Origin of the sequence: Pseudomonas sp. MIL19, assembly GCF_028680365.1 — a bacterium.
In the GTDB taxonomy this organism is placed as follows: Bacteria; Pseudomonadota; Gammaproteobacteria; order Pseudomonadales; family Pseudomonadaceae; genus Aquipseudomonas; species Aquipseudomonas spirodelae.
This window is the reverse complement of record NZ_JAPPVG010000010.1, coordinates 114,422-172,092: the sequence shown is the minus strand read 5'-3', so window position 1 is coordinate 172,092 and position 57,671 is coordinate 114,422. Positions and strand designations below refer to the sequence as shown.

The window sequence follows — 57,671 nt, the reverse complement described above, 5'->3', positions numbered from 1 at the left end:
ATTTACGCAAGGGCCGAACCTAAGTCAATACCCTGCTTCAAGTTTTTCTAAAAAAGTGAAAAAAACACTGCTCTTCCCTGACACGCCAAACAGCGCCCTGCGCCAATAGGCCACCGAACGATCTGCTACGGCGTAATGCGCAGACTTAACCGAGCCGCCACTTTGTTATCGTCCGCCCGGTCCAGCCCGGCTTCGGCAATTTGTACGCCCTGCTCCTGCAGCACGCCAAACCACCCCAGCAATTGAGCAAAAGGAGCCGGTTGCAGGTTGAGCTGCAAGGCACCGTCGCCGGCATTGTCGAGCCGCTCAATCGTCAGCCCACGCGCTGCCGCCGTAGCCGTAACCAGGCCTTGCAGGCGGGCCGGGTCAATGGCCTGCTGCGGACGGCTGACCATTTGGCGCGCCGCTGGCGCCTGCCCTTGCAGATAAGCGTATAACGCACGCTGCGTTTCAAACGCGCTCCGCGCGCTGACCAAGCGTTGCTGGGCAGGTTGCCATAGCGTCAGGTACAAGAGCACCAGCAGCAGAAATACGCCCAAGCTGCCGAGCGAAAAACGCTCACGCGGCGCCAGAGCACGCCAGCGCTGCAGCAACTGAGCCTGCGCGGTAAAGCCTTTGTTGTCTTGCTGAACCATGCTCATCCTCCGATCACCACGCGCGCACTCACACCACTGCCCTCACGGCTAGCAGAACCCAGCTGCACCGCCAAACCACCGCCTTCTAAACGCTCGCGCAAACGCTCCAGCTCGGCGAAACCCGGCGCTTGAACCTGCAGGGCCAGATCACCGCGCGCCTCGCTGAAATCCACCTGACTGATCTGCACCTGCCGGCCCTCGGCTGCCAGCGCCCCACTGACCTGGGCCAGCAGGCCGAGTAGGCGCGCTTGCCCGCCGCCCGCACCGGCCTGCAGGTGCTGATCAAACTGCGCACGCAGGTTGATCAGCTTGCTGTCCTGCGGGAACAGCTCCTTGTACAAAGCGGCGCTGGAACTGGCGTAATGGTCGGCCTGACGCTGCAGATGCCAGCCCTGCGCCAGATTAAAGCCCCACTGCAGCACCAGCCACAGCCCTACCACCCCCAATAAAGGCCGCCAGCGCTGCCACTGGCCACCGGCCGATTGCGCGGCGAACTCGCCCTGCGCCAGGTTATTACGCAGCGGCTGCTGAGCCAGCCAAACGAAGGGCTCCACCACTGCCTTAACCTCATCAATCGGCTGCAGCGGCGACTGCTCAGGGCCACACCACGCCACCTGTGGGTGCGCGCACAACGGGCTCAGTTGCGGCCAGCTCTGCGCCTGCACGGCCATCCGCGCCACATTTTCGCCACCCAACAGCCAGCGCCCGTGCAACGGCAAGAGTGCAGAACCAGGCCCTGGTAACAAATCAGCATCCACCGCAATCGCCTGGGGCGGCGTGGCACATAGCGCCAACCAGCCGGCCAGCCAGCTACGGCGCACGGCAAATACCCGATGACGGCCATCGTCCAGCTGCTCACCCAGGACCAAGTGCATCAGTTCAACGTCTTCGGCGAGCAGCTCTTCCACGGCAAACGGCAAGGCTTGGCGCAACCAGCGCGCTTTGCGGGTTGGTAGGTTGACCGCACAGGCAGTCACCGCCTCAACCGGCAAGACCAATACCCAATTACCACCACACTGCGCCTGCGCATCGCTGAACAGCAGGCTGTCGCTCACCCCACCAGTAACTCGCTGCACCGGCAGATCGACCTGCGCACCCACGCAGGCAGCAGGCGGTAGAAACACATAGGTTTGACTCATGGTTGGACTTCCTCAACGGGCACCAGCGGCATACCGCCCTGCCCCAAATCACGTGCTAAAACATACACCCGCGCATCGCTGGCCCGCTGCAACGTGCTGCGTAAAACCTGGCGGCGCTCACCGACACTGACTTCGCTGAGCACCTGAAAATACTCACTGCCCACGGCAAGCGCCTGGCTTTGCACCTGTAGGCCATTGAGCTGCGCTAAAAAGCTCGGCACATCGCGATAGCCTTCACCCCCTCGCGCCGCAACCAAGCCTTGCGCGCGGCTCAGCGATAGGCCCTCGGCCAAACTGGCCAGCACCCGCGCGCTGGCGGTATTCACATTAAGGGTGGCATTCGCTGGCAAGGTGCTGACATAGGGCTGCAAGCGCTGATAATCCGCTTCGGTCATTTCCAGCAACAGGCGCAGCTCCGACACATCAGTCAATTCACGGTTACCGGCGCGATAGGCAGGCTGTGCCAGCAGGTACTGGTTATCTTCCGCACCATAACCGCCCGAAGGCTGATCGTCGGCATCTAGCCAATCAAGCAGACTCTCCGCGTAGGGCACTTCGATCTGCAGCCCCAGCAGCAGACGACGAAATTGCGCCACCGCCGCTGCGTTGGGCTGCCCTTGGCGCAGCATGCTGTTGAGGTTGAAACGTCCGCTTAGATCGTTGATCTGTACCCGCAACGCGCCGCCCTCTTCCAGGGCAAAAGGCGCGCGGGGTTTGGCCCATGCCTCTCCCGGGTGATCCACCGGCGCCCGCGGGTCACCCTCGCGCAAGTCGCGCTGCAGGATGGCTTTGGCCAGGGTTTCGCCCCCCAGGGCGTAATGCCAGGCCTGGCGCACGTGCAACTGATTGGCGCTGCTGCGGATCGATAACTGCTGGCGCGCAATGATTCCAGCGCTGACCACCGTAACCACGGCCACCACCAGCAACACGGTTATTAACGCCATACCGCGCTGCTGGCTCATGGCTGTGACTCTGCGGGAGGTTCATCGGCTAATTCAGCTGAGTTCTCAGGACTCTGCTGCGCTGCTTGTTGCAGACGCTCAGGCAAGCCTTCAGGCAGGCGAAGTAGCCGGCGCAACTCGCCATAACGGCGATGCTGCAGCACCAGTTCAATGGCTTGCGGCAGAACGATAAGCGCCTCATCGGGCTTTTTGTCCAGCGGCGGCCAATTGCTCTGCCAGATACCCGCTTGGTCCAGGTAACGCAGCTGCAGCTGGGTGACACCGTCCAGCGCCTGCTGAATCTGCGGCTGACTGTCCTGAGCCTGATCCAGCACGCTCCAATAACGCCGCTGCCATTGCTCACCACTGAGCTGCCAGCGCACCCGCTGCAAGCTTGAACGGGGTTGCCCCAACGGGTTGCGCCAACCATTGCGCGTCAACTCCAAGACCGGGTTTTCAGGGCCGTCGCCCAGCAATGCGGCGCGTGACTCGCCAAAGGCGTCACGCACAGGCCTCGCCTGCACCTGCAGCACATCGCGCTCGAAAGCCGCCATGGCGCGCACCAGTTCGCGCAACTGCAGTTCATGACTGCGGGTGACCTTGTCGGTTTGCAGCACGCTGTCGAGCATGCGGTAAGTGCCCAGCCCCAGCAGTGCGAAGATGGCGATGGCGATCAGTAATTCAAGCAAGGTGAAACCGCGTACCGCCCTCATCGCATCACCCCGACAAAGCCATTTAGGCTAACTACGGACCGCTCGCGCACACCGCCGGCGGAACGATCCTGCGCCATCGGTGCCACCCACAACGTGACACGGCGCATATCCGCCTCGCTGGTCGCCTCGACTTCGCTTTGCCATTGCCAACGCCGCCCGGCGAACGCGACTTCACCCTGCTCACGACCATCGGCCACAGGCTCGCGCGCCAACTGCATTTCACTCAAGCGGTTATCGGCAATCCACATCGCCAAGGTTTTATCTTCCAGGCGGGCGGCGATTTGCAGGCTGCGGGCGGTGGCGGTCAGCACGCTGGCGGCGACCAGAGCGAAAATCGCCAAGGCCACCAGCACCTCCAATAACGTAAAACCGCCCAGGCGCTTCATTGATTGCGCCCTCCTGGCTGCAGGACTTCGACCACCGGCAAACGAAAGCCATCGCTGACCAGTTGCAGGCGCAAACCATCGCTACGACGCTCAGCCAAGCGCAAACGAAATGGACTGATCTCGCCACTCGATAACAGCAGTAACTGTGGCAGCAGCCCCACCTTAGTGGGTGCATCGCCTGCAGATGACGGCAACGCCAACGCAGCGCCCTCCAGCTCAACGCTCAATTCGGCCCAAACTGGTAATGCATGCGCTTTGCTGCCCAGCGTTTGCCAGGCCTGCTTGAGCGGGTCATAGCGCAGCACTTGATAAGACTCTCGAGCCAGCAACAGCCCGTATTCCTGATTGTCCAGCACGGCCTCTTCAGCCAGCACGCCGATCAATCCAGCCAGCCGTTCGGCTTCGTTGTGCAGCTCCCGCCCTGGGCCGGCAATGCCCACACTGAGCACCGCCAGACCGATCAGGCTGCCGAGAATCACCAGCACCACCAGCAGCTCGATCAGGGTAAAGCCGCCAAGCCGATTCGGTTGCTGGCACATACGGGTCAGAGGTCCCAGTTACCGATATCGGCATCCTGATCGATACCGCCATCCTTGCCATCCGCCCCCAGGGAATAGAGGTCAAAAGCCCCTTTAGTACCGGGAGCCAGATACTGATAAACATTGCCCCAGGGATCGACCGGCATGCGTTTGAGGTAACCGTCGCGGTTCCAGTTTTTCGGCTGCGGGCTGCCGGATGGCTTTTTCACCAACGCCTCAAGCCCCTGCTGGGTGCTTGGGTAGGCGTGGTTGTCCAGCTTGTACATGTCCAGTGCAGCCGACACCGCCTTGATGTCGCCCTTAGCGACAGTAACCTTGGCCTGATCAGGCCGGCTCATCACTTGCGGCACAACCAGAGCCGCCAGAATGCCCAGGATCACCACCACCACCATGATTTCGATCAGCGTAAAACCTTTCTGTGTCTTGCTCACTGCTTACCCCACCAACTGATTGAGAGACAGAATCGGCAGCAGAATGGCCAGCACGATCACCAGCACCACCGCCCCCATAAACACCAGCATAAACGGCTCAAACAGACCGACCAGCAGCGCCACTTGGGCACTCAGATCGTTTTCCTGATTACGCGCCGTGCGGGCCAGCATCTGGTCCAATTCGCCGGAGCGTTCACCACTGGCAATCATGTGCAGCATCATCGGCGGGAACTGCCCGCTGGCTTCCAGCGCACGGGTGAGGCTGCCGCCCTCGCGCACTTTTTGCGCGGCGATGACCACATCCGCACGGATCACTCGGTTAGCGATAACCTGTGCGCCAATCCCCAGGGCGTCAACTAAGGGCACGCCGCTGCGGGTCAGTATCGCCAGGGTCGAAGCAAACCGCGCGCAATCAGTCGCACGAATCAAACGCCCCAGCAGCGGGATGCGCAGCAAAAAACCATGCCAGCGGGTCTTGATCACCTCATCGCGCAACGCCCAGCGCAAGGCCAATACACTCAGCACCAGGATAATCACCGCCAGCCAGCCCCAACCTTTGACCCAGTCACTTAAGGCAATCAGGCCGCGGGTCAATGCCGGCAGGGTTTGCCCGGAATCAATAAACACCCGCACCACATCGGGCACCACATAGCCGAGCAGGAAGCCGACGATCAGCAAAGAGGTGCACATCAGGATCAGCGGATAGAGCAGCGCCAGCTGGATTTTCTGCCGCGACTGCTGGCGCTGCTCGGTGTAGTCGGCCAACTGCTCCAGTACCGGCCCCAAATGGCCGGCATGCTCACCGGCCGCCACGGTGGCGCGGTAAAGCTCGGGGAACGCCGACGGGAATTCTTTCAGGCTGCTGGCCAGGTCATGCCCCTCCAGCACCCGCGCCCGCACCGCCAGCAACATGCCCTGAATGCGCGGTGAAATGGCCTGCGCCGCCGCCGCGCGCAGAGCCTCCTCAATGGGTAACGCGGCCTGCACCAAAGTCGCCAATTGGCGGGTAATCAACGCCAGATCACGAGCGGAAATACCGCGAGAAAAACTGAAATAGCTAGCTGCGCCGGCATTTTCCCGGGTGCGCGTGGCTTTAACAGCCAAAGGCGCCAGCTGCCGCTCACGCAGCATCTGCCGCACCTGACGGGCACTATCGGCTTCCAGCACACCTTTCTGCTGGCGGCCTTTGCCATCGAGCGCGAGGTATTCGAAGGCAGCCATTATTCGTCCCCACTCATTCTTCGCGAGTCACGCGCAGCACTTCCGCGACCGTGGTCACCCCTTCCAATACCTTGCGCCGACCATCCTCACGAATGCTAGGGCCGAGGCTACGGGCGTGACGGGTCATCTCCTGCTCGGAAGCGGCGCTGTGAATCAAGGTACGCAGGTGCTCATCAAACACCACCAACTCATAGATCCCGGTACGGCCACGGTAGCCCTGCTGATGGCACTCAGCACAACCGCCGGCGTGATACAGCGTCGGCGCAACGTCGGCAGCCACGCCGAGCAGCGCGCACTCGGCTTCATCAGCCTGGTAGGCCTGTTTGCAATGTGGGCAGAGCACTCGTACCAGACGCTGGGCCAAGACACCGAGCAAGGATGACGCCAACAGAAACGGCTCAATGCCCATGTCCACCAAGCGGGTAATCGCACCAATCGCACTGTTGGTGTGCAAGGTCGACAGCACCAGGTGGCCGGTTAAGGAGGCCTGTACGGCAATTTCAGCGGTTTCCTTGTCACGAACTTCGCCGACCATCACCACGTCGGGGTCCTGACGCAAGATGGCGCGCAGACCGCGGGCAAAGGTCATCTCGACCTTGGTGTTGACCTGGGTCTGGCCGATGCCCTCGAGGTGGTATTCGATCGGGTCTTCAACGGTGAGGATATTGCGCGTGCGGTCATTCAGGCTAACCAGGCTGGCATACAGCGTGGTGGTCTTGCCCGAGCCGGTGGGCCCAGTCACCAGCAGGATGCCGTGAGGCTTACGCACCGTGGCTTCCATCAGCTCACGGTCGCGCGCACTCATGCCCAGGTGTTGCAAATTCAAACGTCCGGCTTGCTTGTCGAGCAAACGCAGCACCACCCGCTCGCCATTGGCCGAAGGCAGCGTGGAGACGCGCACATCCACCTCACGGCCACCGACTTTCAGGGAAATCCGCCCGTCCTGCGGCACGCGCTTCTCGGCGATATCCAGGCGCGCCATCACCTTGATTCTGGAGACCAGCAGCGCCGCCAGCTCCCGCTTGGGCTCCAGCACTTCACGCAGAATGCCATCCACGCGAAAGCGCACAACCAAGCGTTTCTCGAAGGTTTCCAAGTGAATATCCGAGGCATTTTCCTTGATCGCTTCGCCGAGAATGGCGTTGATCAAACGGATGATCGGCGCGTTGTCCTCTTGCTCAAGCAGGTCCTCGGTTTCTGGCACCTGTTCGGCTAAGGAGGCCAAATCTAGGCTCCCGCCCAAATCTTCGGCCAACTGCATGGATGCTGAGTCGTGCTGGTAAGCCTTGGCCAGGGCCTGTTCAAATGCAGCGGCAGGCAACCATTGCAGCGTCAGCACCGAAGCCGCAACCCGCTGGGCTTCTTGCACCACGCAAAGGTCACTGCCTTCACGTACGCACAGCTGCCACTGCTGCTCGTGCTTAAAGAAAAACACGCCCTGGCGACGGGCAAAAGCAAAGGATAATCGCGGCGGCTGAACAGTTAAAACGGTGGACCGCATGCGTAGTCACCAAGGCTATCTATACGTAATAGGGCGGCTATCTTGCCGGCATTCTCGCTCTTTGCGCAGAATAAACCACAAAATGCGATTCACCTCGCAGATCGTGTAAACCGATCTTAGAAATACAGCCATTGCTCAGTAGTATCCGCGCAACTGAACACGTGCTCCACCGGTAGCAGCGCATCCCCCCGCACACAACGCGTTACTTACCTGTATCTCACCCAACGTTTATAGCACCCCATCTTGGCTGAGCGCAGACACCGCGCACGCTCGGACAATAGAGACAACACCCCCATGAGCAAACTTTCCAGCAGACTCGCTCTGCGCCTGGCCCTGCCGCTTATTGCCATTTTGGCCAGCACCACACTTTCTATGGCCAATGCCACCGAGCCAGAAACCACAGACAGCTGGACGATCAATATGAAGGATGCGGACATCCGCGACTTCATCGAGCAGATTTCCACCATCAGCAATCAAACGTTCGTGATTGATCCGCGGGTCAAAGGCCACGTCACGGTGATCGCCCAAGAGCCCATGGCCCTGGCGGAGGTGTACAAGTTATTCCTTTCGGTCATGACCACCCACGGCTATGCGGTGATGCCCGACGGCAATCAACTCAGTGTCATACCCAGCAACGAGGCCCGCGCGGCGGCGGGCACTCAGGGCAATATGGAAACCCGGGTTATCCAGGTGCAGCATGGCGCGGCCAACGATCTAATCCCGCTCATCCGCCCGTTGGTGGCGAACTACGGCCACCTGGCAGCCGTGAGCTCGTCCAATTCGCTGATCATCAGCGACACGCCGGCCAATATCAGCCGCATCGGCGACATCATCCGCCAGCTCGACAGCAGCAATCAGGACGACTTCAGCGTTTACGAGCTGCGCCATGCTTGGGTGCACGACATGAGCGAGGTGATCAATCGCTCGCTGAAAAACAACCAAGGTGGCGGCGCTCAGGTGATTGCCGATACACGCGCCAATCGCCTGCTACTGCTGGGTCCGCACGAAGCCCGTGCGCGCTTGCTAAAACTGGCCCAGAGCCTTGATACACCAAGCTCGCGCTCAGCCAATACCCGGGTAATTCGCCTGCGCTATGGCGATGCCAAAGAAATGGCCAGCACCCTGGGTGATTTCGGCGAAAACATGCAGCAAAGTGAGGGGGCCAGTGGCTCACCGCTCAAACTGATGATTCGGGCCGATGAAAGTTTGAACGCCATTGTGATCATGGCTGAAGCCGATACCGTGAGCATGTTCGAGGACTTAGTGCGCCAATTGGACGTGCCCCGCGCACAGGTCTTGGTTGAAGCCGCGATTGTCGAAATGTCTGGCGACATCAGCGAAGCCCTCGGCGTGCAATGGGCGATTGATGGCCGCAGCGGCACGGCGGGCCTGGGCGGGGTCAATTTCAGCGATACGGGCCTGTCAGTCGGCACCCTGCTCGGCGCCATTGCCAGTGGTGAGGACGCCGCATTGGCCGCTGGCTTACCCAACGGCGCCATCCTGGGCATCGGCAATGACAAGTTCGGCGCACTGGTGACGGCGCTGTCGGCCAACAGCAAGAGCAACTTGCTGTCCACACCGACGCTGCTGACCTTGGACAATCAGACCGCCGAGATCCTGGTTGGGCAGAACGTGCCCTTTCAGACCGGCTCCTACACCACCGATGCGGCCGGCTCGAGCAACCCATTCACCACGATCGAGCGTAAAGATATCGGCGTAACCCTTAAGGTCACACCGCACATCAACGAAGGTGCGACCCTGCGCCTGGTCATTGAGCAGGAAATTTCCTCCATCGCCCCAAGCTCCGGGCTGAATGCTCAGGCCGTGGACCTGGTCACCAATAAGCGCTCAATTAAAAGCACCGTATTGGCCGATGACGGCCAGGTCATCGTGCTCGGCGGTTTGATTCAGGACGATGTCACCAGCACCGAAAGCAAGGTGCCGCTGCTGGGCGATATTCCGGGGCTTGGTCGGCTATTTCGCTCAACGCGCGAAGTGCGCCAAAAGCGCAACTTGATGGTGTTCTTGCGCCCCAGCGTGGCGCGTGACGGCGTGGGCCTGGCCAACCTGAGCCTGGGCAAATACCGCGACCTCAGGCTGCTCGGCAAGGCTGGTGGCCACGACAACCTGCCGGAAGATGCCAGTCAGCTGTTTAACCGCAACGCCCCCGAGCCTTCAGTAGACTTGCGCCAAGAGCCGCCACAAAGCTTCGTCGTACCGAGCGCAACGCTGATCGAAAAACCCAAACCGGTAGACCCCAACACCTTGGGTGATGGACTCGGCGGTGAATCGTTCAGCCCCCCAGCAAGCACCTCAGAGCACTTCACCATCGAGCTTATACAGGGCAGTAATCCTGACTTTATGCAGGCGCTGCTTGAGCGTAATACCGGCTTGCCATTGCGCTTGCATAAACGCCAACAAGATGGCAACGATCACTACGCCGTGCGTTACGGCCGTTACCCCAACCGCGAACTGGCCGAGCAAGCTCTGGCTGCACTCCCGCAACAGCTGCCCAAGCACCGCGCGCTGGTCATTGCCGAATAAACCGCAGCGATTGGCGCCCAATTTAACCCAGGCGCTATCGCTGCAAGCGCCTGCTTAGAGGAGTTCAGGCGCCATAATCACGCTTCCTACGGCGTAGCTGACAAAAATCGGCACTTACTAACAACCAACGCTATTGACGAAAGCCAAACGATCAAAATTAACTATCTAAGCCCTTCTGAACGTGAACCAGTAGAGGTCTGTTTACTGGCGACACAGGCAGTATGCCGGCCATATTTTTAGCCTCGGATCTGTTATGCAACCTTATGTGAAGCGACTGTCGGTTTTGTGTTTAGCCTGCCTGCTTGGGGGCTGCTTAGAGAAAGGCGGCGGCGGAGGCAGTAGCAAACCGACAGGCGTCACTGAAACGCCAACAGATCAGACTCAACCTGACGTGGACAAGCCACTCACACCGCCAGCCTTACCGGTTCCTCCGCCCTTGGCAAAACCGGGATTCCCCGAGCCTAGCTCTGCGGTGATCGACGAAGTCAACGCCCTGGGCTTCTATGACCAGGATCAGAACGGCCAGCCACGTCCGGCCCGCAATGACCTAACCGGCAACCTGCCGGCCATGCTGCAGTTTGTACAAAGCCATTCGGTAGACCCCAGCGGCAACGAAGCGCGCAATATGCCGCGCCTGACCAGCGAGCGTGAGGCCTTGCTGCTGGTCACGCCCGACCCAAGCCTGGGCACGCTGCAGCAACTCGAACTGGAGGTCTCCCTCGACGGCAAGCCGCTCGGCAAGCTGGCCATGCGTCATCCCGACCAGCTGTACAAAGCGGATCGCAGCAGCGCGGATGCTCGCCCCGACGTGGTGTATTCGCGCCGCGCCTGGTCGGCCGTATTGCCATGGAACTGGGTGCAACCCGGTGTAACCCTGCGTCTACAGGATGAGCAGGGGCGCAGCGGCCAGATCGCTGACAGTGCTATCGATTTTGCCCCGCCCGGCGAATTGGTGGTGCAGTCCATCCGCTTAGGCTTACTCACGCCGCCCCCCACCGGCAGTGGCCATTGGTTTCTCACTCAGCCCGCCCGCGCCGCCACTGAATATTTCCAGACGGTACCCATTGCGCGCATGGTCGCCAGCCAGTACGAGGACATGTACCTACCGCGAGTGATGATCGGCAGCGGGAAAATTTACGACGTTGCTATCGATGGCAGCAGCGCATCCAACGGCGGCGTTTACGAAGGCGATATGCGTGAAAACACTGCTAAGTCGACGTTCAGCACCGGCATCAACCTGGCCAATATTGGCGTCACCAGCGCCGGCATGGTCAGCCAGGAAAACCCGCACCTGACCCAATCGGCGGTTATCCACCATGCTCGCGGGCTTTATATAAACGGCGCAAGTAACCACGGCCTGAGCGGCGGCAATGGCCAGCTGACCTTGCTCAGTTCGGTCGGCAACGAATTCAGCCACGAGATTGGTCATCACTATGGTCTTGGCCATTACCCGGGCCAACAAGGCGATAATTATTTTTGGGCGGGGCATCACCATGACAGCGGCTGGGGCTATATCGCCTACCGCAAACGCATGCGCGCCAACCTGCACTGGAACCGTGGCAAAAACAACGGTATGAACGGCATGCCGGTGTATGCCGATGCCTACAGCTTTGGCACCGATGCGATGTCGGGCGGGCACTACGCCAGCAGCCTGGCAAGCTATACCCACTACACCGGCTACAGCACTAAAATCAAAATCCAGCCAGCGATGGACAAAGCCATGGTCAGCGCCAGCTCGCCCACCGGCTATCGTAAATGGGACGCCAACACACGTCGCATGGAGGTGTTTACCGCCCGCGTGCCGAACTCTAGCAAGGTTTGGTACAACAGCGCCGACGGCAACTACCTAGTACCACGGCGCTTTGGCGTTCAAGTGTTCACCTTGTTAGGCGGCTATGACCCGGTCACCGGCAGCGCCATTCTGTATCCGCCAGCACGCGGCAACTGGGGCCATGTCTTCAATTTGCCTGCCCCGGTTAACCAAGACACCCAAAAGACCTGCTGGGTCAGCGTGAACTTTGCCAATGGCAAAACCCAGGATATTGCCGTAGCGCCGAATCGTATGGGCAGCAATGCCAACAAATTGCATATCAACCTGGCGCAAGATGAACAGCCCTTAACCGCCGCGCTGTCTTGCCAAGAGGCCGCCAACGCTGCTCAGGAACTGGCCCGAGTCGACTTCCCTCAAGGCCTGCCAGCCATGGCGCCGGTGATTATCGTGGGCAAGGAAAACGGCTTTAACGCGTTGCGTGCGGCCGAGCTTCCGACCCTTGAGGAGGGCCTGCAAGCGGTTGTCGATCAGCGCTATATCAGCCTCACCGACGCCACCCAGTTGCTACTCGACAGCTACGCCGACGACCTGCGTGGACTTTCGACTGCAGCGGCCGGCGTGGTGCAGCGCTACCAGAAACAACAAACCCTTGGCCTGCGACTAAACCGCTGGATGGACGCCTACAAAGCCCAACTCGACGCCCGCGACCCGGACGCTGAACAAGCCTTGCGCGACCTGCTCGAACACCTGCAACTGAACCCGCAGCCGCTATTGCCTGCAGCCCAGTTGTTCAGCATGGCTAACGGTAACTGCATAAAAGCCCAGCCGGGGGATGAAACCGCGTCGGTGTATGTATTGGCCAAAGCGCAATGCACGACAGGTGCGGATGAGCAGTGGCTGACTGACGCTAACGGGCGTATTCGCAGCGCCGTGGATCTCAGCCAATGCCTGACCGATCAGGGCTCGGTCAGCCTCACCCGCTGCGATGACAGCCAGCAAAACCAGCGTTGGGATATCAGTGCACTGCCGCGAATCAAGCGAGCCGACCGCTGCCTCGATCTGTCTGGTGGGTATCTCACCAATGGCCGTGGCAAGTTAATCACTTATGGCTGCAGCGGTGGCGGTAACCAGCAGTGGGCCAACCTGACCAGCAACAACAACTTGCTGCTGCCTTTGGTACACGCCAGAAACATCGCTGCCATTGCGCAATTGGCCAAGAGCGAATGAAGCTGATCTGTACTGCGTTGTGGCTCAAACATAGCCTGCCCGCACTGACGGGCCTGGTTTTACTCAGTTGCAGTTTCACCAACATGGCCGACACGGCTGACTGGCGGTTGCTGGGGACGATGGTGCACGCCAATCAAGCGCGCTCCTCGGCGCTGTTGCAGCTTGGTAACGCCGCCCCACAGCGCCTCACAGTAGGCCAGCCGCTACCGGCAGGCGGCGAACTGCTGCACATTGGGCGTGACCACATTGTGGTTCGCCTCAATGCCAACGATACGGCCAAGCTCCGATTGCAAGGCCGGTTGCAGCCGCTGGATACCCCCTTAGCACAGTTCACCCGCCCACCGCCTAGCCAGCCCGAGCCGCAGCCAGCCTTGTGCACAGCGCAACAACAAGCCCCCATGAGCCCTGAGCAACGCGAGGAGCTGCAAGCCCTAGGGCTGTGCCGCGCCACTTATTGAACGCTGTACCAGAAACTCAACCATCGGAATAACAGGTTCCTGCCTGCTCACGCCGATGGTGTTAGATGTTTACTAGGAATATTGAATTGTCTATTGCCGCATCCCTCTCACAATCGACTGCCAAGCGCGCGACAACCCTTATGGGCGCGCTGTTGCTCTGTGCATGTGGCGCCTCCCTGACCCTCCAGACCCATCAGTTTTGGCAGCTACTGCAACCAGTCGCCATAACGCCAACTAAAACCGAACGACAGACGCCCGTGAGATTAAAACACGCCGAAATAGCTGAGCTATTCGGCAAAAACAGCGCAGCCAATGCGCCTCCAACCACACCTTTGCACCTGACACTTCTGGCCAGTTTCACCCACCCCGACATAGCCCGCTCTAGCGCAATCATCGGCCAACCCGACGAACCGGCTCGGCGAATTAGGGTGGGCGAAAGTATTCGCAACGGCATCGTGCTCAGTGGCGTCTTCCCAAAACACGTCACATTGACCCGCAACAACCGCAGCGAGGTCCTTTACTTCGCCGAGACTCAGCGCTAAATGCTGGCCAGCGATAGCCAAACACCACTAAAGCGGCGCACCGATTAAGCACGAAAACCGTTTACTCACCCCCTGTCACACTGAAAAGCGACATCGGCAATCCCCTCCTCGACCTCTCGTGCCGCGTCATCGAAGCGGTGACTCAGCAAACGCTGATCCCTCCGCGACCTCGCTATGGGTATTCCCCATCACTCAGCCCACGCGAACAATCCCAGCCTGCTCAGCCATAGTGGGCGGCCAGGCCAAGAAGGCCGGCAAAAACAACAGAGTCATTTGCATAGGCTTTAATTTAATCATCGGTATACGCGCCAGCTTAAAGCCGGGTTATGCGCTGTAATTCGTTGTAGGTTGTTCACACTGTTAAACGGCGTTGGCACATTGAATGGAACGGCACACTCCCCCCTGTGGGGGGGCTGTCAAACATTCAGCAAATGTCTATGATCAGCGCGCAAGCCACGCCACATAATAATAAGTTCGGAGTGACGCCCTTGCCCCTTCTAGGCTCCCATACCTGGTTACAGCGCCATGCCATCACCGTGGTGAGCTTCGTGCTGGTGGCCGCTATGAGCATCAGCCTTGCCTGGCAGACTGCCGAATGGGCGCGCTTGTTACGTGCGCCCGTGGCGGCCAGCAACAGCACAGCCACACTAGTGGCGACTGCATTGCCCGCCGAAATCGGCCAATTATTCGGCAGTGACGTCGCCAACGATCAACTGGCCCCTGACACCAACTTGCGCCTGACCCTGCTGGGCAGCTTTGTGCATGCGGATCCGCAACGCTCCAGCGCGATCATCCGCAGCGAAGGCAGCGTCGCTCAACGTTATAGCGTCGACAGTGAGATCAGCAGCGGCGTGCGCCTGCATGCGGTGGCAGCCGATCATGTCGAACTCATGCGCAATGGCCGGCGTGAAAGCCTGCGCTTTCCCCTGCACCACTCGGCCGCCGACAACCAGCAAAACTACACTCCCGAAGTGATGGCCGACCCGGTTGAACAGCTCAACGATCTGCAAGACGACAACCTGAGCCAACTGCGCGAGCGCATGGAAGCGCTGCGCCAGCAGATGCAGGACTCCGGCAGCCTGCCCGCGCCTGCTGATCCCACCGAACAGCCTACGGAAAACAACTGATCCGATGACTCCGATCCTCTCGCGCCTTACCTTCGCCTTCTTGATTGCCGGCCTGGCCTGCAGCCCGCTGCCCCTGAGCGCTGCCGTTACGGCGGTGGCGCCGAGCGCCAGTCAGCAAGAAGAACGCTGGACCATTAACCTCAAGGGCGCGGATATCCGCGAGTTTATTGATCAAGTGGCGCTGATCAGCGGTGAGACGTTTGTAATCGACCCACGGGTCAAGGGCCAGGTCAGCGTGGTATCCAACAGCCCGCTGACACTGACTGAGGTCTATCAGCTGTTTCTCTCAGTCATGGCCACCCACGGTTTCAGCGTGATGACCCAGGGCGACCAAGCGCGCATCGTGCCCAATGCTGAGGCCAAAGCCGAGGCGGATGGCGGGCGTAATGCGCCGGACCGCCTGGAAACCCGCTTGATTCAAGTCCAGCATGGCTCGGCGACCGAGCTTATCCCACTGATCCGCCCCCTAGTGCCGCAATATGGTCACTTGGCGGCGATCAGCAGCGCCAATGCGATCATCATCAGCGACCGCACGGCCAATATCGACCGTATCGAAGACCTGCTGCGCCAGCTCGACCAGAAAGGTCAGAACGACTACAGCGTGCTCAACCTGCAACATGCCTGGGTCATGGACACCGCCGAAGTATTGCGCAACGCCGTAGATCGCGGGCAGGCCAAAGGCACCTCCGGCACTCAGGTGATTGCCGATGGCCGGACCAATCGCCTGATCCTGCTCGGCCCACCTGGCGCCCGCGCCAAGCTGGTGGCCTTGGCTAAATCACTCGACAGTCCAACCAGCCGCTCGGCCAATACCCGGGTGATTCGTTTACGCCATGGCGATGCCAAAAGCCTGGCAGAAACCCTGGGTGAAATTTCCGAAAAACTTAAACCAGAATCCGCTGGAGAAGCCACGGGTAAGCCGCAGGCTGTGCTTATCCGCGCTGACGAGAGCCTTAATGCTCTGGTACTTCTGGCCGAGCCGGATGTGGTGGCAACGCTGGAGGATATCGTGCGCCAACTTGACGTACCGCGCGCGCAGGTCATGGTCGAAGCGGCGATTGTCGAAGTGTCCGGCGACATCAGCGACGCCCTGGGTGTGCAGTGGGCTGTAGATGCGCGCGGTGGCAGCGGTGGCCTTGGCGGCACCAACTTCAGCGGCACTGGGCTGTCGGTTGGCCGAGTCTTACAGGCACTCCAAGACAATAGAAACGGCACTGACAACAACACCCTGAGCAATTTGCCAGACGGCGCCATTATCGGCTTGGGCACCGACAGCTTCGGCGTACTGGTCACCGCCCTGTCGGCCAATAGCAAGAGCAACCTGCTGTCCACGCCGAGCCTGCTAACCCTAGATCACCAGAAAGCCGAAATACTGGTTGGGCAGAACGTGCCCTTCCAAACCGGCTCGTTTACCACCAGCGCGTCGGGAGCCGACAACCCCTTCACCACCATTGAGCGCCAGGACATCGGCGTGACCCTGAAAGTCACCCCGCACATCAACGACGGGGCGAGCCTGCGCCTGGAAATCGAGCAGGAGATTTCGTCCATCGCCCCCACCAGTCAGGGGGTGAATGCGGTCGATCTGATCACCAATAAACGCTCAATTAAAAGCACCATCCTTGCCGAGAACGGCCAGGTGATTGTGCTCGGCGGCTTGATTCAGGATGACGTCACCCAAGCCGACTCCAAGGTGCCCTTGTTGGGCGATATCCCCCTGCTCGGCCGGCTGTTTCGCTCGACCAAAGAAACCCGCGTCAAACGCAATCTGATGGTATTTCTGCGCCCGACGGTGATTCGTGACGCGGCAGGGATGGCGGCGCTGTCAGGCAAGAAATACAGCGATATCCGCGTGCTCGGCGATGTGCGTGAGGACTACCGGCCGGGCGTTCTGCCACAAAATCCGCTGCAGCTATTCGACAAAAACATGCCAGACGCTATTGATCTGCGCGAATAACACCCATAAAAAAAGCCCCGGCATTCACCGAGGCTTTTTGCTACAGCCTGTGCCGCTGATTCAGAGCGCTGCCAGCCCACGAGCCAGATCGGCCTGTAGGTCAGCCAGGTCTTCAAGACCGACCGCAACGCGGATCAGGTTATCGCGAATACCGGCATTCGCACGCTCCGCCGGACTCAAGCGACCATGGGAGGTGGTCGCCGGATGAGCAATGGTGGTTTTGGTGTCGCCAAGGTTGGTGGTGATGGAAATCACCCGCGTAGCGTCGATAAACCGCCAAGCCGCCTCTTTGCCGCCTTTCACCTCAAAGCTCACCACCGCCCCAAACGCACTCTGCTGACGCTTGGCCAGTTCGTGCTGCGGATGACTCGACAGGCCGGCGTAGTGCACGTGCTCAATACCCGGCTGTTGTTGCAGCCACTGCGCCAAGTGCAACGCGCTGCTGCAGTGTGCCTGCATACGGATACGCAGGGTTTCCAGGCCTTTGAGGAAAATCCACGCATTGAACGGGCTGAGCGTAGGTCCAGCCGTGCGCAGAAAGCCGACCGCTTCAGTCATCAGTTTCGCACTACCGGCCAACACGCCGCCCATGCTACGGCCCTGACCATCGATGTACTTGGTGGCCGAGTGCATGACAATGTCAGCACCGAGCTTGAGAGGTTGCTGCAGCGCAGGTGTACAGAAGCAGTTGTCCACTGCCAGTAACGCACCTTTAGCATGAGCAATTTCCGCCAAGGCGGCGATATCCACCAGTTCAGCCAACGGGTTGGATGGCGACTCGACAAACAACAGCTTGGTGTTGGGTTTGCAGGCAGCAGCCCAACCGTCGAGATCCGCCAGCGGCACATAATCGACCTGCACACCGAAGCGCTTGAAGTATTTTTCGAACAGACTGATGGTCGAGCCGAAGACGCTGCGCGACACCAGCACATGATCACCCGCACTGCACAGGCTCATGACCATGGCCAAAATTGCCGACATCCCGGATGAGGTGGCAACCGCCTGTTCAGCACCCTCCAGCGCCGCGATGCGCTCTTCGAACGCACGCACCGTAGGGTTGGTGTAGCGCGAATAAACGTTGCCGGGCACTTCGCCGGCAAATCGTGCGGCGGCATCAGCTGCGGTACGGAAAACATAGCTGGAGGTCGGGTAGATCGCCTCGCTGTGCTCACCTTCCGGCGAGCGGTGTTGCCCAGCACGCACCGCCAGGGTGTCAAAGCCAACGCCATCAAGGTCGCTGTCTAGACGCCCGGCCTGCCATTCAATCGTCATTAGCAATCCCCTCAAGCAGCCTGCTAAGCAGGCTATACTGCGTAATTAGTCGTTATACAGACCGATAACTGCACTGACCGCCTGGGACTGGGCCTTCGACATGTCATTACGGGCTTGCTCGATCTTGTTCAGGTAAGCCTCGTCAACATCGCCGGTGACGTACTTACCATCAAACACTGCGCAGTCGAAGTTATCGATCTTGATCTTCTTGCTACCACTGACCGCTTCAATCAGATCCGGCAGATCCTGGTAGACCAGCCAGTCGGCACCGATCAGCTCGCAGACTTCCTCGGTGGTGCGGCCGTGAGCGATCAGCTCATGGGCGCTAGGCATGTCGATACCGTACACATTCGGGTAGCGCACGGCAGGGGCTGCCGAACAGAAATACACGTTCTTCGCGCCGGCTTCGCGGGCCATCTGGATGATCTGCTTGCAGGTGGTGCCGCGCACGATGGAATCGTCCACCAGCATCACGTTCTTGCCGCGGAATTCGAGCTCGATGGCGTTGAGCTTCTGCCGTACGGATTTCTTCCGTGCGGCCTGGCCCGGCATGATGAAGGTACGGCCGATATAGCGGTTCTTGACGAAGCCTTCGCGGAACTTCACGCCCAGATGGTTGGCCAGCTCCAGCGCGGCGGTACGGCTGGTATCAGGAATCGGGATGACCACATCAATGTCATGCACTGGGCGTTCACGCAGGATCTTGTCGGCCAGCTTCTCGCCCATGCGCAGGCGCGCCTTATAGACCGAGATGCCGTCCATGATTGAATCCGGACGCGCCAGATAGACGTGTTCGAAGATGCACGGTGCATATTTGGGATTGCTCGCACACTGACGGGTGAACAGTTTACCGTCTTCGGTGATGTACACCGCTTCGCCCGGCGCCAGATCGCGAATAAGGGTGAAACCAAGCACATCCAGCGAGACACTTTCCGAGGCGATCATGTATTCCACGCCCTCGTCGGTATGGCGCTGACCGAAGACGATCGGGCGGATACCGTTAGGGTCGCGGAAACCGACAATGCCGTAGCCGGTGATCATCGCCACCACGGCGTAACCACCCACGCAGCGCTCATGCACGTCAGTCACTGCAGCGAATACATCTTCCTCGGTCGGCTGCAATTTGCCGCGCTGGGCCAATTCGTGAGCAAACACGTTGAGCAGCACTTCCGAATCGGAGTTGGTGTTCACATGACGCAGGTCGGACTCGTAGATCTCCTTGGCCAGCTGCTCGACGTTGGTCAAGTTGCCGTTATGCGCCAAGGTGATGCCGTAGGGCGAGTTGACATAAAACGGCTGCGCTTCAGCCGAGCTGGAGCTGCCCGCAGTTGGGTAGCGCACATGGCCGATGCCCATGTGGCCGACCAGGCGCTGCATGTGGCGCTGCTGGAAAACGTCACGCACCAGACCGTTGTCCTTGCGCAGGAACAGGCGGCCATCATGGCTGGTGACAATACCGGCAGCATCCTGGCCGCGGTGCTGGAGGACGGTCAGCCCGTCATACAGCGCCTGATTGACGTTCGATTTACCGACGATACCGACAATGCCGCACATGTGACGCAACCCCTACTTAATGAAACACGATAATTGCGAATGCACTTACGGCAGCTTTTGCTGCAGCAGTGCCTCTTTAAACGGTAATTCCACCGGCGCAGTTACACCGCTGGCCAGCCACTGACTGGACAGGCCTAAAATCAGGTTTTTTGACCAGTCGGCCACCATCAGAAAATGTGGCAAGAGTGCCGATTGCTGCCACCAGCTGTCTTGCTGAACCGGGGCCAGACTGATCAAGCCAACCAGCACGACCACCAGCAAGCCACCCCGAGCGGCGCCGAAAACCATGCCGAGAAAACGATCAGTACCCGACAGCCCAGTGACCCGGATCAACTCACCAATCAGGTAATTGACCAGGGCACCAACCAACAAGGTAACCACAAATAGAATCGCGCAGCCTGCAATCACGCGTGCCGAGGGTGTCTCGATAAAACCCGCCAAGTGCTGCGACAGTGCGCCGCCAAACATCCAGGCGACCACGCCAGCAATGATCCAGGTGAGCAGCGACAAAGCTTCCTTAACGAAACCTCGGCTCAGACTGATCAGACTTGAAACGGCGACAACGGCGATAATCGCCCAATCGACCCAGGTGAATGCCACGATGCAGGTTACCGACGAGAAAGGCGCTGCATTTTAGCAGAGCACCTGTGCGGGGAGTAAACAAAGGATTCGCCAACCGCTGAAATGCCCGAGCTGCCTTTCGGCAAACCTGCCACCCACGTTTGACGAAGCCACTACGCCATTGAGTCAGTTCGCCTCAGGCTGAAAACGCACCACAAAGCCATTGAGCTTGTGCTGACGATTGAGCTGATCACGCAGGCGATCCGCCTCGGCACGCTCAATCAACGGCCCGACAAACACCCGATTCATACCGTCGAAATTACGGATATAGGCGTTATACCCCTGAGTGCGCAGGGTTTTCTGCAGTTTCTGCGCGCCATCGCCACTGGATAAGCTCGCCAGCTGCACAGACCAGCTGACCGGCAGACTGTTAGCGTCCAGCTTACTTGGCGCTACTTGAGGCGCCGCTACCACAGGCTTGGCCGGTGCAGTTGGCTGCGCAGGCACTACCGGAGCAGTAGGCGGCTCATCTACAACCGTATCAACGGGCTCCAGGCTCTGCGTGGCCTCAGCACCAACCGGCTCATCAGGCAACAATTGCGGCTCTGGTACGACCACGGGCTGCAATTCAACCTCTGGAACCTCAGGGACCACCGGCATTGCCGGAGCATCGACTAAAACTCGCTGCGACTCATCTTCACGCGATAACAGCATGGGCAGAAAAATCACTGCCAGTGCCAGCAAAACCAACGCACCGACCATGCGCTGCTTTAATCCCTTATCCAGCAAAGCCATCCTGCACGCCCCTATTGGCTTGGCGGCCCAGCCAATCCAAGGCCTCGGCCACGCAGTAAAAAGATCCAAACACCAGCACTTCATCACCATCTACAGCCTGTGCACACTGAGCCTCAAGTGCAGCCTGCACATCTGCGTGGGCCGTTACTCGCACCCCGCGGCTGTGTAAGTGCGCGTGTAGCTCGGCAGCTGCACGCGTACGGCCTATTGGCAGCGGCGCAACCGCCCAACTCGCTACTTCACTTAACAAGGGCGCCACCACACCGGGCAAATCCTTGTCAGCAAGTAAACCAAACACAGCTAAGCGTTTACCGGGTACCGGCCGATTTGCCAGTCGCTGCGCGAGATACTCAGCAGCATGGGGATTATGCCCAACATCAAGCAGCAGCGTGAGTGACTTACCTTGCCAATTCAACACTCGACGATCGAGCCGTCCAGCGACTCGTGTCTGCTGCAGCGCCTGACTGATCACCTCAGGCTGCCAAGGCAGCTGCATCAAGGCATAAGCCTGCAGGGCCAAGGCGGCGTTCTCCATGGGCAGATCGAGTAACGGCAGGTTTGCCAGACTCACTACTGCGCCAAGATGGTTAAGACCGTGCCAGGACCACTCCTGCGCATTGGTGCTCAAGTCATAGTCACGACCACGCAAGAAAAATGGCGTATCGAGCAGAGCCACCTGATCAAGCAAGGGTTGCGGAGGATCAAGGTCACCACACAAGGCAGGCTTGCCGGCACGGAAGATCCCGGCTTTCTCGAAGGCAACTGATTCGCGGCTATCGCCCAACCAATCGGCATGGTCAATACCGATGCTCGTGACCACGGCAATATCAGCATCCAGCAGATTCACCGCATCCAATCGGCCGCCAAGGCCGACTTCCAGCACCAGCGCGTCCAGGCCTGCCTGCTGGAATAACCAGAACGCCGCCAGCGTGCCCATCTCAAAATAGGTCAGTGACGTGTCGCCACGCGCGGCTTCAACCACCGCGAACGCCTCGCAGAGCATGGCGTCAGTAGCTTCAACCCCCGCAATCTGGACCCGCTCGTTGTAACGCAGCAGATGCGGCGAGCTGTATACGCCGACCTTAAGCCCCTGCGCCTGCAGCAACGCAGCGATAAAAGCACAGGTTGAGCCCTTGCCATTGGTTCCGGTGACGGTGATTACTCGCGGCGCCAGCCTGCCCAGACCCAGACACTGCAACACCACCTGGGAACGCTCCAAGCCCATGTCGATGGCACTTGGATGCAATTGCTCGAGATAGCTCAGCCAATCAGCAAGGACGCGCTCAGTCATGCCGTCGCCGGCAACGAGACAGGGGAAGGCAGACCCATAAACTGCGCCAGTAAGCGTGCCAAGCGCGGACGCAGCTCTGCACGATGAATGATCATATCGATGGCGCCGTGCTCCAGCAGGAACTCGCTGCGCTGGAAGCCTTCTGGCAACTTCTCGCGCACGGTTTGCTCGATCACACGCGGGCCGGCAAAGCCGATCAACGCACGGGGCTCAGCCACAATCACATCGCCGAGCATGGCCAAACTGGCAGACACGCCGCCATATACCGGGTCGGTCAGTACCGATACAAACGGAATACCCTCTTCGCGCAGGCGCGCCAGCACGGCCGAGGTTTTAGCCATCTGCATTAACGAAATCAGCGCTTCCTGCATACGCGCACCGCCAGATGCTGAGAAGCACACCAGCGGGCAGCGCTGCTCCAGCGCCGCATTGGCGGCACGCACAAAGCGCTCACCAACAATCGCCCCCATCGAGCCACCCATAAAGGAGAACTCGAAGGCGCAGGTCACTATCGGCATACCTTCCAGGGTGCCACGAATGGCCACGAGCGCATCTTTCTCACCCGTCTGCTTTTGCGCACCCACGATGCGGTCTTTGTATTTCTTGCTGTCGCGAAACTTCAAGCGATCGACCGGCTCAAGCTCGGCACCCAGCTCCTCGCGCCCCTCTTTATCGAGGAAGATATCCAGACGCTCGCGTGCACCGATACGCATGTGATGATTGCACTTGGGGCAAACATCCAGGGTCTTGCCCAGCTCGGGCTTGTAAAGCACCGCATCACAGGATGGACACTTGTGCCAAAGGCCTTCGGGCACCGAACTCTTCTTGACCTCGGAACGCATGATCGATGGGATGAGTTTGTCTACCAACCAGTTGCTCATGCTCTTGATTCTCCAAAGCTGTTAACCGAACGGGCTGCGCTTTATGCGATCAGGCCTATCCGGGAAAATTCATGAGTACAGCCGTTTCAGGGGCCGGTGATTTGCCATTATGGCAGCGCTCATACACCCGCCACCCTTGAACGACCGCCTGCAGCGTTCATACATTCTGCAACAGGGGTATGGACGGCCAAGCAGGCTAAGCCGTCACATCAACCCAGCACACCTTAAGCAGCTTTTACCGCCTGCATGAAAGCACGAATCTTCTCAGCATCCTTGATGCCCTTGGTTAGCTCAACGCCACCACTGACATCTACAGCATAGGGACGCACACGAGTAATGGCCTGCGCAACGTTTGCAGCCGTTAGGCCACCGGCCAGAATAACCGGTTTGCTCAAACCTTCCGGCACCAGCGACCAATCAAAAGCCTCACCTGTACCCCCCGGAATACCTGGCACATAGGTATCCAGCAGCACGCCACTGGCATTCTTATAGAGAGCTACCTGAGCGGCGATATCGTCGCCCGGCTTAACCCGCAGCGCCTTGATATAAGGCCGGTGATAACCATCACAATCAGCTGGGCTCTCATCACCGTGGAACTGCAGCAAATCAATCGGCACAGCATCGAGCAGCTCACCCAACTCGCAGCGACTGGCATTAACGAACAAGCCCACTGAGGTCACAAACGGTGGCAAGGCACTAATGATCGCGCGCGCCTGCTGCACTGTGACAGCTCGCGGGCTCTTGGCATAAAACACCAGCCCAATCGCATCCGCACCCGCCTCGACAGCCGCCAATGCATCTTCTATGCGGGTAATGCCACAAATCTTGCTGCGAACGACTGACAACAGGATGACCTCAGTTAATTCAGTGTGAACGGGATGCTAGCAAATAGCCTTTCAGGCGTCAGCCGCCACATCCGGCAAACCGGAAAGAAAGTGCGGCCCCAGGTAGCGCTTAGGTAAATCGAACTCCTGCGGATAGTCGACCTGCACCAAATACAACCCATAAGGGTGCGCAGTCACCCCACCGGTACGGCGTACACGGGTTTCCAGCACTTCCTGCGCCCACTCAATCGGGCGCTCGCCGGCACCGATGGTCATCAGAACCCCAGCGAGATTACGCACCATATGATGCAGGAAGGCATTGGCACGGATATCCAGCACGATAAACCGTCCGTACTGGAGCACCTCCAGGTGATGCACCGTCTTGATTGGCGATTTAGCCTGACACTGACGCGCACGGAAAGCACTGAAATCATGGGTGCCGATAAATGCCTGGGCCGCCTCACGCATGCGCTCAATATCCAGCGGGCGATGATTCCAAGTCACCTCTTCGGCCATATGCGCCGGGCGGATCTGGTCGTTATAAATCACATAACGGTAGCGTCGCGCTTGCGCACAAAACCGAGCATCAAAGTGCGCCGGCATCGACTTGGCCCACGTCACACTGATATCACCGGGCAAGTTCATGTTCGCCCCCATCACCCAGGCATGCATAGAGCGATCAACCGGCGTATTGAAATGCACCACTTGGGCACTTGCATGCACCAGCGCATCGGTACGCCCTGCGCAGCTCAACGTAACGGCAACACCACCCGCGACTTTAGTTAGGGCTTTTTCCAGCGACTCCTGAATAGAGGGCACGCCGGCGCGCTGACGCTGAAAACCACGGTAGCGCGAACCTTTGTACTCAACACCGAGGGCTATCTTGAAAACGCCAACGGCAGCCGAGTCGGCTGCCGTTGTAGTAGGACTTTCAGGCATGTATCAGACCAAATTAGCGATCAGCTCACGGGCTTCTTGTTGCTGACCATCGTTACCTTCACTGATGACTTCATCGAGAATATCGCGAGCACCTTCGGTATCGCCCATATCGATGTAGGCGCGAGCCAGATCGAGCTTGGTGGCAGTCTCGTCGGTACCCGAGAGGAAATCGAAGTCATCGTCATTATCCAGCGCAGCACTGGCAGAAGCAGCGCTTGCCGGCACGTCCAAATCTAGAGGTTGTTCCAGATCATCAGATAGCAAGTCCAACTCCGCGCTGACCTCGTCCAGTTGAGCTGCAAAGCTATCGTTCGATGGCTGACTAGGCGCCTCGTCACTCAGTGAAAGGTCAAAGTCTGCCGACAGATCAAAATCACCACCCAACTCTTCCGTTGGCAGATCAAAGCTTGGCTCAGTTGGCGCAGCACTTGGCTCGTCATCCAGGCTAAGCAGGAAATCATCTTCAGCCGACGCTTCAGGCTTGGCAGGTGCATCCAGATCCAGGCTGAAATCAGCCAGGTCGTCAGTGCCCAAATCCAGCTCACTGTCGCTGCCATCAGCGAGGCTCAGGCTAAAGTCCAGATCATCGGCTTTGCTCTCAGTCGGTTCAACCGGTGAGCTGAAATCCAGATCGCTGTCGAACGACAAACTATCCAAATCCTCTAAGGCAGCCTTATCGCCAGCAGCCTGCAGATCACGATCCAGTTCAGCTTCAAGATCATCCAAGCTCAGATCGAACGCATCATCTTGATCGGCAACTGCAGATTTTGTGCTTGGCTCGTCGAGTGTCAGGTCGTCCAGGCTGAAACTATCCAAGCTTTCCGCGGCGGTCGCAGCCGCTGCGAAGCCTGCGCCTGCAGCAACAGCCATGGCTGGGTAGCGCGCGTTGATTTGATCAAGCTCAGCAGCACTGCCGCCAATTTCGCGCAACTCGCTGTCCTGACGCGCGAAACCATTGCGGTCACCCATTTCGGCATAGACCTCCATCAGTTTCAGACGCAGGTCACTGCGTTGCGGCTCGTCATTGATCGCGCCCTGCAACAGCTCAGCAGCCTGAGGGAAGCGACCGTAGGCGATATAGATATCCGCCTCACCCAGTACATCACCTGTTTGCGCGGTAACACGCTCGTCATTGGGCAGATCGTTTTGCTGGCTATCTAGGTCTTCAGCCAAGCCGGCAAAACCGTCATCCGGCAGATCCAAATCAGCGCCCAAATCGGACGAATCGTCACCAGCCGCTAGACTTTCCTGCAACTGCGCTTCTTTAAGTGCATTACGGCGCGACAGCATCATCAGCGCTATCAGTAATAGCAGCAGCGCACCGCCACCTGCGGCGCCCAGCAGCATCGGATTGGCCAGCAGATCATCAAGGGTGCTTTCCGCTTGCTGCTCAGCCACTACTGGCGCTTCAACGACAGGCGCTACAGGCGTGACTGGAGCAGGCTCAGGCGCGGCAGCCGGTGCAGCCTCCGGCACTTCTATCGGGGCTACGGGCTCAACTGATGCTGCAGGCTCTTCACTGTAATTGAAATCGGTTTCAGCAACTGGCGCTACGGGAGGCGTAACAGCAGGTTCTTGCGGCGCGACCTCTGGAGCAGACTCTATGGGAGCGGCCGGTGCTTCAACTGCTGGTGTTTCTGGAGCAACAGGCGCAGCCACCGGAGCAGGCGCCTGCCCCTGTGCGGCCAGGTCAGCCTGCAACTTGGCCATCTGATCATCTTTCAATTGAATCAGACGCTGTAGCTTATCGAGTTGGCTCTGCAGATCAGTCATGCGGCCTTTCAACTCGTCATTTTCACGACGGCTGGAGTCCAGGCTTTCCTGAGTCACGGCTAACTTGTCATTTAATGCTTTGGTATCAGCCGCACCTTTGTCGCTACCGGCAGTTGCTTTACCGCTATCAGCAGAAACCAGTTTCAGGCTATCACCTACTTCGACCTTGGCCGGCGCCGCGGCGGCACTGGTGCGCTTGGTAGCATCCAGCTGGCGGGCGCTAGCGACAGCACTACGCCCTTCACGCCAGGCTGTATTTTGTTCTGCTACCTGAGCGAGTGCTTCGCCTTGAGCACGCTTCTTCACCTGCTGCTCATCCGGTAGGCGCAGCACCTGACCGCTTTTCAGGCGGTTGATGTTGCCACCGATAAAGGCATCAGGATTCAGGTCTTGGATCGCCAACATGGCTTGATGCACGCTGCCACCGGCACGTGCACGCTGGGCAATTTCCCAGAGTGTATCGTTGGCCGTGGTGGTGTATTGGTTACCGTCTAACGGTTTGGCCGTAGGCGCGGCAGGTGCAACAGAAGGCGCGGTATTGGCTGCTGCCGCAGGGCGCGGTGCAGGAGCCGGTGTTTGCAAGCGAGGTGCAGGTGCCGCGGCAGCTACAGGGAGCCGAGCAGCCGCTGGGATCACGCTTTGCGGGGTATAAAGCGGCGGATCAAGCAGCAAGGTGTACTCACGAAGCAAACGGCCATTCGGCCAGAGCACTTCTACCAAGAAGTTCAGGTAGGGCTCACGCATGGGCTTGCTAGACGTCACCCGGATAACGCTTTTGCCATTGGGCTTAAGTACCGGAGTGAACTTCAGATCGGTCAGGAAGTACTGACGATCCACACCTGCTTTGGTGAATGCTTCTGGGGACGCCAGGGTTGGCAATAGCTCATTAGAAGCCAGGTCGCGCACTTCCAGTAACTCAATCTCAGCCACTAAGGGTTGATTGAGCGCTGACTGCAGAGTGACTTCACCCAGCCCCAACGCGTGGGCCATACCGGATGACAGTGCCGAAGCAGCTGCAATTGCCAGCACCAGTTTGCGAACCCGAACCATAGCGTTATCCCTTGTTTTATCTTTTTTCTCGACCAGCGAGAGGATCTTGAAAATTGCTGCCTATCACGCCCGAAGACGCAACCCCATTCAGCAATTAACTCAGCCAGTATTGCCAAGCTCGAAAGATTCTTCAAATTTCTAGGTAAGTATCTTTTACAGATAGTGTTTTATCAACAACTCGGCCAATTGCACAGCATTCAGCGCGGCGCCTTTTCTCACATTATCAGACGCAATCCACAAATTGAGTTCTGCGGGGTCAGCCAAACCGGCGCGCACGCGACCGACATAGACCACATCCTGCCCCACCGCATCGCCAACCACTGTTGGATAATCGTCCAACTCCACCAACTCCACTGACGGCGCAGCATCCAACGCGGCATAAACCTGCTTGATGTCGATGCTCGATTCAGCCTGAAGCGACACACTCAAACTGTCGCCAAAGAACACCGGAACCTGAATACAAGTCACCGCCACTGGCAGCGTCGGTATAGCCAGCAACTCTTGAAGCTCGGCGGCAATCTGCCGCTCCAGCGCGGAGTGCCCTTCACTGTCGCCCTGCTCAACCTGAGCCAGCACATTGAAAGCCATTTGCCGGTCAAACAGACGAGGTTCAAGTGAACGCCCGTTGAGCAATTCCGCCGTTTGCCGCGCTAACTCCGCGATACCTTCACGCCCTCGACTGGAGACAGCCAGGCAAGCAGTCACCGTAACGCGGCGAATGCTGAGGCTCTCAGGCAAAGCCGCCAGCACAGTTGCCAGCGCAACACCCGGCGCACTTGGGCTGGTCATTAAATATGGCGCAGCCACAGCGGCTAGCACCTGCGCATTAGCTTCAGGCACTACTCGCGGCGCCTGCGCGGCCGGCAAGCCGCTGGCCAAATCAATCACCGCACAACCTGCCGCGCCCGCCTGCAACGCGTACTTCTGCGTCACCTTGCTACCTGCCGCAAAAAACGCCAGGCGCACGCTGGAGAAGTCAAAAGTTTCCAGGTCTTTTACCCGCAGGTTCTTACCCTTATAAGACACAGAACTTCCCGCCGACTCGCCACTAGCGATCACGTGCAAATTAGCCACGGGGAATTCGCGCTCTTCCAGCAATTGCACCAGGGCTTCGCCAACGCTGCCGGTGGCGCCAATTACGGCAATATCAAAGGTACGGGTCATGGTAAAGCTCGCAGAAATAAGCCCAGCACTGTATAGCCGGGCCCGTCAAATGCAAAGGAGCGGACTGCTGAGCGCTCGATTTGACTCGAATGCCCTGCAGCCCGCTCCTTATTGACTACGCAATAAACGCCTCAGCGCCGTGCGATTAACGCTCCAGCAGAATACGCAGCATGCGACGCAACGGCTCAGCAGCACCCCACAACAACTGGTCGCCAACAGTGAACGCGCCCAGGTATTGCGAGCCCATATTGAGCTTACGCAGGCGACCGACCGGCACGCTCAGAGTCCCCGTCACAGCGGTTGGGCCCAGCTCACGGATGCTCGCTTCGCGCTGGTTCGGCACCAACTTAACCCATGGATTGTGCTGGCTGATCAGGCCTTCGATGTCCGACAGCGGCACATCCTTGTTCAGCTTGATGGTCAATGCCTGGCTGTGGCAACGCATGGCGCCGACACGCACGCACAAACCATCGACCGGAATCGGGTTCTTGAAACGACCGAGAATCTTGTTGGTTTCAGCCTGGGCCTTCCACTCTTCACGGCTCTGCCCATTCGGCAGTTCCTTGTCGATGTAAGGAATCAGACTGCCAGCCAACGGCACGCCAAAGTTGTCGACCGGGAAGGACTCACCACGCATAGCCTCAGCAACTTTACGGTCGATGTCGAGAATGGCGCTGGCCGGATCAGCCAACTCGTCCGCCACCGCACCATTGATCGCGCCCATCTGCTTGATCAGCTCACGCATATTCTGCGCGCCAGCGCCGCTCGCAGCCTGGTAGGTCATGGCACTCATCCACTCGACCAGACCAGCCTCGTACAGACCGCCCAACGCCATCAACATCAGGCTGACAGTGCAGTTACCGCCGATATAGTCCTTGGTGCCAGCATCCAGCTGCTGATCGATCACCTTGCGGTTGACCGGATCGAGCACGATCACCGAGCTGTCGCTCATGCGCAGCGACGAGGCCGCATCAATCCAATAGCCCTGCCAGCCGGCTTCGCGCAGCTTAGGGAAGACTTCATTGGTGTAGTCGCCACCCTGACAGGTCAGGATCACGTCGAGGCTTTTCAGCTCGTCAATGCTGTAGGCGTCCTTCAAGGGCGCCGTTTCCTTGCCAATCGCCGGGCCTTGGCCGCCGACATTGGAGGTAGTGAAGAATACCGGTTCGATCAAGTCGAAATCCTGCTCTTCCAGCATGCGCTGCATCAGCACGGAGCCGACCATGCCACGCCAACCGATCAGACCTACACGTTTCATAACCACTACACCTATATAAGCTGACCGCCGGAACCGTCCGACGGGCCAGGAAGATTACAGACTGCGTAACGCTTCGACTACTGCATCGCCCATTGCGGTGGTGCCGACCTTGGTCGTACCCGCGCTATGGATATCACCGGTGCGCAGACCCTGATCGAGCACATTGCTCACGGCCAGCTCAATAGCATCCGCAGCCGCGGTTTGATTGAAGCTGTAACGCAGCATCATCGACACCGACAGAATGGTCGCCAGCGGGTTAGCGATACCCTGCCCGGCGATATCCGGTGCACTGCCATGGCAAGGCTCATACATGCCTTTGTTGTTGGCATCCAGGGACGCGGACGGCAGCATGCCGATAGAGCCGGTCAGCATGGACGCTTCATCCGACAGAATGTCACCGAACATATTGTCGGTCACCATGACGTCGAACTGCTTCGGTGCGCGCACCAGCTGCATCGCCGCGTTGTCGACGTACATGTGGCTCAGCTCAACGTCTGGGTAATCCTTGGCCACTTCAATGACCACGGCGCGCCACAGTTGGCTGGAGGCCAGCACGTTGGCTTTATCCACCGAGCACAGCTTCTTGCCGCGCACACGGGCCATGTCGAAGCCAACGCGGGCGATCCGGCGGATTTCGCTTTCGCTGTACGGCAGGGTGTCATAGGCCATGCGCTCGCCGTTTTCCAGCACCTTGCTTTCACGCGGGCTGCCGAAGTAGATGCCACCGGTCAGCTCACGGACGATCAGGATGTCCAGGCCGGCGACAATTTCGCGCTTGAGGCTGGAGGCATCGGCCAGTTGCGGATAAAGAATCGCCGGGCGCAGGTTGCCGAACAGGCCAAGTTGCGAGCGAATTTTCAGCAGGCCACGCTCCGGACGGATGCTCGGGTCAATCGCATCCCACTTCGGCCCGCCGACAGCACCGAGCAGGATGGCATCAGCGGTCTTGGCACGTTCCAGAGTTTCATCAGCCAACGGCACGCCGTAACGGTCGATGGCCGCACCACCGAGGTCATCGAAGCTCAGCTCGAAGCCCAGGTTGTACTTGTCGTTGGCCAGGTTCAGCACCTTGACCGCTTCGGCCATGATTTCCGGGCCAATACCGTCACCGGGGAGAATCAGAATCTGCTTGGACATGTTCTTCTCAACTCATTACGCGGCGAATGACCAATGCATTCGCCTACTGATTATTTGATTGCGCCGAACAGCCACGGGCTGCGCTGCTGATAGGTGGTTTCAAAGGTTTTGATCGCGTCACTGTCCTGCAGGGTCAGGCCGATATCGTCCAGACCATTGAGCAGGCAATGCTTGCGGAAGGCATCGACTTCGAAGCTGTACTGCACACCATCCAGGCGAGTCACGGTTTGTGCGGCCAGGTCGACCGTCAGCTGATAGCCAACAGTGGCTTCAGCCTGCTCGAACAGTGCATCGACTTCCTCTTCTTTGAGGATGATCGGCAGCAGACCGTTCTTGAAGCTGTTGTTGAAGAAGATATCGGCAAAGCTCGGCGCGATGATGGTGCGGAAACCATACTCTTCCAGCGCCCATGGCGCGTGTTCACGGCTCGAACCACACCCGAAGTTCTCCCGCGCCAACAGCACGCTGGCACCTTGGTAGCGCGGGAAGTTCAACACGAACTCCTGATTCACCGGACGCGTAGAGTTGTCCTGATTCGGTTGACCGACATCGTGGTAGCGCCACTCATCAAACAAGTTAGGGCCGAAGCCTGAGCGCTTGATCGATTTCAAGAACTGCTTAGGGATGATCTGATCGGTGTCGACGTTGGCGCGATCCAATGGAGCGACCAGGCCGGTGTGTTGAGTAAAAGCTTTCATGGTCGAGTCCTCAGGCCTGAATCAATTCGCGCACATCGATAAAGCGGCCGGTCACCGCGGCAGCGGCAGCCATGGCTGGGCTGACCAGATGGGTACGCCCACCAGCGCCCTGGCGGCCTTCGAAGTTACGGTTAGAGGTGGAGGCGCAATGCTCGCCGCTGCCAAGTTTGTCCGGGTTCATCGCCAGACACATGGAGCAGCCCGGCTCGCGCCATTCAAAACCGGCTTCAATAAAGATCTTGTCCAGCCCTTCAGACTCAGCCTGAGCTTTGACCAAGCCCGAGCCCGGCACCACCATCGCCTGCTTGATGGTCGCGGCGACCTTACGACCTTTGGCCACTTCAGCCGCAGCGCGCAAGTCTTCAATACGCGAGTTGGTGCAGGAGCCGATAAACACGCGGTCCAGCTGGATATCGGTAATCGCCTGATTAGCCCGCAAGCCCATGTATTTCAGGGCGCGGGTGATCGAATCCTTCTTCACTGGATCATGCTCAGCGGCAGGGTCTGGAACATTCTGATCGACCGCCAGGACCATTTCCGGCGAAGTACCCCAGCTCACCTGCGGCTTGATGTCTTCGGCTTTCAGCTCGACCACGGTATCGAACACCGCATCGGCGTCGGACACCAAGTCCTGCCACTGCGCTACGGCCTTGGCCCAATCGGCACCTTTGGGGGAGAACGGGCGCCCCTCAACATAGGCGATGGTCTTCTCATCCACCGCCACCAGGCCCACGCGCGCACCGGCTTCGATCGACATGTTACAGATGGTCATGCGCCCCTCCAGCGACAGATCGCGAATGGCGCTGCCGGCGAACTCCAGCGCATGGCCATTACCGCCCGCGGTACCGATCTTGCCAATAACAGCCAACACGATGTCCTTGGCCGTGACGCCGAACGGCAGCTGGCCTTCGACCAGCACCTGCATGTTCTTCATCTTTTTGGCCACCAGACACTGGGTCGCCAACACATGCTCGACCTCGGAAGTGCCGATGCCGTGTGCCAACGCGCCAAACGCGCCGTGCGTCGAGGTGTGCGAGTCGCCGCAGACCACGGTCATACCCGGCAAAGTCGCGCCCTGCTCCGGGCCCACCACGTGGACGATGCCCTGACGAATGTCGTTCATCTTGAATTCGAGGATGCCGAAGTCATCGCAGTTTTCATCCAGGGTTCGTACCTGAATCCGCGACACTTCATCGGCGATGGCCTCCAGGCCGCCCTGACGCTCGGCCTTGGTGGTCGGCACGTTGTGGTCTGGGGTGGCGATGTTGGCGTCGATGCGCCACGGCTTGCGGCCCGCCAGACGTAAGCCCTCAAAGGCCTGCGGCGAGGTCACTTCGTGGAGGATGTGGCGGTCGATGTAGATCAGCGACGAACCATCGTCACGGCGCTTCACTTCGTGCATTTCCCAGAGCTTGTCGTAGAGCGTTTTGCCGGCCATCAGCTTTCCCTCATCAGCATGTTTCTACGCCTGGGCAAATAGCCCTTTGGCTTATGGGGTAATCCTATGGACTTAGAACAAATTACTCAAATTCATATTTTTCATCATATGGATTCCACCCAGGAATACAGCTAGATTACAACACTTACAGCACACCCACTCTGCACACCACCAAGGGCTACTTAATGGATCTCGCCACGCTCAATGCCTTTATTGCCATTGCCGAGCTGGGCAGTTTTTCCGAGGCCGCCGAGCGTTTACACCTGACCCAACCGGCCGTCAGCAAGCGCATCGCCAGCCTGGAGCAGCAGCTCAATGTGCGTCTGTTCGATCGCCTGGGCCGCGAGGTCAGCCTGACCGAAGCGGGTCGTGCGCTGCTGCCGCGCTCTTATCAGATTCTCAATGTGCTGGACGACACTCGCCGCGCATTGACCAACCTAAATGGCGAGATCAGCGGCCGCCTAACCCTGGCCACCAGCCATCACATTGGCCTGCATCGCCTGCCGCCGCTGCTGCGCGCCTTTACCCGGGCGCACCCGCAGGTGGCGCTGGACATCCAGTTTCTCGACTCGGAAGTGGCCTATGAAGAGGTGCTGCATGGTCGCGCCGAACTGGCGGTGATCACCCTCGCCCCGGAAACCCGCGAGCCGGTGCATGCAGTCGCCGTGTGGGACGATCCGCTGGATTTTGTCGCGGCCCCCGAGCATGAGCTGGCGCGCAAGGGCGCGATCAGCCTGGCCGATATTGCCCACCACCCGGCGGTATTTCCCGGCGGCAACACCTTTACCCACCATATCGTGCAGCGCCTGTTCGAGGCTCAGGGTCTGACCCCGAATATCGCCATGAGCACCAACTACCTGGAAACCATCAAAATGATGGTTTCCATCGGCCTGGCCTGGAGCGTGCTGCCGCGCACCATGCTCGATGACCAAGTCGCGCGCCTACCGTTACCCGGTGTCCAGCTGACACGCCAACTGGGCTATATCAGCCACACTGAGCGCACGCTGTCGAATGCCGCGCGGGCCTTTATGGACCTGCTGGACGCTCAGCGTGATGGCCTTGCACTGGCCGGGGACTAACGGCTAACGTAAACAGATAACGATAAGAAAGGGTTCTGCATGACTCAGCCCAGCCGCTCTGCCAGCGACCACGAAACCCATTCATATAAAGGAAGAGTTGGTCGTGGCTAAATCCAGTGATCGTCGTCCACCCCTGCCATTTATTCCGGCGCTGGACCCTGCCGAATTTGAACGCACATGGAATGACGCGCCACGCCTGCTGCGCGCCCTTAATGGCGCAAAACTGGGCACGTGGTACTGGGACATCGAAAGTGGCCGGGTCAGCTGGTCACGCCGCGCGCAGGCCTTGTTCGGCTTCGACCCCAAACAGCCCCTACAAAAACAGATCGACTACATCGAGCTAATCCCGGCCGAAGATCGCCCTGAGGTCGTGCAGTTATTCGACCAATTGCTCGCAGGCAACCCGAGCAACCGTGCTTTTCGTCACCGCGTTCGCTGGCCTGACGGCAGCCTGCATTGGCTGGAGATCAGCGGCAGCCTGCAACTTGACGCTGACGGCAAACAGCGAGTCATGGGGGTCATCCGCGACATCACCAGCCAGCAGGCCCGCGCGCAAGCACTGCGCAGCAGCGAGGATAAATTCGCCCAAGCCTTCAACTACAGCCCGGACGCCGTAGTAATCACCGACAAAGCCAGCGGCCGCTTTATCGAAGTCAACGCCGGCTTCGAACAGCAGTTTGGCTGGACCAGTGAACAAACCCTAGGCCGCACCTCCCTGGAAATAGGCATCTGGGCGTGCTTGGAGGATCGCCGACGGATGATGGATGCGATCAGCAATAACAGCCTCAACGGCCTGCAAGTATCGCTTTATCACCGTAACGGTAACATCCGCAAAAACCTGCTGTTTGGCGGTGAAATACTCCTGCAAGGCGCCCCCTGCCTGGTCCTGTCGCTGCGTGACATCACCCAGCAATGCGAACAAGAACAGGCGCTGCGCGACAGCCAAGAGCGCCTGAACCTGGCCCTGGACTCGGCCGACCTCGGCACCTGGGACTGGCACATACCCAGCAACATGCTGTTTGGTTCGTCCCGCGCGGCCAAACTCCACGGTTTAAAAGAACAGTCGTTCCACGACGATTTCCGTAAATTCTTCAGCTGTGTACCGCTGTCGGACCGTCATGCCATGCGCGTGCATTATCAGCATTTGGCGCAAGGCACCGCCGATAATTATCAGGTGACCTACCAGGTAATCTATCCCAACCAGGAGGTTCATTACCTCGAAAGTACCGCCAAGCTCTACCGAAATGCCGATGGCAAGCCAGAGCGCATGGCGGGCATCCTGATCGACATCAGCGAGCGGGTTCGCCGAGAACAGAGCCTGACCACCTCAGAAGCCAAGTTTTCCAGCCTGTTTCAGGCCAGCCCAGACCCAATCGCCCTGACGACTATGCCGGAAGGCCTTGTCCTGGAAATCAACTCAAGCTTTAGTCAGACCTTCGGCTGGCAACCCGACGAAGTAATCGGACGCAGAATGATCGACCTGAGTTTCTGGGCCGACCTCAGCACGCGGGCCGTGCTGTACAGCCAACTGGAGCGCGACCAGAGCTTGCACAATGAACTGGCCCACTACCTAGACAAACAGGGCCGCGCGATCACCTGTGTGATCTCCTCCAGGCCGGTGCTGTTGAATAAGCAAACCTGCCTGCTCACCACGTTCCGTGATATCAGCGAACGGCAGAAAGCCCAGGCAGAGCTGCAGGCCAGCCAGGAAAAATTCGCCCTAGCATTCCACTCCAGCCCAGACGCCATCACCATTACCGAACGCGACAGCGGCCGCTATATCGAGGTGAACGAGGGCTTCTACCGGCTAACCGGCTATAAATCAGAAGAAGTGATCGGTCTTAGCGCCAAAGACCTCAATGTCTGGGCCGATCTGGCAGAGCGCGAGCTAATGCTGGAAATACTTAAGCGCGACGGCCACGTACACCACATGCAAATGCGCGGCAATCATCGCGACGGTCGAATTAAGCAGGTTGAGGTCTCCGTCGAACCTATCCAGCTCAACAACACCCCCTGCCTGTTGCTGACCGCCCGTGACATCAGTGATTTGAAAGAAGCCCAGGCCCAAGTGCAGCACCTGGCCTACCATGACTCGCTGACCAACCTACCCAATCGCGCTCTACTGCTCGACCGCCTCACTCAGCAGATCGCCCTGCTCAAGCGCCACGAATTGCGCGGTGCGCTGATGTTTATCGACCTCGATCACTTCAAACACATCAATGACTCACTCGGCCATCCGGTCGGTGATGCCGTACTCAAGCTGGTCACCGCTCGCCTGGAGGCCAGCGTGCGCCAGGAAGACACCGTGGCACGGCTGGGTGGTGACGAATTTGTCGTGCTGATTTCCGGCCTGGAAGGTAAGCGCTCAGCGGTGCTCAACCAAGTCCGCAGCGTGGCGGAGAAACTGCGCCACCTGCTGGCCGAGCCAATGCAGCTCGACGGCCACCAGCTGCAGGTCACGCCGAGCATCGGCATCGCCCTGATCCCCGACCACGGCGACACCCCCTCCGACCTGCTCAAACGTGCCGACATCGCCCTCTACCGCGCCAAGGACTCGGGGCGCAATACCATCCAACTGTTCCGCAACACCATGCAGAAAGCCGCCAGCGAACGCCTGCGCTTGGAAAACGACCTGCGCCTGGCCCTGGCTCGCGGCGAGTTCGAACTGCACTTCCAGCCGCAGGTGGATGCCCGCACCAACCAGATTATCGGTGCCGAAGCCTTGCTGCGCTGGATGCACCCGACACTGGGCGCGCAATCACCGGCGTTGTTTATCCCGATTCTCGAAGAAAGTGGGTTAATCCTCGAAGTCGGCGGCTGGGTACTCGCCGAAGCCTGTCACGCCTGCGCACAACTGCTCAAGCAGGGCATGATCGACGCCGCACAGTTCAGCCTGTGCGTGAATATCAGCCCACGACAGTTCCGCCAGGCTGATTTTGTTGAGCGAGTAGACAGCTGCCTGGCCAGCAGCCACCTGCCACCTAACATGCTTAAACTGGAAATCACCGAAGGCATCGTCATCCAGAATATCGACGACACCATCGCCAAGATGAACCGCCTCAAGCGACTTGGCGTGACCTTCGCTATGGATGACTTCGGCACCGGCTACAGCTCGCTGACCTACCTCAAACGCCTGCCGGTTGATGTCCTGAAGATCGACCAATCCTTCGTGCGCGACGCCACCCTGGATGCCAACGACGCGGAAATCATCCGCGCCATCGTCGCCATGGCACATAGCCTGGGGCTGGACATTATTGCCGAGGGGGTTGAGCAGCATGATCAGCTGGAATTCCTCCAGCAACAGGGCTGCCATCACTACCAGGGTTACCTGTTCAGCAAAGCAGTGCCACTGCAGTCGTTTCACCAATTACTGCACGACAATCGATTGCCCGCGCCCTGCTAACACAGCAAGGGCACCCGCAGGTGCCCTTGCTCGCGTGCAGCCTGATGGTTAGCTGTTAAGCACTGGACGGCTGGCGCCAATCGGGATGCGCTTGGCTTTAGCCTCTTCCGGCACGATGCGTACCAGGTCGATATTTAGTAGGCCATTGACCAGGCTCGCGCCCTTCACTTCGATATGGTCAGCCAGGCGGAAGGACAACTTGAACGCCCGCTGAGCAATGCCTTGATACAGGTAGGTGACGTTCTCGGTACTGTTATCACGTTTGCCACCGGTCACAGTCAGCACGTCACGCTCGACTTGCAGCTCCAGGTCTTCTTCCTCAAAGCCCGCCGCAGCGACCACAATGCGGTACTGGTCGTCGGCATATTTCTCAACGTTGTAGGGTGGATAGCTGCTACCCGCCTCATTGCGCATGGCGGACTCGAACAAGTCATTGAACCGGTCGAAGCCAACGGACTGACGCAGCAGTGGGGTCATGGAAAATGCAGTGCTCATCGTTAAATCTCCTGAACTTCAGCGAGTCGTGAATGTGGAACCCGACTTCGGCATCCCACAACACTGAAAATGTGGCTACTCAGAATGATTTCAAGCCGCTGTAAAATTTTCTTACAGGGAGGCAACACGATGACCAAGGTCATGCTCATTACCGGTGCCAGCCGCGGCATTGGTGCCGCTACCGCCAGGCTGGCCGCCGCCCAAGGCTATGCGCTGTGCCTGAACTATCAACGGCAACAGGCAGCGGCCGAGTCGCTGGTTAGCGAGATCACCCAGGCGGGCGGCCAAGCCATTGCGGTGCAGGCCAACGTAGCTGACGAAAACCAGGTCATGCAGTTGTTCAGCCACGTTGATCGGCACTTCGGCCGCCTCGACGTACTGGTCAACAACGCCGGCATACTGGAAGGCCAAATGCAGTTGCAACAGATGGACCTGGCGCGCTGGCAACGGGTCTTCGCCACCAATGTATTTGGCAGTTTTCTCTGCTGCCGCGAAGCGATCAAACGCATGTCGACCCGCCAGGGCGGCAATGGCGGTGCCATCGTCAACCTGTCATCGGTTGCCGCCCGGATCGGCGCGCCGGGTGAATACATCGACTATGCGGCCGCCAAAGGGGCAATCGACAGCATGACCCTGGGCCTGGCCAAAGAAGTGGCGGCTGAAGGCATTCGCGTCAACGCCGTGCGGCCGGGAGTAATTGCCACTGAGATTCACGCCAGCGGCGGTGAGCCAGAGCGGGTCGCACGCGTCAGCCAGAGTGTGCCCATGGGGCGCGGCGGGCTGGCCAGTGAGGTGGCGGAGGCGATTCTCTGGCTGGCCAGCAAGCAAGCGTCCTACACCAACGGCGCGTTACTGGATGTCAGCGGCGGACGCTGAATATCAGGCGCTCGCCTGCTGACGCAGCGCTTCAGCAAACTGGATACCGAGCAAGGCATCGATACGCAGGCAATCGTTTTCTCGGCGCAGCTGGTTGAACAACTCGGTGGCTTCGGGGTAGCTGCGGGTGAGCATCGCTAGCCATTGCTTCAACCGACCAGGTGCATAACGCGGTGAAATTTTGCGCCGCGCCTGCAGCCAGAAATCGGCCAGCAGCGGCTGCAATTCGGCCCAGCTCATTTCAACCACGGCCTGCCCGGCCTTGGCAGCGGCAATCTGCCGGGCCAGGTCCGGACGCGCCACCAAGCCACGACCGAGCATGATGTCCTCGACCCCACTGACCTCACGGCAACGCCGCCAATCATCCAGGTTCCAGATATCGCCATTGGCGAACACCGGCACTTTGACCGCCTCCTGCACCCGCGCCACCCACTCCCAGTGCGCCGGTGGCTTGTAGCCTTCGACCTTGGTCCGCGCGTGCACCACGATCTGCGCGGCACCGCCGTCAGCCAGGGCTTGCGCGCACTCCATGGCATCGTCCTTGTGGTCGAAGCCCAGGCGCATTTTCGCCGTCACCGGGATGGCTGCCGGCACCGCGCGCCGTACCTCGCAAACGATGGCATGCAGCAACTCGGGCTCTTTGAGCAGCACGGCACCACCACGGGACTTGTTCACCGTCTTGGCCGGGCAGCCGAAGTTGAGGTCGATGACCGGCGCACCCAAGGTGCACGCATACGCCGCGTTATCGGCCAGGCAAGCCGGGTCGGAACCGAGAAACTGCACGCGCAGCGGTGTGCCCGCGGCTGTTTGCGCGCCACTGAACAACTCGGGCGCCAGCTTCTGGTAGGTACTGGCCGGCAATACCCGCTCCGTTACCCGGATAAATTCGGTCACGCACCAGTCGATGCCGCCAACCCGGGTCAGCACATCGCGAAGGATTTCGTCGACTAACCCCTCCATCGGGGCCAGGGCGATTTGCATACGTTCAGCTCTCAAAGAAAATCGGGCGCCATGTTTGACGCGGCACAGCAACGACCCGAAGAGGCGGCCGCCATAAAAAACGCCGCGTAGTGTACGCGGCGCAACGAATCAGTAGCCAGGCTTTAGCCCAACGGCGCGTCAAAGCTCCATGGGGAACGCTGGCTGTAACGCCGCCCCGTAGCCTTCAACAAACTCCGCGGGCATGCGCTTGGGCTTGCCACTGGACAGCTCGATGCAGACAAAGGTGGTTTTCGCCCGCAACAGCGTCACACCATCTGCCGGGCGGATCAGCTGAAAACAGCGATCCATCTTCAAGCGCTGATCGGACTCGACAATCCAGGTAGCCATTTGCAGCTGCTGACCCTCATAGGCGCTAGCCAAATAATCGATTTCATGGCGCAGCACGGCCATGGCGCGATCCAAACGGCGGTACTCGGCCAAATCCAGCCCAAGAAACTGCGAATGCCGCCAGGCGCTGCGCTCCAGCCAACTGACATACACCGCATTGTTGGCATGCCCAAGGCCGTCGATATCGTCTGCCGCGACCTCGATATCAATCACAAACGGGTTACTTAAGTCCCACATCATGCCGACTGCTCCAGGCTACCCGCCAACGCCCGAGCCTCAGCGGCCAACTGGGTAATTTGGTCCCAGGCACGGGCGCGCACCAGGTTACTGGGCGCAATCCAGGTGCCGCCGACGCACGCCACATTGGGCAAGCGCAGAAAGCCTAATAAGTTATCCGGGGTAATCCCACCGGTTGGGCAAAAGCGAATACCGGTGAACGGCCCCTTGAAGCTCTTGAGCATTTTGATGCTGGTGGCGCCGTCGGCCGGGAACAGCTTTAGCGAGCGATAACCGTATTCCAGCGCCAGCAGCACTTCGGAGGGGGTCATGACCCCAGGTAAATACGGCAACCCGGAGTCCTCGGCAGCGGCGGCCAGGCGCTCGGTGCAACCCGGGCTGACGGCAAACTGCGCACCCGCTTCGCGGGCCTCATTAAACTGCTCGGCATGAATCACCGTGCCGGCGCCAATCAATAGATCCGGCAATTCCTTGCGCATGGCGGCCAACGCATCCAACGCGCGCGGCGTGCGCAGCGTCACTTCCAGCACGCGAATGCCACCGGCATGCAGCGCACGGGCTAAGTCCACCGCCAAGCTGACGTCTTCGATCACCAACACCGGCAACACCGGGCGGGCCTGTTGCAGCACCGCATCCATCGTCAGGCTCATGCTTTGCTCCCCGCTCTCAACTCAATCTTCAAATAGGCTGCTGGCACCCTGCTCAGCTGAACCGACCAGGCGACGCTGGGCGCCAAACATTTCCAGACCAAAGCCCAATTCCATTTCGACACTGCTGGCCGCCAAGGGCCGTGCAGCGAGTTGCTGCTCACTCAGCTCTACCTGCAGCAGGCCGTGCTGCGCATCCAGCACCAGCCAGTCGCCATCTTGTAACCGCGCCAGAGCGCCGCCCGCGGCGGCTTCCGGGGTCACGTGCAAGGCCGTGGAGACCTGCCCAGAAGCCCCGGACATACGCCCGTCGGTGACCAGCGCGACTCGCTGCCCAGCCTGCTGCATATTGGCCAGCAAGGGCATCAGTTTATGCAGCTCGGGCATGCCATTGGCTTGTGGGCCTTGGAAGCGCACCACCAGCACCAGGTCACCCTGCAGTTCACCCGCACTGTAAGCTGCCTGCACCGCTGCTTCCGAATCAAAAATGCGCGCCTGGGCGCGAATTTGCCAATAGGCCGGGTCCACCGCCGAGGTTTTCAGGATGGCGCGCCCCAGGTTGCCCTTCAGCAGCACCAGCCCGCCCTCCTCGGCAAACGGCTCGGCCACGGCACGGACAATATCGCGCGCCGGGCTCTGCGGCGGCAGTTCGCGCCAGGCCAGGCGCTCGCCGTCCAGCCAGGCTTCGCGGGTATAAGCCCGCAAGCCATGCCCGGCGGCAGTGGCCACATCGTTATGCAGCAAACCTGCGCCGAGTAACTCACGTAGCAACCAGGCAGGGCCGCCAGCAGCCTGGAATTGATTCACGTCCGCCGCGCCATTGGGATACACCCGCGCCAACAGCGGCACGACCTTAGACAGCGCGGCAAAATCATCCCAGCTCAGCTCATAACCCGCCGCACGGGCAATGGCCGGTAGGTGCAAGGTGTGATTGGTCGAGCCACCGCTGGCGAGCAAGGCCACCACTGCATTGATCAGCGCCCGCGCATCGATCTGATGGCCGACCGGCAGGTAGCGTTCGCCTTGGCGGCTGTTGTGCGCCACCAAGCGCGCGGCCTCATCGGTAAGGGCATCGCGCAATGGCGTGTAAGGGTGAACAAAGGCGCTGCCTGGCACATGCAGCCCCATGGCCTCCATCAGCAACTGGTTGGTATTGGCCGTGCCATAAAAAGTACAGGTCCCCGCCTGGTGGTAGGCCGCCAGCTCAGCAGTCAAAAGCTCATCACGGCTGGCTTCACCGCGGGCGAAGCGCTGACGCACAGCGGCTTTTTCTTTATTTGGCAGGCCAGAATGCATAGGCCCAGCCGGGACGAACACAGCCGGCAGATGACCAAAATGCAGCGCACCGATCAGCAAACCTGGGACGATCTTGTCACACACCCCGAGGTACAACGCGCCGTCGAAGATGCCGTGGGTCAGGCCGATGGCAGTAGCCTGAGCAATCAGGTCGCGAGAAAACAGCGACAACTGCATGCCGCCCTCGCCCTGGGTGATGCCATCACACATGGCCGGCACTCCGGCGGCAAATTGCGAAGTCGCACCGGCTCTGGCCAGCGCCACTTTCAGGCGCTCGGGATAATCCTTGAGCGGCGCATGGGCCGAGAGCAGGTCGTTGTAACTGGAAATGATCGCCACATGCGGCGAACCGCCCTGCTTCATGATCAGCTTGGCGTCATCGGGTTGCGCAGCCAGGGCATGGGCCAAATTGGAGCAACCCAACGCCTGATGCGCAGTTCGCCCTGCCGCCTGCGCCAGGCGCTGCAAATAGCGCTGGCGGCGTTTCGCCGAGCGCTGCTCCAAGGCGGCGGTAACCTGCTCAACAACCGGATGCAACATGACGGTTCCCTTTATCTGCGAGGTACAAGCCTGCAGTGTAACGGCTCAAGGTGCCCAGTAGATGTTTACCGGCATGGGGCTGCACTGCAGCCAGGCATAGAGCGGCAGATCCTGAGACGCAGGCTCATCCGCCAACACGGCGTCAATCAATTCGCGCTTACGCGCGCCAAACGCCAGCAAACCCAACCATTGCCCACGCTGCAGCATGGCCAGGTTCAGCGATAAGCGCTCACTGGGGGCTTGTGGCGCCTGGGCGGGTAACGCCGCCGGCTCAGCAGCTGGGTCGAGTGCTGCCGCCAGCCCCGGCATGCCGGGAAACAACGAAGCAATGTGGCCGTCCTCGCCCATCCCCAACAACACTGCGCTAAACGGCAGCCACTGCTTCAACTGCTCGCCCCACGCTAACGCGGCCTGCGTCAGCGTGGCACCCTGGCGCGGGTCTAGGCAATGGGCCTCAGGCAACCCCTGCTGCAACAAATTCCAATTGCTCTCGGCTGCCTGCGCCGGCACCCAACGCTCATCACTGGGACTGAGGTCGATACGCCTGCCATCCAGCTGCTGCGCCAGCAACGGCAGCAACGCTTGCGGGCTGCTGCCGCCGGGCAGCACCAACCCAGCACGCGACTGCGTCGCCAAGGTGGCCTGAATGTGTGTCGACAGAGCGAGGCTCAGCGCTTGCAAACAAACATTGCGCTCGGCATAGCAATGCAACAAATTACAGCCCATAAGTAACCTCGTCTAAGCTATCGACCTGTCATAAGCCCACGCAATAATGCACCTTTTGCAGTAGTAGCCAACGCTCTAGCCATGAGAAATCTGTTTTGAATGTGTTGCTGCGCGTCCTTTTGTTATTGCTGCTGCCGACACTGGCTCAGGCCACAAGCCTGCCTCTGATAGCCAGCAATTCGCCGCTACTGCCCGGCCCCAGCATGCAAGTCTGGGTAGACCCTGAGGGCACGGCAGACATAAACAGCGTTCGCCAGCTCCCAGCCTCTGCCTGGCAACCTGTGGCGCGCCGCGATGCCAGCTTCGGCTACAGCCAATACGCCTACTGGCTGCGCGTCAGCCTGCAAAACCCTAGCAATGAGGCGATCAACTGGGTCCTCCTGATCGGCAATCCGCTGCTTGATCGGCTGGATGCTTACGGGCTAGACGGCGACCGCGTTTATAAAGCCGGTGATCAACGACCCTTTCACCAGCGCTGGATCGATAACCGCCAACTGGTGTTGCCATTCAGCCTAGCGGCCGGGGAAGAGCGTGAGCTCATACTGCGCATGCAGACTGAAGGCGCGGCCAATCTCAGTGCCAGCTTGATGAGCGCGGAAGCCTTCAACCACCACGAACAACGCATGCTCCTGCTGCAAGGGCTATTTTTTGGCGCCCTGCTGGTCATGCTGATCTACAACTTGTCGATCTTTAGCATCACCCGTGATCGCAACTACCTCTGGTACAGCCTGTTTGTCGCCAGCTTTAGCGTCTATCAGTTTATTCAGCTGGGATTTGCCTTTCAGTGGCTTTGGCCAAACTCGCTGGCCTGGCAGCAACTGAGTTTCCCCCTCAGTTCAGCCCTGGCGACCCTGTTCGGCATTTGTTTCACCTACGGCATTCTCGACCTCAAGAGCCAGCCACCCACCTACACCCGGATCAGTCGCACCTTACAGGGCTGCAGCCTGCTGGTAATGGCGCTGGCCCTGACTGCGCCTTACCAAGTGGCACTGTTCGGTAGCTTTGCACTGCTGATCGTCTGCGCGATTGCCGGCTGCATCATCACCGCACTGCGCTGGCGCGCAGGTTATGCGCAGGCCAAATTGTTTGCCCTCGGCTGGTCAGCACTGGTTATCGCCAGCCTGTTTAGCGTACTCAGCGGCACAGGGGTGATTGCCAACTCACTGCTGACCCTGCACGCCCAGCAGATCGGCAGCCTGCTGGAGCTGGTGATTTTCTCGATCGCCCTCGGCTCACGTATTCGCCAAGCCCAAAACGATTACCAACTGGCCCAGGTACGCCTGTTTGCCAACGAACACCAACTGCGTATGGAGCAAGCCAAAAGCCTGAACTTGCAACGACAGATCAATGAAGGCCTCGAAGCCCGCGTACAGGAGCGCACGGCCTCGCTGGAGCAGGTCCTAAACGAGCTTTCAACGGCCAACCAGCAGCTGGCCGAACTCAGCCGTCGCGACAACCTCACCGGGCTGTTCAATCGTCAGGTACTCAACGAAGAACTGGAGCGCATGCTCGCGCAGGCCAAGCGCAGCCGGCAGTCGATCGCCGTATTGATGATGGATTTAGATCACTTTAAACAGGTCAACGACCGCTACGGCCACCTGCTTGGCGACGCCTGCCTAAAGCACGCCGCACAGCGCATGCAGCAGCGCATGCGCGGCAACGACCTGCTGGTTCGCTTTGGTGGCGAAGAATTTGCGGTGGTGCTCGGTGATACTGACCTGTTCGGCGCGATGGATCTGGCTGAGCAGCTGCGTGAGGACCTGGATACTCATCCGTGCCAGCAACAAGGGCTGAGCATTGGCCTTAGCCTTAGCATTGGCGTCTACGCGCTGATTCCTGATGCTACGTGCAGTCGCGAACACCTGCTGCAGCAGGCCGATCAAGCGCTTTACCGGGCCAAAGCAGCCGGGCGCAACCAAGTCATCGGCCAGGAAAGCAATGCACTGGATGACGCCTGAAACTGACAGCGCTCGCGCTTCAGCGCCTCTAACGACAAGTCCACTGAGAAAGCGGCACGCATAATCAAGCAGCGTAAGGAGTTAAGCCCGTGCGGCACACACTCAATCTCTCGCCGCGCAGATTTATCAGGCGCTAGAAAAACAAAAGGGCCATTCAGTTAAGAATGACCCTTCAAAGTCCCGCAAAGCGGGCAAAAATGGCGTCCCCTAGGGGACTCGAACCCCTGTTACCGCCGTGAAAGGGCGGTGTCCTAGGCCACTAGACGAAGGGGACGAAACCTTCGAAAAACAAGGCCAGCTTTACGCTGGCCCGTGGCAGTGTAGTTACTGCTTTAAATTGGTGGAGATAAACGGGATCGAACCGTTGACCTCTTGCATGCCATGCAAGCGCTCTCCCAGCTGAGCTATACCCCCAGATTTATCGCCTCTCGGCTCACAGCCCAAACCAGCACTGCTTTTTGAAACTGGCGTCCCCTAGGGGACTCGAACCCCTGTTACCGCCGTGAAAGGGCGGTGTCCTAGGCCACTAGACGAAGGGGACGTAACCCTTCTACAAACAACCAGCTACTGGAGCTGATTGTGGCAAGCCTTTCGGCTTTGAAGATGGTGGAGCTAAACGGGATCGAACCGTTGACCTCTTGCATGCCATGCAAGCGCTCTCCCAGCTGAGCTATAGCCCCATCTCAAGGACGGGGCGCATGTTAAGAGCGCACCCCGCCTCTGTCAACATTATTTTCACCAACAAGCCTATTTTTTATGCTGACAGAACAACCACTTACCCAATCCCGGCCGGCTTACACAAAACCGACCGGCGGTACACAGCAATCAGCCGATGCTGGCCAGCAGCTTTTCCCACTCTTTGTTTTCTTTCTTCGACACACCACCGAGCAGCTCAATGGCCTGACGCAGACGGAAGCGGGTCAGGTCCGGACCAAGGATTTCCATGGCGTCGAGCACCGACACAGAGCTGGCCTGACCTGTAATCGCGGCAAACATCAGCGGCATGGCGTCGCGCAGCTTCAACTCCAAGTGTTCAACCACGGCCTGAATGCAGCCAGTGATCTGGTCTTTTTCCCACTGGCGCAGCGCTTCAAGCTTCCACAGGATCAACTGCATCACCTGACGCACCTGGTCGGCCGAAAGTTTTTTGTGCGCGAACAGTGCGGCATCCGGCGCTACGCCACCGGCGAAGAAGAAACTGGCCAGCGGGGCAATCTGGCTGAAGGTTTCCACCCTTCCCTGCACGTGCGGGGCAATCTGCATCAGGTAGTCGCTGTTAAAGGCCCACTTCTGCGCGCCGGCGGCAAATTCTTCAACGCTCAGCTCACGCATCCACTGACCATTGAGCCAGGACAACTTCTCCAGATCGAAGATCGGCCCACCCAAGGACACCCGGTTGATATCGAAGTGCTCGACCATCTCGTCAAGGCTGAACTTCTCGCGCTCATCGGGCATCGACCAGCCCATGCGGCCGAGGTAGTTGAGCATCGCCTGCGGCAGGTAGCCCATGCGCTCGTAGAAGGTGATCGAAGTCGGGTTCTTGCGCTTGGAGAGCTTGCTCTTGTCCGGATTACGCAGCAGCGGCATGTAGCACAGATGCGGCTTGTCCCAACCAAAGTATTCGTAAAGCAGAATCAGCTTGGGCGCCGATGGCAGCCACTCTTCGCCACGCAGTACGTGGGTGATGCCCATCAGGTGGTCATCGACCACGTTGGCCAGGAAGTAGGTCGGCAGGCCATCGGTCTTCATCAGCACCTGCATGTCCATGCGATCCCACGGGATCTCTACTTCGCCACGCAGCATGTCTGGCACCACGCACACGCCGTTAGTCGGCACCTTCATGCGCACGACGTTCGGCTCGCTGGCTGCAAGGCGCTGCTGCACCTCGGCGGCCGACAGGCTCATGCAATGGCCGTCATAACGCGGCGTCTGCTTGGCTTCCATTTGCTCAGCGCGGACCTTGTCCAAGCGCTCGGCGCTGCAGAAACAGTGGAAGGCATGACCCTTCTCTACCAGCTCGGCGCTGTACTTCTGGTAAATGTGACCGCGCTCACTCTGCCGATACGGACCGTGCGGGCCGCCAACATCCGGACCTTCACTCCACTCGATACCCAACCAGCGCAGGGCGTCGTAAATCTGCTGTTCCGACTCACGGGTCGAACGCACCTGATCGGTATCTTCGATGCGCAGGATAAATTCGCCACCATGCTGACGGGCAAAGCACAGGTTGAATAGGGCGATATAGGCGGTGCCTACGTGCGGATCACCAGTGGGCGACGGCGCGATACGGGTACGAACGGTGGTCATGGCAGCTCTCAGAGGAATGTGCAACGGGCAATCGTTTCAAGGGCGCGATATTAACAGGCTGGCCGCCGCTGGCTCCAGCAACCGGCCATCCGATAGCGGCAAACTGGCCATCAGGAAATCCAGAAAGGTTTTCACCTTCATGGCCTGGAAGCGCCGTGAAGGATAGACCGCATACAACTCACCGACAGGCAGGCAGGCTTCTGGCAACAGCTCAATCAAGCGGCCTTCTGCCACCGCCAGCGCGGTGATCATCACCGGTAGACCGGCAATCCCCGCGCCCGCCAGCGCCGCCTCACGGGCAAAGGTGATGTTGTTGCACGCCAATGCGCGTTGACAGGTAATACTTTCACCCAGCAACGGCCAATAACGCGGCGAGTCATTGGGCAGCACAATCGCCCGATGCCCCAGCAACTCCCCCGTCGCCCTTGGCGTACCGTGCAAGGCCAGGTAGTCGGGACTGGCATGTAACCGGCGGCGGGTCTCAAAGAGTTTGCGCGCGATCAGCGTGGAGTCCTGCGGCTGACCGACCAGAATGGCGATATCCACGCCCTCCTCAACCGGATCGACATGCCGCGACGTCAGCTCCACTTCAGCATTGATCTGCGGATACAGGCGCATGAAATCACCCAGCACGCGCCCAAGAAACAACTGGCCAAACTCAATCGGCGCGGTAATGCGCAGCAGGCCGGAAGGCTCCTGCTGCAGTTGCATCACCGCCTGCTCAGCTTCGGCAAAGTCGAGCATGATCTGCCGACACCGCTCGTAATAGGCCTGCCCCACCTCGGTCAGGCGTAATTTGCGCGTGGTGCGATTGATCAATCGCACCCCAAGACGCTCTTCCAGCAAGGCGATGCGCCGACTGACGGTCGACTTCTGCATACCCAGCCCCTGCGCTGCCTGGGTGAAACTGTGGCACTCGACCACCCGCGTGAAGATCAGCGCATCATCCAAGCCCATGATTGTTCCCTATAAGCAACAAAGTTTATGAAGTCTAACGACTACAGGCGCTAAAGGAACACTGGTAAATTTGCTTACACTTTTGCCCGAGCCTCGAGCGCACGCTATGCCCGCCCAACTTAAACGCCGCCTGTTCATCTTCCTGACCATTCTCGCCCTGATTGCCGCCGCTCTATTCGGCCACTGGCTGCTGATCGGGCGTTACCTCGAAAGCACCGAAAATGCCTACGTTCAAGGGGAAATCACTCGCGTATCCAGCCAACTTGGCGCCCGCATTGAGCAAGTGCTGGTGCAGGACAATCAGTACGTTGAAAAAGGCGAGTTGCTATTGGTGCTGGAAAGCGCTGATTTTGAGTTGGCCAAGCAACGCGCTATCGCCACCCTGGCGACCCACGAAGCCGAACTCAGCCAGGCGCGCAGCACGCTGGAGCAACAAGCCAGCCTGATAGCCGCCAGCCAGGCCGATGTTTCGGCTAGCGAAGCCACCCTAGGGCGCACACAGATCGACCTTTCCCGCGCCCAAGCCCTGCGCAAGCCAGGCTTCGTCTCCGAAGAGCGCGTGACCACCCTGGCCGCCGACAGCCGTATCGCCCGCTCGCACGTCAGCAAAGCCCAGGCGGACCTGCAAGCCCAGCGCCAGCAGATCAACACCCTCAATGCCGAGATCAAGCGCCTGCAAGCACAGATCGCCAGCGCCCGCAGCGACCTGGCGCAAGCCGAACTGAACCTCACACGCACGCAGATTCACGCCCCAATCAGCGGCTTTATCGGCCAGCGCGCCGCACGTAACGGCCAAGTCGTTCAGGCCGGCGCTTACCTACTGTCGCTGGTGCCGGATCAGGACATCTGGATTCAAGCCAACTTCAAGGAGACCCAGATCGGCCGCATGCGCCCCGGGCAGAGCGCCGAACTGACCTTCGACAGTTATCCCGATACACCTATCGAAGCGCGGGTAGAGAGCCTGTTCGCGGCGTCCGGCGCACAGTTCAGCCTGCTACCGCCGGACAATGCCACCGGCAACTTCACCAAGGTGGTGCAACGCATCCCGGTGAAACTGACGTTCGCCGCAGACAACCCGCTCAAAGGGCTGATACGCCCAGGCATGTCGGTCGAAGTCACCGTCGATATCAACGACAACGCTCGCCATGGCGGCTGATGCCCTGCTTCGCCCCACTGGCGAACCGAGCCGGCGTGACTGGATTGCGGTGATGAGCGCCATGCTCGGCGCATTCATGGCCGTGCTGGACATCCAGATCACCAACTCTTCGCTGAAGGACATCCAGGGCGCGCTGTCGGCCACTCTGGAGGAAGGCTCGTGGATCTCCACCTCCTATCTGGTCGCGGAAATCATCATGATCCCGCTCACCGCCTGGCTGGTGCAGTTGCTCTCGGCGCGGCGCCTGGCGGTGTGGGTATCCGTCGGCTTTCTGTTCTCCTCGCTCCTTTGCTCGCTGGCCTGGAGCCTGGAGAGCATGATCGTCTTCCGCGCCATGCAGGGCTTTACCGGCGGCGCGCTGATCCCGCTGGCGTTTACCCTGACGCTGATCAAACTGCCCGAGCATCACCGTGCCAAGGGCATGGCGCTGTTTGCCCTGACCGCCACCTTCGCGCCGTCAATCGGCCCCACACTTGGCGGCTGGCTGACCGAAAACTTCGGCTGGGAATACATCTTCTACATCAACGTGCCGCCGGGCCTGCTGATGATTGCCGGGTTGATGTATGGCCTGGAAAAGAAAGCCCCACACTGGGAAATGCTCAAGAAAACCGACTATGCCGGCATCCTCACCCTGGGCCTCGGGCTCGGCTGCCTGCAGGTGTTTCTCGAAGAGGGGCATCGCAAGGATTGGCTAGAGTCCAGCCTGATCAGCGGCCTGGGCAGTGTGGCGGCGATCAGCCTGGTGCTGTTTTTCATCCTGCAGACATCCAGACCCAACCCACTGATCAACCTCGGCGTGCTGCGCGAGCGCAACTTTGGCCTGTCGAGTATTTCCAGCGTCGGCCTCGGCATGGGCCTGTATGGCTCAATCTATGTGCTGCCGTTGTACCTGGCGCAGATTCAGGGCTACAACGCCCTACAGATTGGCGAAGTAATCATGTGGATGGGCGTACCGCAGTTGTTCCTGATCCCCTTTGTGCCACTGATGATGAAAAAGATCTCGCCGAAATGGCTCTGCGCCATTGGCTTTGGCCTGTTCGGCGGCGCCAGTTTCCTCTCCGGCGTTCTCAATCCGGACTTTGCCGGCGAGCAGTTCAACCACATCCAGATCATCCGCGCACTCGGCCAGCCCTTGGTGATGGTGACCATCTCGCTGATCGCCACCGCCTATGTGATGCCGCAGGATGCTGGCTCGGCTTCCAGCCTGTTCAACATCCTGCGCAACCTCGGCGGCGCCATCGGTATCGCCCTCCTCGCCACCCTGCTCGACAGCCGCGCCAAGGTGTATTTCGACTACCTGCGCGAGTCGCTAGTACCGAGCAATCCGCAAGTCGCCGAGCGCCTGGCCCTGTTAACCGAGAAGCTCGGCAGTGAGCAGGCCGCCCTGGCCAAGCTCAGCGAAATCACCCATCAGCAGGCGGCGATCATGGCCTACAATGACGCCTTCCATTGCATTGGCATCGCCCTCGGCATCAGCATGCTCGCCGTGCTGCTGACCCGTAAGCTGCCTGCCGGCGCCACAGGTGGTGCCGCTCACTAATCCATACCCTGCGCCGGTTCTCGGCGCAGCGTTGTTTCAGGTTACCCATGTCTGAGTCCGCTGCACGCGCCCGCACACTGTTGCTGACAGGCGCTTTTGCCATTATTTACCTGGGCTGGGGCACCACCTACCTGGCCAACCACTTCCTGCTGCTGGAACTGCCACCGTTCGTCATCGGCAGCCTGCGCTTCTCCCTGGCCGGGCTATTGGCCCTGGCGTGGGTAATTCTCAGCGGCCAGCTGCGTATTCAGCGCAGCGATTGGGGCGGCATACTGCTGGGGGGCTTAAGCCTAATTACAGTCGGCCAGGGCGCCTTGATCTACGCCAACCAGTATTTGCCGACCGGCATGCTCGCCATGCTCTACACCACCCTGCCGTTGTGGAGCGTGGCGCTGGAATGGCTGCTCGGGGAGCGCCCACCGCTGTGGGTGATGTGCGGCCTGGCGCTGGCCTGCAGTGGCATCGTGCTGCTGATGAATAACGGCCTGGGCCAGAGCGCCTCAGCTGAACAGTGGTTCGCCGGCCTGTTGGTGGTCGGTGCCACACTGCTGTGGGCCTGCGGCGCCTGGCTATTGCGCCAGCGCCCGCCATTTCGCTCCAGCTGGCTGGGGCTGAGCCTGCAAATGCTGATCGGCTCACTGCTGCTGGGCTTGTTCGGCCTTTGGCATGGCGACTGGCAAAGCCTCGACCTGCATAGCCTGAGTGCTAACGCCTGGCTCTGGCTGGCATACCTGGTACTGCCAGTGAGCCTGGGTGTGTACCCAGCCTATTTCTGGTTACTGCGCGAAGTGCGCCCCAGCCTGGTATCGACCTTTGCCTTTGTGAATCCAGTCGTCGCCCTGCTGCTGGGTTACCTGCTGCTGGACGAACATCTTAGCGTCGTAGCCATGCTCGCCTGCGGCATTACCCTGGGCGGCGTGGTGCTGATTATTTTCGGCCGCCGCTAGTTAGCGCTGATTTGTGGGAGGGGGCTTTAGCCGCGAACAAAGCAGGCGCCTTGTCGCGGCTAAAGCCCCCTCCACAGTCAAGCAATCAGACTTGTAGCAGGCGATCGCGCAGCTTCTGGATCTCATCACGCAGCTGCGCGGCGGCTTCAAATTCGAGGTCGCGCGCCAGGGCATACATTTTCTCTTCGAGCTGGCGAATGCGTTTCGTGATCTCGCTAGGTGAACGCAGCTCGTTCTCGTAACGCGCACTTTCTTCCGCCGCCTGCGCCATGCCTTTGCGCTTCTTGCTGCGCGCACCGGGCACAACAGCGCCTTCAAGAATGTCCTTAACGTCCTTGAACACACCCTTGGGGGTGATGCCATTGGCTTCGTTGAAGGCAATCTGCTTGTCGCGCCGACGTTCGGTTTCACCAATCGCCCGCTCCATCGACCCGGTCATGCGGTCGGCATACAAAATCGCCCGACCGTTGAGGTTACGCGCGGCGCGGCCAATGGTCTGGATCAACGAGCGCTCAGAGCGCAGGAAGCCCTCTTTATCGGCATCGAGAATCGCAACCAGCGAGACTTCCGGCATATCCAGGCCTTCGCGCAGCAGGTTGATCCCCACCAACACATCGAAGGCACCGATGCGCAGGTCACGGATAATCTCCACCCGCTCCACGGTATCGATATCCGAGTGCAGGTAGCGAACCTTAACGCCGTGGTCGGCCAGGTAATCGGTCAAATCCTCGGCCATGCGTTTGGTCAGGGTGGTGACCAGAACACGCTCCTCAATCGCCACGCGCTTGTGGATCTCCGAAAGCAGGTCATCGACCTGGGTCAGCGCCGGACGCACCTCGATCTGCGGGTCGACCAGCCCGGTCGGCCGCACTACTTGCTCAATCACTCGCCCGGCGTGCTCGGCCTCGTAGTTACCCGGCGTGGCCGAAACGAAGATGGTCTGCGGGCTGGCCGCTTCCCACTCTTCAAACTTCATTGGCCGGTTGTCCAGCGCTGAGGGCAGACGGAAGCCGTACTCGACCAGGGTTTCCTTGCGCGAACGGTCGCCCTTGTACATGGCGCCGACCTGCGGCACCGAGACGTGGGACTCGTCGATCACCAGCAGCGCTTCGTCCGGCAGGTAGTCGTACAAGGTCGGCGGTGGCTGACCGGAGTCGCGCCCGGAGAGGTAGCGCGAGTAGTTTTCGATGCCGTTGCAGTAACCCAGCTCGACGATCATCTCCAGATCAAAACGGGTGCGCTGCTCCAGGCGCTGCGCCTCCACCAGCTTGTTGTTACTGCGCAGGTACTCCAAACGCTCAACCAGCTCGACCTTGATCTTCTCCACCGCCTCCAGCAACACGTCACGCGGGGTGACGTAGTGGCTTTTCGGGTAGAAGGTAAAGCGCGGCAGCTTGCGGATGACTTCGCCGGTCAGCGGGTCGAACGATGAAATGCTCTCCACCTCATCGTCAAACAGCTCGATGCGCACGGCTTCCAGATCGGATTCCGCCGGGAAGATATCGATCACATCGCCGCGCACGCGGAAAGTCGAACGGGCGAAATCCATGTCGTTGCGGGTGTATTGCAGATCGGCCAAACGGCGCAGCAAGGCGCGCTGGTCCATTTTGTCGCCGCGGTCGACGTGCAGCACCATTTTCAAATACGACTCAGGGCTGCCCAGACCGTAGATACACGACACGGTAGTGACGATGATGGCGTCTGGTCGCTCCAGCAACGCCTTGGTCGCCGACAAGCGCATCTGCTCGATATGGTCGTTGATCGAGGCGTCCTTCTCGATAAAGGTATCGGAGGACGGCACATAGGCTTCCGGCTGGTAGTAGTCGTAGTAGGAAACGAAATACTCAACCGCATTGTTCGGGAAGAAGCTCTTGAACTCGCCATACAGCTGCGCGGCCAGGGTCTTGTTCGGTGCCAGGACCAGGGTCGGGCGCTGAATCTGCGCGATCACATTGGCGATGGAAAAGGTCTTGCCCGAGCCGGTTACGCCGAGCAGTGTCTGATGCGAAAGACCCGCCTCCAGGCCCTCAACCATCTGCCGAATCGCCTCCGGCTGATCGCCGGCCGGCTGAAAACGGGTGACTAATTGAAACTCGGACATGACTGACCTCGGCAAGTGACTGTGACGCGATCTGAAAGCCTACGTCATAACACTGAAATGCATGCGCGCGCTGTCGCGACACGCGTTATGGGCCGGTATACTACCGGGCCACTTACGCAACCCCTAGTGCCAGTCGTAGCGGGGTGTTGCTTAATACTTACCTTCCTCTTCGAGTTGCCGCATCCCATGAGCCTGTTCTCTGCCGTCGAAATGGCGCCGCGCGACCCAATCCTGGGCCTCAACGAAGCATTCAACGCTGACCCTCGTACCACCAAGGTCAACCTGGGCGTCGGTGTTTACACCACCGAAGAAGGGCGCATCCCGCTGCTCCGTGCAGTGGCCGAAGCGGAAACTATCCTGACCGCAGCCCATGCGCCACGTGGCTACCTGCCGATCGAAGGCATTGCCGCCTATGACCAAGCCGTGCAAACCATGCTGTTCGGCAAGGGCTCGCCACTGCTTGAACAAGGCCGCGTGATCACCACCCAGGCCATTGGCGGTACCGGTGCGCTGAAAGTCGGTGCCGACTTCCTCAAGCGCTTGCTGCCTGACGCCACCGTCGCCATCAGCGACCCAAGCTGGGAAAACCACCGCGCGCTGTTTGAGTCCGCCGGTTTCCCGGTGCGCAACTACCGCTATTACGACGCTTTCAGCAACGGCGTTAACCGCGGTGGCCTGCTCGAAGACCTGAAAAACCTGCCTGTGCGCTCCATCGTCGTGCTGCATGCCTGCTGCCACAACCCGACGGGCGTAGACCTGACCCTGGACGACTGGAAAGCCGTGCTGGAGATTCTGCGCGAGCGCGAGCATGTGCCCTTCCTCGACATCGCCTATCAAGGTTTTGGCGATGGCATTGAGCAAGACGCCGAAGCTGTGCGCCTGTTTGCTGAGTCCGACCTGACCTTCTTCGTCTCCAGCTCGTTCTCCAAGTCGTTCTCCCTGTATGGCGAACGCGTGGGCGCGCTGTCCATCGTGACCGGCTCGCAAGAAGAAACCGGGCGCGTGCTGTCGCAGGTCAAGCGCGTGATCCGCACCAACTACTCCAACCCGCCGACTCACGGCGCCAGCGTAGTGGCCACTGTGCTCAATAGCCCAGAATTGCGCGCCATGTGGGAAGCCGAGCTGGGTGAAATGCGCGAGCGTATTCGCGGCATGCGCATGGCCATGGTCGAGCAGCTGGCGGCGCTAGGCGCTAAACGCGACTTCAGCTTTGTGGCACAACAGCGCGGCATGTTCTCTTACTCCGGCCTGACGACCGAACAAGTCGAGCGCCTGCGCAACGAGTTCGGCATCTACGCTGTGGGCACCGGACGCATCTGCGTGGCGGCACTCAACCAGCGCAATCTGCCTGCCGTGACCCAAGCCATCGCCGCCGTCCTATAAATTCAAAGGGGAAGTCATCAAGGGCTTGACTTCCCCTTTTGAATCAGTAGGATACGCGCCATCGTTCCGCGATAGCTCAGTCGGTAGAGCAAATGACTGTTAATCATTGGGTCCCTGGTTCGAGTCCAGGTCGCGGAGCCAGTTGTTCATCGGGGTATAGCGCAGTCCGGTAGCGCGCCTGCTTTGGGAGCAGGATGTCGGGAGTTCGAATCCCCCTACCCCGACCATTTTTGGGTCGCGATACAAACTAAAAGCATCATTGGTACTTAACCAATGGCTGATAGGTTTGAATCAAGCACCACGCAGCATTTCAAGCACGCTTGAAAACAAAAACCCGCCTAGTGCGGGTTTTTTATTGCTTGCCATCCACGGATAACCATCCCTCAGGCCGTCGCCAGGCTACGTTGAAAACTGTTGTTGATTGGCCCGCCAATGACGGCATCGGCAGCCAACCGAACCAATTACCAAAAGCTATTAAATCCATTCATACACAACATTTCTCCAATCAACCCTGAGCAACTAGGCTAGACCTCAATAAAGAGTAATTCTCAATTGAGGTGCAGCATGCTTAAGACTCTAACCTTCACCCTGATGCACTTTTGCATTGCCTTCGCCGTAACTTACGCCCTGACCGGCAGCATCGCCGCCAGCGGTCTGGTGGCCGCCATCGAGCCGCTGTGCAACTCAGTGGGCTTCTACTTCCACGAGAAAGTCTGGCAGCGCATTGAAGGCCGTTCAGTGGCGAACGATGCACGGCCGAAACATGCCTGGTTGCATCACCAAGCCTGAGTGATTAATGCCGGCATAAAACAACTGAGCCACGCACAAAAACAGCCCGCCAAGTGCAGGGGCAATCCGCTACTATGCGCGGCTCAGCCACCACACGCGCCCGCTCATGCCCGCCACTTCCCGCTTTCCTGCAGCGCCTTA

The 57,671-nt window shown here is 59.4% G+C and carries 48 protein-coding genes and 6 tRNA genes (1 of these 54 cut by a window edge); 18 read left to right on the top strand and 36 right to left on the bottom strand.

Translation table 11 applies throughout. The features are described 5' to 3' along the window. Positions 1–125: 125 nt before the first annotated feature. Genes N1078_RS09505 through gspE form a run of 9 tightly spaced genes read right to left on the bottom strand, consistent with a single transcriptional unit; the run spans position 126 to position 7,506 of the window. The gene (locus N1078_RS09505) at positions 126–635 is read right to left on the bottom strand and encodes a type II secretion system protein M (RefSeq protein ID WP_337993316.1); all 510 of its coding nucleotides are present in this window, start codon (positions 633–635) and stop codon (positions 126–128) included. A 2-nt stretch (positions 636–637) separates the two neighbouring features. Then, a complete protein-coding gene (gene gspL / locus N1078_RS09500; RefSeq protein ID WP_274087930.1) occupies positions 638–1,774 on the bottom strand; it encodes a type II secretion system protein GspL in 1,137 nt (378 codons plus the stop codon). Further along, a complete protein-coding gene (gspK, locus tag N1078_RS09495; RefSeq protein ID WP_274087929.1) occupies positions 1,771–2,736 on the bottom strand; it encodes a type II secretion system minor pseudopilin GspK in 966 nt (321 codons plus the stop codon). The genes gspL and gspK overlap by 4 nt, the downstream gene beginning before the upstream one ends. Continuing rightward, complete coding sequence (gspJ, locus tag N1078_RS09490) at positions 2,733–3,428, bottom strand: type II secretion system minor pseudopilin GspJ (protein ID WP_274087928.1); 696 nt, start codon at positions 3,426–3,428, stop codon at positions 2,733–2,735. The genes gspK and gspJ overlap by 4 nt, the downstream gene beginning before the upstream one ends. Beyond that, the gene (gspI, locus tag N1078_RS09485) at positions 3,425–3,814 is read right to left on the bottom strand and encodes a type II secretion system minor pseudopilin GspI (protein WP_274087927.1); all 390 of its coding nucleotides are present in this window, start codon (positions 3,812–3,814) and stop codon (positions 3,425–3,427) included. Before gspI ends, gspJ begins: the two co-directional genes overlap by 4 nt. Continuing rightward, positions 3,811–4,353, bottom strand: coding sequence for a type II secretion system minor pseudopilin GspH (gene gspH, locus N1078_RS09480; protein ID WP_274087926.1), 543 nt, complete (start codon positions 4,351–4,353; stop codon positions 3,811–3,813). The genes gspI and gspH overlap by 4 nt, the downstream gene beginning before the upstream one ends. A 5-nt stretch (positions 4,354–4,358) precedes the next feature. Further along, on the bottom strand, positions 4,359–4,784 hold the full coding sequence (gspG, locus tag N1078_RS09475; protein ID WP_274087925.1) for a type II secretion system major pseudopilin GspG: 426 nt from the start codon (positions 4,782–4,784) through the stop codon (positions 4,359–4,361). A 3-nt stretch (positions 4,785–4,787) separates the two neighbouring features. After that, on the bottom strand, positions 4,788–6,005 hold the full coding sequence (xcpS, locus tag N1078_RS09470; protein WP_274087924.1) for a GspF family T2SS innner membrane protein variant XcpS: 1,218 nt from the start codon (positions 6,003–6,005) through the stop codon (positions 4,788–4,790). Between the two features lie 13 nt (positions 6,006–6,018). Further along, positions 6,019–7,506, bottom strand: a complete 1,488-nt coding sequence (gspE, locus tag N1078_RS09465) for a type II secretion system ATPase GspE (protein ID WP_274087923.1) — start codon at positions 7,504–7,506, stop codon at positions 6,019–6,021. 294 nt (positions 7,507–7,800) lie between these two features. Between gspE and gspD (N1078_RS09460) the strand changes: the two genes are divergently transcribed. The 6 genes from gspD (N1078_RS09460) (at position 7,801) to gspD (N1078_RS09435) (ending at position 17,129) form a co-directional block, all read left to right on the top strand. Beyond that, positions 7,801–10,050: a type II secretion system secretin GspD gene (gspD, locus tag N1078_RS09460; RefSeq protein ID WP_274087922.1), complete on the top strand. Its 2,250-nt coding sequence runs from the start codon at positions 7,801–7,803 to the stop codon at positions 10,048–10,050. A 436-nt stretch (positions 10,051–10,486) separates the two neighbouring features. After that, a complete protein-coding gene (locus tag N1078_RS09455; protein WP_274087921.1) occupies positions 10,487–13,048 on the top strand; it encodes a M66 family metalloprotease in 2,562 nt (853 codons plus the stop codon). Further along, a complete protein-coding gene (locus tag N1078_RS09450; RefSeq protein ID WP_274087920.1) occupies positions 13,045–13,506 on the top strand; it encodes a hypothetical protein in 462 nt (153 codons plus the stop codon). The genes N1078_RS09455 and N1078_RS09450 overlap by 4 nt, the downstream gene beginning before the upstream one ends. A gap of 86 nt (positions 13,507–13,592) precedes the next feature. Continuing rightward, positions 13,593–14,048: a type II secretion system protein N gene (locus tag N1078_RS09445; protein ID WP_274087919.1), complete on the top strand. Its 456-nt coding sequence runs from the start codon at positions 13,593–13,595 to the stop codon at positions 14,046–14,048. A gap of 479 nt (positions 14,049–14,527) precedes the next feature. Then, entirely contained in the window at positions 14,528–15,175 is a 648-nt protein-coding gene (locus N1078_RS09440) for a type II secretion system protein N (RefSeq protein ID WP_443218099.1), read from the top strand. A 4-nt stretch (positions 15,176–15,179) separates the two neighbouring features. Then, entirely contained in the window at positions 15,180–17,129 is a 1,950-nt protein-coding gene (gspD, locus tag N1078_RS09435) for a type II secretion system secretin GspD (RefSeq protein ID WP_274087917.1), read from the top strand. Between the two features lie 60 nt (positions 17,130–17,189). Here gspD (N1078_RS09435) and N1078_RS09430 read toward each other — a convergent pair whose 3' ends face one another. The 14 genes from N1078_RS09430 to leuC all read right to left on the bottom strand — a co-directional run bounded on the left by N1078_RS09430 (position 17,190) and on the right by leuC (position 33,764). Then, the gene (locus N1078_RS09430; protein ID WP_274087916.1) at positions 17,190–18,401 is read right to left on the bottom strand and encodes an O-succinylhomoserine sulfhydrylase; all 1,212 of its coding nucleotides are present in this window, start codon (positions 18,399–18,401) and stop codon (positions 17,190–17,192) included. Positions 18,402–18,446: 45 nt separating this feature from the next. After that, positions 18,447–19,955 (bottom strand): amidophosphoribosyltransferase, encoded by a 1,509-nt coding sequence (purF, locus tag N1078_RS09425; RefSeq protein ID WP_274087915.1) that lies wholly within the window; start codon positions 19,953–19,955, stop codon positions 18,447–18,449. Positions 19,956–20,000: 45 nt separating this feature from the next. Next, positions 20,001–20,555: a CvpA family protein gene (locus N1078_RS09420; protein WP_274087914.1), complete on the bottom strand. Its 555-nt coding sequence runs from the start codon at positions 20,553–20,555 to the stop codon at positions 20,001–20,003. A gap of 147 nt (positions 20,556–20,702) precedes the next feature. Further along, complete coding sequence (locus N1078_RS09415; protein WP_274087913.1) at positions 20,703–21,311, bottom strand: SPOR domain-containing protein; 609 nt, start codon at positions 21,309–21,311, stop codon at positions 20,703–20,705. Beyond that, entirely contained in the window at positions 21,295–22,602 is a 1,308-nt protein-coding gene (folC, locus tag N1078_RS09410; RefSeq protein ID WP_274087912.1) for a bifunctional tetrahydrofolate synthase/dihydrofolate synthase, read from the bottom strand. Before folC ends, N1078_RS09415 begins: the two co-directional genes overlap by 17 nt. Beyond that, positions 22,599–23,483 (bottom strand): acetyl-CoA carboxylase, carboxyltransferase subunit beta, encoded by an 885-nt coding sequence (gene accD, locus N1078_RS09405; protein ID WP_274087911.1) that lies wholly within the window; start codon positions 23,481–23,483, stop codon positions 22,599–22,601. Before accD ends, folC begins: the two co-directional genes overlap by 4 nt. A 224-nt stretch (positions 23,484–23,707) precedes the next feature. Beyond that, positions 23,708–24,328: a phosphoribosylanthranilate isomerase gene (locus tag N1078_RS09400; RefSeq protein ID WP_274087910.1), complete on the bottom strand. Its 621-nt coding sequence runs from the start codon at positions 24,326–24,328 to the stop codon at positions 23,708–23,710. Positions 24,329–24,379: 51 nt separating this feature from the next. After that, the gene (gene truA / locus N1078_RS09395) at positions 24,380–25,246 is read right to left on the bottom strand and encodes a tRNA pseudouridine(38-40) synthase TruA (protein WP_274087909.1); all 867 of its coding nucleotides are present in this window, start codon (positions 25,244–25,246) and stop codon (positions 24,380–24,382) included. 3 nt (positions 25,247–25,249) lie between these two features. Then, the gene (locus N1078_RS09390; protein ID WP_274087908.1) at positions 25,250–28,069 is read right to left on the bottom strand and encodes a FimV/HubP family polar landmark protein; all 2,820 of its coding nucleotides are present in this window, start codon (positions 28,067–28,069) and stop codon (positions 25,250–25,252) included. A 153-nt stretch (positions 28,070–28,222) separates the two neighbouring features. Further along, complete coding sequence (locus N1078_RS09385) at positions 28,223–29,233, bottom strand: aspartate-semialdehyde dehydrogenase (RefSeq protein ID WP_274087907.1); 1,011 nt, start codon at positions 29,231–29,233, stop codon at positions 28,223–28,225. A 145-nt stretch (positions 29,234–29,378) separates the two neighbouring features. Next, positions 29,379–30,491 (bottom strand): aspartate-semialdehyde dehydrogenase, encoded by a 1,113-nt coding sequence (gene asd, locus N1078_RS09380; RefSeq protein ID WP_274087906.1) that lies wholly within the window; start codon positions 30,489–30,491, stop codon positions 29,379–29,381. Positions 30,492–30,545: 54 nt separating this feature from the next. After that, complete coding sequence (gene leuB / locus N1078_RS09375) at positions 30,546–31,628, bottom strand: 3-isopropylmalate dehydrogenase (RefSeq protein ID WP_274087905.1); 1,083 nt, start codon at positions 31,626–31,628, stop codon at positions 30,546–30,548. A gap of 50 nt (positions 31,629–31,678) precedes the next feature. Further along, entirely contained in the window at positions 31,679–32,326 is a 648-nt protein-coding gene (leuD, locus tag N1078_RS09370; RefSeq protein WP_274087904.1) for a 3-isopropylmalate dehydratase small subunit, read from the bottom strand. A 10-nt stretch (positions 32,327–32,336) separates the two neighbouring features. Continuing rightward, complete coding sequence (leuC, locus tag N1078_RS09365) at positions 32,337–33,764, bottom strand: 3-isopropylmalate dehydratase large subunit (protein WP_274087903.1); 1,428 nt, start codon at positions 33,762–33,764, stop codon at positions 32,337–32,339. A gap of 185 nt (positions 33,765–33,949) precedes the next feature. Here leuC and N1078_RS09360 point away from each other — a divergent pair, with 185 nt between their 5' ends. Further along, positions 33,950–34,843: a LysR family transcriptional regulator gene (locus N1078_RS09360; protein WP_274087902.1), complete on the top strand. Its 894-nt coding sequence runs from the start codon at positions 33,950–33,952 to the stop codon at positions 34,841–34,843. A 103-nt stretch (positions 34,844–34,946) separates the two neighbouring features. Continuing rightward, positions 34,947–38,246 carry a sensor domain-containing protein gene (locus N1078_RS09355; protein WP_274087901.1) on the top strand — a complete coding sequence of 1,100 codons (3,300 nt, stop codon included), beginning with the start codon at positions 34,947–34,949 and terminating at the stop codon, positions 38,244–38,246. A 48-nt stretch (positions 38,247–38,294) separates the two neighbouring features. Here the strand turns inward: N1078_RS09355 and N1078_RS09350 are convergent, their stop codons facing one another. Continuing rightward, entirely contained in the window at positions 38,295–38,741 is a 447-nt protein-coding gene (locus N1078_RS09350; protein WP_274087900.1) for an Hsp20 family protein, read from the bottom strand. A gap of 129 nt (positions 38,742–38,870) precedes the next feature. On the opposite strand from N1078_RS09350, the gene N1078_RS09345 reads away from it, so the two are divergent. After that, positions 38,871–39,617, top strand: a complete 747-nt coding sequence (locus N1078_RS09345; protein WP_274087899.1) for an SDR family oxidoreductase — start codon at positions 38,871–38,873, stop codon at positions 39,615–39,617. A gap of 3 nt (positions 39,618–39,620) precedes the next feature. Here the strand turns inward: N1078_RS09345 and N1078_RS09340 are convergent, their stop codons facing one another. The 5 genes from N1078_RS09340 to N1078_RS09320 form a co-directional block, all read right to left on the bottom strand. Beyond that, a complete protein-coding gene (locus tag N1078_RS09340; RefSeq protein WP_274087898.1) occupies positions 39,621–40,598 on the bottom strand; it encodes a tRNA dihydrouridine synthase in 978 nt (325 codons plus the stop codon). Between the two features lie 138 nt (positions 40,599–40,736). Beyond that, positions 40,737–41,186, bottom strand: a complete 450-nt coding sequence (locus N1078_RS09335; RefSeq protein ID WP_274087897.1) for an acyl-CoA thioesterase — start codon at positions 41,184–41,186, stop codon at positions 40,737–40,739. Further along, positions 41,183–41,833, bottom strand: coding sequence for a bifunctional 4-hydroxy-2-oxoglutarate aldolase/2-dehydro-3-deoxy-phosphogluconate aldolase (locus tag N1078_RS09330; protein ID WP_274087896.1), 651 nt, complete (start codon positions 41,831–41,833; stop codon positions 41,183–41,185). The genes N1078_RS09335 and N1078_RS09330 overlap by 4 nt, the downstream gene beginning before the upstream one ends. A gap of 21 nt (positions 41,834–41,854) precedes the next feature. Next, positions 41,855–43,663: a phosphogluconate dehydratase gene (gene edd, locus N1078_RS09325; protein ID WP_274088006.1), complete on the bottom strand. Its 1,809-nt coding sequence runs from the start codon at positions 43,661–43,663 to the stop codon at positions 41,855–41,857. A gap of 48 nt (positions 43,664–43,711) precedes the next feature. Continuing rightward, positions 43,712–44,392 (bottom strand): 6-phosphogluconolactonase, encoded by a 681-nt coding sequence (locus N1078_RS09320; RefSeq protein ID WP_274087895.1) that lies wholly within the window; start codon positions 44,390–44,392, stop codon positions 43,712–43,714. Between the two features lie 203 nt (positions 44,393–44,595). Between N1078_RS09320 and N1078_RS09315 the strand changes: the two genes are divergently transcribed. After that, on the top strand, positions 44,596–46,350 hold the full coding sequence (locus tag N1078_RS09315) for a sensor domain-containing diguanylate cyclase (protein ID WP_274087894.1): 1,755 nt from the start codon (positions 44,596–44,598) through the stop codon (positions 46,348–46,350). A gap of 198 nt (positions 46,351–46,548) precedes the next feature. Here N1078_RS09315 and N1078_RS09310 read toward each other — a convergent pair. From N1078_RS09310 to N1078_RS09285, 6 genes are all read right to left on the bottom strand, one after another. Beyond that, positions 46,549–46,624: transfer RNA gene (locus N1078_RS09310), tRNA-Glu, on the bottom strand. Positions 46,625–46,688: 64 nt separating this feature from the next. Beyond that, positions 46,689–46,764 (bottom strand) — tRNA-Ala (locus N1078_RS09305). Between the two features lie 51 nt (positions 46,765–46,815). Continuing rightward, positions 46,816–46,891 (bottom strand) — tRNA-Glu (locus N1078_RS09300). Positions 46,892–46,954: 63 nt separating this feature from the next. Continuing rightward, positions 46,955–47,030 (bottom strand) — tRNA-Ala (locus tag N1078_RS09295). A 145-nt stretch (positions 47,031–47,175) separates the two neighbouring features. Next, positions 47,176–48,657 carry a glutamate--tRNA ligase gene (gene gltX / locus N1078_RS09290; protein ID WP_274087893.1) on the bottom strand — a complete coding sequence of 494 codons (1,482 nt, stop codon included), beginning with the start codon at positions 48,655–48,657 and terminating at the stop codon, positions 47,176–47,178. Between the two features lie 36 nt (positions 48,658–48,693). After that, on the bottom strand, positions 48,694–49,614 hold the full coding sequence (locus N1078_RS09285) for a LysR family transcriptional regulator (protein ID WP_274087892.1): 921 nt from the start codon (positions 49,612–49,614) through the stop codon (positions 48,694–48,696). A gap of 106 nt (positions 49,615–49,720) precedes the next feature. On the opposite strand from N1078_RS09285, the gene N1078_RS09280 reads away from it, so the two are divergent. From N1078_RS09280 to N1078_RS09270, 3 genes are read left to right on the top strand one after another with little or no spacing between them, the layout of a single operon-like run. Further along, positions 49,721–50,770, top strand: a complete 1,050-nt coding sequence (locus tag N1078_RS09280) for an HlyD family secretion protein (RefSeq protein ID WP_274087891.1) — start codon at positions 49,721–49,723, stop codon at positions 50,768–50,770. 49 nt (positions 50,771–50,819) lie between these two features. Continuing rightward, positions 50,820–52,310 carry an MDR family MFS transporter gene (locus N1078_RS09275; protein ID WP_274088005.1) on the top strand — a complete coding sequence of 497 codons (1,491 nt, stop codon included), beginning with the start codon at positions 50,820–50,822 and terminating at the stop codon, positions 52,308–52,310. Between the two features lie 47 nt (positions 52,311–52,357). Beyond that, positions 52,358–53,257 (top strand): EamA family transporter, encoded by a 900-nt coding sequence (locus N1078_RS09270; protein ID WP_274087890.1) that lies wholly within the window; start codon positions 52,358–52,360, stop codon positions 53,255–53,257. A gap of 85 nt (positions 53,258–53,342) precedes the next feature. On the opposite strand, the gene uvrB is transcribed toward N1078_RS09270, so the two are convergent. Beyond that, a complete protein-coding gene (gene uvrB, locus N1078_RS09265; protein WP_274087889.1) occupies positions 53,343–55,358 on the bottom strand; it encodes an excinuclease ABC subunit UvrB in 2,016 nt (671 codons plus the stop codon). 186 nt (positions 55,359–55,544) lie between these two features. Here uvrB and N1078_RS09260 point away from each other — a divergent pair, with 186 nt between their 5' ends. The 5 genes from N1078_RS09260 to N1078_RS09240 form a co-directional block, all read left to right on the top strand. Further along, positions 55,545–56,741 carry an amino acid aminotransferase gene (locus N1078_RS09260; RefSeq protein ID WP_274087888.1) on the top strand — a complete coding sequence of 399 codons (1,197 nt, stop codon included), beginning with the start codon at positions 55,545–55,547 and terminating at the stop codon, positions 56,739–56,741. Positions 56,742–56,806: 65 nt separating this feature from the next. After that, a tRNA-Asn gene (locus N1078_RS09255) sits at positions 56,807–56,882 on the top strand. A 9-nt stretch (positions 56,883–56,891) separates the two neighbouring features. Next, positions 56,892–56,968, top strand: a tRNA-Pro gene (locus N1078_RS09250). Between the two features lie 337 nt (positions 56,969–57,305). Then, positions 57,306–57,530 carry a DUF2061 domain-containing protein gene (locus N1078_RS09245; protein WP_274087887.1) on the top strand — a complete coding sequence of 75 codons (225 nt, stop codon included), beginning with the start codon at positions 57,306–57,308 and terminating at the stop codon, positions 57,528–57,530. 106 nt (positions 57,531–57,636) lie between these two features. Further along, a protein-coding gene (locus N1078_RS09240) for a glycoside hydrolase family 17 protein (RefSeq protein ID WP_274087886.1) crosses the window boundary here: on the top strand, positions 57,637–57,671 show its 5' end (the start). The gene runs 1,525 nt beyond the window's last position; 35 of the gene's 1,560 nt are visible here — the first part of the coding sequence; it begins with the start codon at positions 57,637–57,639; its stop codon lies beyond the right edge, outside the window.

Bases quoted from the DNA above. Each gene is read 5' to 3' on its own strand.
- N1078_RS09285 (WP_274087892.1), bottom strand. From the start codon at position 49,614: ATGGGCTTGGATGATGCGCTGATCTTCACGCGGGTGGTCGAGTGCCAC.
- leuD (WP_274087904.1), bottom strand. From the start codon at position 32,326: ATGAAAGCTTTTACTCAACACACCGGCCTGGTCGCTCCATTGGATCGC.
- leuC (WP_274087903.1), bottom strand. From the start codon at position 33,764: ATGGCCGGCAAAACGCTCTACGACAAGCTCTGGGAAATGCACGAAGTG.
- asd (WP_274087906.1), bottom strand. From the start codon at position 30,491: ATGAAACGTGTAGGTCTGATCGGTTGGCGTGGCATGGTCGGCTCCGTG.
- accD (WP_274087911.1), bottom strand. From the start codon at position 23,483: ATGAGCAACTGGTTGGTAGACAAACTCATCCCATCGATCATGCGTTCC.
- N1078_RS09415 (WP_274087913.1), bottom strand. From the start codon at position 21,311: ATGGCTTTGCTGGATAAGGGATTAAAGCAGCGCATGGTCGGTGCGTTG.
- N1078_RS09330 (WP_274087896.1), bottom strand. From the start codon at position 41,833: ATGAGCCTGACGATGGATGCGGTGCTGCAACAGGCCCGCCCGGTGTTG.
- N1078_RS09270 (WP_274087890.1), top strand. From the start codon at position 52,358: ATGTCTGAGTCCGCTGCACGCGCCCGCACACTGTTGCTGACAGGCGCT.
- gspI (WP_274087927.1), bottom strand. From the start codon at position 3,814: ATGAAGCGCCTGGGCGGTTTTACGTTATTGGAGGTGCTGGTGGCCTTG.
- N1078_RS09360 (WP_274087902.1), top strand. From the start codon at position 33,950: ATGGATCTCGCCACGCTCAATGCCTTTATTGCCATTGCCGAGCTGGGC.
- purF (WP_274087915.1), bottom strand. From the start codon at position 19,955: ATGTGCGGCATTGTCGGTATCGTCGGTAAATCGAACGTCAATCAGGCG.
- gspE (WP_274087923.1), bottom strand. From the start codon at position 7,506: ATGCGGTCCACCGTTTTAACTGTTCAGCCGCCGCGATTATCCTTTGCT.
- N1078_RS09350 (WP_274087900.1), bottom strand. From the start codon at position 38,741: ATGAGCACTGCATTTTCCATGACCCCACTGCTGCGTCAGTCCGTTGGC.
- N1078_RS09280 (WP_274087891.1), top strand. From the start codon at position 49,721: ATGCCCGCCCAACTTAAACGCCGCCTGTTCATCTTCCTGACCATTCTC.
- gspD (WP_274087917.1), top strand. From the start codon at position 15,180: ATGACTCCGATCCTCTCGCGCCTTACCTTCGCCTTCTTGATTGCCGGC.
- N1078_RS09315 (WP_274087894.1), top strand. From the start codon at position 44,596: ATGCAAGTCTGGGTAGACCCTGAGGGCACGGCAGACATAAACAGCGTT.
- N1078_RS09260 (WP_274087888.1), top strand. From the start codon at position 55,545: ATGAGCCTGTTCTCTGCCGTCGAAATGGCGCCGCGCGACCCAATCCTG.
- N1078_RS09450 (WP_274087920.1), top strand. From the start codon at position 13,045: ATGAAGCTGATCTGTACTGCGTTGTGGCTCAAACATAGCCTGCCCGCA.
- N1078_RS09430 (WP_274087916.1), bottom strand. From the start codon at position 18,401: ATGACGATTGAATGGCAGGCCGGGCGTCTAGACAGCGACCTTGATGGC.
- N1078_RS09335 (WP_274087897.1), bottom strand. From the start codon at position 41,186: ATGATGTGGGACTTAAGTAACCCGTTTGTGATTGATATCGAGGTCGCG.
- N1078_RS09340 (WP_274087898.1), bottom strand. From the start codon at position 40,598: ATGCAAATCGCCCTGGCCCCGATGGAGGGGTTAGTCGACGAAATCCTT.
- N1078_RS09345 (WP_274087899.1), top strand. From the start codon at position 38,871: ATGACCAAGGTCATGCTCATTACCGGTGCCAGCCGCGGCATTGGTGCC.
- gltX (WP_274087893.1), bottom strand. From the start codon at position 48,657: ATGACCACCGTTCGTACCCGTATCGCGCCGTCGCCCACTGGTGATCCG.
- gspL (WP_274087930.1), bottom strand. From the start codon at position 1,774: ATGAGTCAAACCTATGTGTTTCTACCGCCTGCTGCCTGCGTGGGTGCG.
- N1078_RS09385 (WP_274087907.1), bottom strand. From the start codon at position 29,233: ATGACCCGTACCTTTGATATTGCCGTAATTGGCGCCACCGGCAGCGTT.
- N1078_RS09505 (WP_337993316.1), bottom strand. From the start codon at position 635: ATGGTTCAGCAAGACAACAAAGGCTTTACCGCGCAGGCTCAGTTGCTG.
- N1078_RS09245 (WP_274087887.1), top strand. From the start codon at position 57,306: ATGCTTAAGACTCTAACCTTCACCCTGATGCACTTTTGCATTGCCTTC.
- gspD (WP_274087922.1), top strand. From the start codon at position 7,801: ATGAGCAAACTTTCCAGCAGACTCGCTCTGCGCCTGGCCCTGCCGCTT.
- leuB (WP_274087905.1), bottom strand. From the start codon at position 31,628: ATGTCCAAGCAGATTCTGATTCTCCCCGGTGACGGTATTGGCCCGGAA.
- folC (WP_274087912.1), bottom strand. From the start codon at position 22,602: ATGACTGAGCGCGTCCTTGCTGATTGGCTGAGCTATCTCGAGCAATTG.
- gspK (WP_274087929.1), bottom strand. From the start codon at position 2,736: ATGAGCCAGCAGCGCGGTATGGCGTTAATAACCGTGTTGCTGGTGGTG.
- gspJ (WP_274087928.1), bottom strand. From the start codon at position 3,428: ATGAGGGCGGTACGCGGTTTCACCTTGCTTGAATTACTGATCGCCATC.
- uvrB (WP_274087889.1), bottom strand. From the start codon at position 55,358: ATGTCCGAGTTTCAATTAGTCACCCGTTTTCAGCCGGCCGGCGATCAG.
- xcpS (WP_274087924.1), bottom strand. From the start codon at position 6,005: ATGGCTGCCTTCGAATACCTCGCGCTCGATGGCAAAGGCCGCCAGCAG.
- N1078_RS09390 (WP_274087908.1), bottom strand. From the start codon at position 28,069: ATGGTTCGGGTTCGCAAACTGGTGCTGGCAATTGCAGCTGCTTCGGCA.
- N1078_RS09320 (WP_274087895.1), bottom strand. From the start codon at position 44,392: ATGGGCTGTAATTTGTTGCATTGCTATGCCGAGCGCAATGTTTGTTTG.
- truA (WP_274087909.1), bottom strand. From the start codon at position 25,246: ATGCCTGAAAGTCCTACTACAACGGCAGCCGACTCGGCTGCCGTTGGC.
- gspH (WP_274087926.1), bottom strand. From the start codon at position 4,353: ATGTGCCAGCAACCGAATCGGCTTGGCGGCTTTACCCTGATCGAGCTG.